The sequence below is a fragment of the Patulibacter defluvii genome (assembly GCF_034096925.1).
Classification (GTDB): domain Bacteria; phylum Actinomycetota; class Thermoleophilia; order Solirubrobacterales; family Solirubrobacteraceae; genus Patulibacter; species Patulibacter defluvii.
Genome location: NZ_JAWZSQ010000014.1, coordinates 1 through 56,489, shown reverse-complemented (window position 1 = coordinate 56,489; position 56,489 = coordinate 1). Strand labels below are relative to the sequence as shown.

At 74.8% G+C, this 56,489-nt stretch carries 52 protein-coding genes (1 of these 52 running past the window's edge); 41 read left to right on the top strand and 11 right to left on the bottom strand.

The window, feature by feature from the left end; translation table 11 throughout:
- The 4 genes from rsfS to SH587_RS14815 form a co-directional block, all read left to right on the top strand.
- Positions 1–220 carry the end of a ribosome silencing factor gene (gene rsfS / locus SH587_RS14830; RefSeq protein WP_320671410.1) on the top strand. Its footprint begins 239 nt before the window's first position, so the window shows 220 of its 459 coding nt (coding positions 240–459); its start codon lies beyond the left edge, outside the window; it ends in the stop codon at positions 218–220.
- A gap of 77 nt (positions 221–297) precedes the next feature.
- Entirely contained in the window at positions 298–1,410 is a 1,113-nt protein-coding gene (locus SH587_RS14825) for a hypothetical protein (RefSeq protein ID WP_320671409.1), read from the top strand.
- Between the two features lie 19 nt (positions 1,411–1,429).
- On the top strand, positions 1,430–2,149 hold the full coding sequence (locus tag SH587_RS14820) for a Type 1 glutamine amidotransferase-like domain-containing protein (RefSeq protein ID WP_320671408.1): 720 nt from the start codon (positions 1,430–1,432) through the stop codon (positions 2,147–2,149).
- 63 nt (positions 2,150–2,212) lie between these two features.
- Positions 2,213–2,902, top strand: coding sequence for an enoyl-CoA hydratase-related protein (locus SH587_RS14815; RefSeq protein WP_320671407.1), 690 nt, complete (start codon positions 2,213–2,215; stop codon positions 2,900–2,902).
- A 45-nt stretch (positions 2,903–2,947) separates the two neighbouring features.
- Here the strand turns inward: SH587_RS14815 and SH587_RS14810 are convergent, their stop codons facing one another.
- From SH587_RS14810 to hrpA, 4 genes are all read right to left on the bottom strand, one after another.
- Positions 2,948–3,109 carry a hypothetical protein gene (locus SH587_RS14810; RefSeq protein WP_320671406.1) on the bottom strand — a complete coding sequence of 54 codons (162 nt, stop codon included), beginning with the start codon at positions 3,107–3,109 and terminating at the stop codon, positions 2,948–2,950.
- Positions 3,110–3,187: 78 nt separating this feature from the next.
- On the bottom strand, positions 3,188–3,436 hold the full coding sequence (locus tag SH587_RS14805) for a hypothetical protein (protein ID WP_320671405.1): 249 nt from the start codon (positions 3,434–3,436) through the stop codon (positions 3,188–3,190).
- Between the two features lie 71 nt (positions 3,437–3,507).
- Entirely contained in the window at positions 3,508–3,891 is a 384-nt protein-coding gene (locus SH587_RS14800) for a universal stress protein (RefSeq protein WP_320671404.1), read from the bottom strand.
- Positions 3,892–3,944: 53 nt separating this feature from the next.
- Complete coding sequence (hrpA, locus tag SH587_RS14795) at positions 3,945–8,174, bottom strand: ATP-dependent RNA helicase HrpA (RefSeq protein ID WP_320671403.1); 4,230 nt, start codon at positions 8,172–8,174, stop codon at positions 3,945–3,947.
- Between the two features lie 123 nt (positions 8,175–8,297).
- Here hrpA and SH587_RS14790 point away from each other — a divergent pair, with 123 nt between their 5' ends.
- Together SH587_RS14790 and SH587_RS14785 are read left to right on the top strand one after the other, a co-directional pair.
- The gene (locus tag SH587_RS14790) at positions 8,298–9,089 is read left to right on the top strand and encodes a hypothetical protein (RefSeq protein ID WP_320671402.1); all 792 of its coding nucleotides are present in this window, start codon (positions 8,298–8,300) and stop codon (positions 9,087–9,089) included.
- 42 nt (positions 9,090–9,131) lie between these two features.
- Entirely contained in the window at positions 9,132–10,046 is a 915-nt protein-coding gene (locus SH587_RS14785) for an MYG1 family protein (RefSeq protein WP_320671401.1), read from the top strand.
- Here the strand turns inward: SH587_RS14785 and SH587_RS14780 are convergent.
- A complete protein-coding gene (locus SH587_RS14780) occupies positions 10,043–10,708 on the bottom strand; it encodes an MBL fold metallo-hydrolase (RefSeq protein ID WP_320671400.1) in 666 nt (221 codons plus the stop codon). The genes SH587_RS14785 and SH587_RS14780 overlap by 4 nt on opposite strands.
- Positions 10,698–12,398, bottom strand: a complete 1,701-nt coding sequence (locus SH587_RS14775; protein WP_320671399.1) for an MFS transporter — start codon at positions 12,396–12,398, stop codon at positions 10,698–10,700. Before SH587_RS14775 ends, SH587_RS14780 begins: the two co-directional genes overlap by 11 nt.
- Before the next feature lie 36 nt (positions 12,399–12,434).
- Here SH587_RS14775 and SH587_RS14770 point away from each other — a divergent pair, with 36 nt between their 5' ends.
- The 6 genes from SH587_RS14770 (at position 12,435) to SH587_RS14745 (ending at position 19,265) form a co-directional block, all read left to right on the top strand.
- Positions 12,435–12,875 carry a MarR family winged helix-turn-helix transcriptional regulator gene (locus SH587_RS14770; RefSeq protein WP_320671398.1) on the top strand — a complete coding sequence of 147 codons (441 nt, stop codon included), beginning with the start codon at positions 12,435–12,437 and terminating at the stop codon, positions 12,873–12,875.
- Positions 12,876–12,938: 63 nt separating this feature from the next.
- Positions 12,939–13,373, top strand: coding sequence for a hypothetical protein (locus tag SH587_RS14765; RefSeq protein WP_320671397.1), 435 nt, complete (start codon positions 12,939–12,941; stop codon positions 13,371–13,373).
- Positions 13,374–13,542: 169 nt separating this feature from the next.
- Positions 13,543–14,748, top strand: coding sequence for a bifunctional glycosyltransferase family 2/GtrA family protein (locus SH587_RS14760; protein ID WP_320671396.1), 1,206 nt, complete (start codon positions 13,543–13,545; stop codon positions 14,746–14,748).
- Between the two features lie 32 nt (positions 14,749–14,780).
- Positions 14,781–16,883, top strand: a complete 2,103-nt coding sequence (locus SH587_RS14755) for a glycosyltransferase family 39 protein (RefSeq protein ID WP_320671395.1) — start codon at positions 14,781–14,783, stop codon at positions 16,881–16,883.
- 141 nt (positions 16,884–17,024) lie between these two features.
- Positions 17,025–17,747: a response regulator transcription factor gene (locus tag SH587_RS14750; RefSeq protein ID WP_320671394.1), complete on the top strand. Its 723-nt coding sequence runs from the start codon at positions 17,025–17,027 to the stop codon at positions 17,745–17,747.
- Positions 17,748–17,750: 3 nt separating this feature from the next.
- Positions 17,751–19,265 (top strand): sensor histidine kinase, encoded by a 1,515-nt coding sequence (locus SH587_RS14745; protein ID WP_320671393.1) that lies wholly within the window; start codon positions 17,751–17,753, stop codon positions 19,263–19,265.
- Here the strand turns inward: SH587_RS14745 and SH587_RS14740 are convergent.
- The gene (locus SH587_RS14740) at positions 19,253–21,076 is read right to left on the bottom strand and encodes an AMP-binding protein (protein ID WP_320671392.1); all 1,824 of its coding nucleotides are present in this window, start codon (positions 21,074–21,076) and stop codon (positions 19,253–19,255) included. The two genes, SH587_RS14745 and SH587_RS14740, sit on opposite strands and share 13 nt — an antisense overlap.
- Positions 21,077–21,235: 159 nt before the next feature.
- Between SH587_RS14740 and SH587_RS14735 the strand changes: the two genes are divergently transcribed.
- Complete coding sequence (locus SH587_RS14735) at positions 21,236–22,033, top strand: alpha/beta fold hydrolase (protein ID WP_320671391.1); 798 nt, start codon at positions 21,236–21,238, stop codon at positions 22,031–22,033.
- Positions 22,034–22,042: 9 nt separating this feature from the next.
- Here SH587_RS14735 and SH587_RS14730 read toward each other — a convergent pair whose 3' ends face one another.
- Positions 22,043–22,750, bottom strand: a complete 708-nt coding sequence (locus tag SH587_RS14730) for an antibiotic biosynthesis monooxygenase (RefSeq protein WP_320671390.1) — start codon at positions 22,748–22,750, stop codon at positions 22,043–22,045.
- Between the two features lie 10 nt (positions 22,751–22,760).
- On the opposite strand from SH587_RS14730, the gene SH587_RS14725 reads away from it, so the two are divergent.
- From SH587_RS14725 to lpdA, 4 genes are all read left to right on the top strand, one after another.
- Positions 22,761–23,621 carry a helix-turn-helix domain-containing protein gene (locus SH587_RS14725; RefSeq protein ID WP_320671389.1) on the top strand — a complete coding sequence of 287 codons (861 nt, stop codon included), beginning with the start codon at positions 22,761–22,763 and terminating at the stop codon, positions 23,619–23,621.
- Positions 23,622–23,766: 145 nt separating this feature from the next.
- On the top strand, positions 23,767–26,457 hold the full coding sequence (gene aceE / locus SH587_RS14720) for a pyruvate dehydrogenase (acetyl-transferring), homodimeric type (RefSeq protein ID WP_320671388.1): 2,691 nt from the start codon (positions 23,767–23,769) through the stop codon (positions 26,455–26,457).
- Positions 26,445–27,779: a dihydrolipoyllysine-residue acetyltransferase gene (aceF, locus tag SH587_RS14715; RefSeq protein WP_320671387.1), complete on the top strand. Its 1,335-nt coding sequence runs from the start codon at positions 26,445–26,447 to the stop codon at positions 27,777–27,779. Before aceE ends, aceF begins: the two co-directional genes overlap by 13 nt.
- Positions 27,776–29,599 (top strand): dihydrolipoyl dehydrogenase, encoded by a 1,824-nt coding sequence (lpdA, locus tag SH587_RS14705; RefSeq protein ID WP_375341769.1) that lies wholly within the window; start codon positions 27,776–27,778, stop codon positions 29,597–29,599. Before aceF ends, lpdA begins: the two co-directional genes overlap by 4 nt.
- An 11-nt stretch (positions 29,600–29,610) precedes the next feature.
- Here lpdA and SH587_RS14700 read toward each other — a convergent pair whose 3' ends face one another.
- Genes SH587_RS14700 through SH587_RS14690 form a run of 3 tightly spaced genes read right to left on the bottom strand, consistent with a single transcriptional unit; the run spans position 29,611 to position 32,748 of the window.
- Positions 29,611–30,360 (bottom strand): FadR/GntR family transcriptional regulator, encoded by a 750-nt coding sequence (locus SH587_RS14700; protein WP_320671386.1) that lies wholly within the window; start codon positions 30,358–30,360, stop codon positions 29,611–29,613.
- On the bottom strand, positions 30,357–31,748 hold the full coding sequence (locus SH587_RS14695; protein ID WP_320671385.1) for a M20/M25/M40 family metallo-hydrolase: 1,392 nt from the start codon (positions 31,746–31,748) through the stop codon (positions 30,357–30,359). The genes SH587_RS14700 and SH587_RS14695 overlap by 4 nt, the downstream gene beginning before the upstream one ends.
- A complete protein-coding gene (locus SH587_RS14690) occupies positions 31,741–32,748 on the bottom strand; it encodes an ABC transporter ATP-binding protein (protein WP_320671384.1) in 1,008 nt (335 codons plus the stop codon). The genes SH587_RS14695 and SH587_RS14690 overlap by 8 nt, the downstream gene beginning before the upstream one ends.
- Before the next feature lie 184 nt (positions 32,749–32,932).
- Between SH587_RS14690 and SH587_RS14685 the strand changes: the two genes are divergently transcribed.
- The 24 genes from SH587_RS14685 to SH587_RS14570 form a co-directional block, all read left to right on the top strand.
- Positions 32,933–34,588 carry an ABC transporter substrate-binding protein gene (locus SH587_RS14685; RefSeq protein ID WP_320671383.1) on the top strand — a complete coding sequence of 552 codons (1,656 nt, stop codon included), beginning with the start codon at positions 32,933–32,935 and terminating at the stop codon, positions 34,586–34,588.
- Between the two features lie 40 nt (positions 34,589–34,628).
- Positions 34,629–35,642 (top strand): ABC transporter permease, encoded by a 1,014-nt coding sequence (locus SH587_RS14680; protein WP_320671382.1) that lies wholly within the window; start codon positions 34,629–34,631, stop codon positions 35,640–35,642.
- A 1-nt stretch (position 35,643) separates the two neighbouring features.
- A complete protein-coding gene (gene nikC, locus SH587_RS14675) occupies positions 35,644–36,534 on the top strand; it encodes a nickel transporter permease (RefSeq protein ID WP_320671381.1) in 891 nt (296 codons plus the stop codon).
- Positions 36,531–37,517, top strand: coding sequence for an ABC transporter ATP-binding protein (locus SH587_RS14670; protein ID WP_320671380.1), 987 nt, complete (start codon positions 36,531–36,533; stop codon positions 37,515–37,517). The genes nikC and SH587_RS14670 overlap by 4 nt, the downstream gene beginning before the upstream one ends.
- A complete protein-coding gene (locus SH587_RS14665) occupies positions 37,517–38,221 on the top strand; it encodes an aspartate/glutamate racemase family protein (RefSeq protein ID WP_320671379.1) in 705 nt (234 codons plus the stop codon). Before SH587_RS14670 ends, SH587_RS14665 begins: the two co-directional genes overlap by 1 nt.
- On the top strand, positions 38,218–39,306 hold the full coding sequence (locus SH587_RS14660; RefSeq protein ID WP_320671378.1) for an S-methyl thiohydantoin desulfurase family protein: 1,089 nt from the start codon (positions 38,218–38,220) through the stop codon (positions 39,304–39,306). Before SH587_RS14665 ends, SH587_RS14660 begins: the two co-directional genes overlap by 4 nt.
- On the top strand, positions 39,303–40,862 hold the full coding sequence (locus tag SH587_RS14655; protein WP_320671377.1) for a hydantoinase/oxoprolinase N-terminal domain-containing protein: 1,560 nt from the start codon (positions 39,303–39,305) through the stop codon (positions 40,860–40,862). Before SH587_RS14660 ends, SH587_RS14655 begins: the two co-directional genes overlap by 4 nt.
- Positions 40,863–42,035 (top strand): cysteine desulfurase-like protein, encoded by a 1,173-nt coding sequence (locus tag SH587_RS14650; RefSeq protein ID WP_320671376.1) that lies wholly within the window; start codon positions 40,863–40,865, stop codon positions 42,033–42,035.
- A 401-nt stretch (positions 42,036–42,436) separates the two neighbouring features.
- Positions 42,437–42,838, top strand: a complete 402-nt coding sequence (locus SH587_RS14645; protein WP_320671375.1) for an allophanate hydrolase-related protein — start codon at positions 42,437–42,439, stop codon at positions 42,836–42,838.
- A complete protein-coding gene (locus tag SH587_RS14640; protein WP_320671374.1) occupies positions 42,835–44,607 on the top strand; it encodes a gamma-glutamyltransferase family protein in 1,773 nt (590 codons plus the stop codon). The genes SH587_RS14645 and SH587_RS14640 overlap by 4 nt, the downstream gene beginning before the upstream one ends.
- A 24-nt stretch (positions 44,608–44,631) precedes the next feature.
- On the top strand, positions 44,632–45,687 hold the full coding sequence (locus tag SH587_RS14635) for an ABC transporter substrate-binding protein (RefSeq protein ID WP_320671373.1): 1,056 nt from the start codon (positions 44,632–44,634) through the stop codon (positions 45,685–45,687).
- Between the two features lie 4 nt (positions 45,688–45,691).
- Complete coding sequence (locus SH587_RS14630) at positions 45,692–46,429, top strand: amidohydrolase family protein (RefSeq protein WP_320671372.1); 738 nt, start codon at positions 45,692–45,694, stop codon at positions 46,427–46,429.
- Positions 46,430–46,436: 7 nt separating this feature from the next.
- On the top strand, positions 46,437–47,270 hold the full coding sequence (locus SH587_RS14625) for an ABC transporter ATP-binding protein (RefSeq protein ID WP_320671371.1): 834 nt from the start codon (positions 46,437–46,439) through the stop codon (positions 47,268–47,270).
- Positions 47,267–48,040, top strand: coding sequence for an ABC transporter permease (locus tag SH587_RS14620; protein ID WP_320671370.1), 774 nt, complete (start codon positions 47,267–47,269; stop codon positions 48,038–48,040). The genes SH587_RS14625 and SH587_RS14620 overlap by 4 nt, the downstream gene beginning before the upstream one ends.
- Position 48,041: 1 nt before the next feature.
- Positions 48,042–48,824, top strand: coding sequence for an ABC transporter permease (locus SH587_RS14615; RefSeq protein WP_320671369.1), 783 nt, complete (start codon positions 48,042–48,044; stop codon positions 48,822–48,824).
- Positions 48,821–49,555 (top strand): amidohydrolase family protein, encoded by a 735-nt coding sequence (locus SH587_RS14610; protein WP_320671368.1) that lies wholly within the window; start codon positions 48,821–48,823, stop codon positions 49,553–49,555. Before SH587_RS14615 ends, SH587_RS14610 begins: the two co-directional genes overlap by 4 nt.
- Positions 49,552–50,976 (top strand): amidohydrolase family protein, encoded by a 1,425-nt coding sequence (locus SH587_RS14605; RefSeq protein WP_320671367.1) that lies wholly within the window; start codon positions 49,552–49,554, stop codon positions 50,974–50,976. Before SH587_RS14610 ends, SH587_RS14605 begins: the two co-directional genes overlap by 4 nt.
- The gene (locus tag SH587_RS14600; RefSeq protein ID WP_320671366.1) at positions 50,973–51,716 is read left to right on the top strand and encodes a GntR family transcriptional regulator; all 744 of its coding nucleotides are present in this window, start codon (positions 50,973–50,975) and stop codon (positions 51,714–51,716) included. The genes SH587_RS14605 and SH587_RS14600 overlap by 4 nt, the downstream gene beginning before the upstream one ends.
- Positions 51,713–52,153 (top strand): VOC family protein, encoded by a 441-nt coding sequence (locus SH587_RS14595; RefSeq protein ID WP_320671365.1) that lies wholly within the window; start codon positions 51,713–51,715, stop codon positions 52,151–52,153. Before SH587_RS14600 ends, SH587_RS14595 begins: the two co-directional genes overlap by 4 nt.
- Positions 52,150–53,106: a thiamine pyrophosphate-dependent dehydrogenase E1 component subunit alpha gene (locus SH587_RS14590; protein ID WP_320671364.1), complete on the top strand. Its 957-nt coding sequence runs from the start codon at positions 52,150–52,152 to the stop codon at positions 53,104–53,106. The genes SH587_RS14595 and SH587_RS14590 overlap by 4 nt, the downstream gene beginning before the upstream one ends.
- Positions 53,103–54,128, top strand: a complete 1,026-nt coding sequence (locus tag SH587_RS14585) for an alpha-ketoacid dehydrogenase subunit beta (protein WP_320671363.1) — start codon at positions 53,103–53,105, stop codon at positions 54,126–54,128. The genes SH587_RS14590 and SH587_RS14585 overlap by 4 nt, the downstream gene beginning before the upstream one ends.
- The gene (locus SH587_RS14580) at positions 54,125–54,895 is read left to right on the top strand and encodes an SDR family NAD(P)-dependent oxidoreductase (RefSeq protein WP_320671362.1); all 771 of its coding nucleotides are present in this window, start codon (positions 54,125–54,127) and stop codon (positions 54,893–54,895) included. The genes SH587_RS14585 and SH587_RS14580 overlap by 4 nt, the downstream gene beginning before the upstream one ends.
- On the top strand, positions 54,892–56,109 hold the full coding sequence (locus SH587_RS14575; protein ID WP_320671361.1) for a M20 family metallopeptidase: 1,218 nt from the start codon (positions 54,892–54,894) through the stop codon (positions 56,107–56,109). The genes SH587_RS14580 and SH587_RS14575 overlap by 4 nt, the downstream gene beginning before the upstream one ends.
- Positions 56,106–56,489 (top strand): lipoyl domain-containing protein (locus tag SH587_RS14570; protein ID WP_320671360.1); only part of this gene is annotated, 384 nt, incomplete at its 3' end. The genes SH587_RS14575 and SH587_RS14570, both read left to right, overlap by 4 nt.

The window sequence follows — 56,489 nt, the reverse complement described above, 5'->3', positions numbered from 1 at the left end:
GGGGCTGAAGCACGACGAGCCGCGGCGGCTGCCGCGACGGGTCGAGGGGGTCCAGGAGGCCCGCTGGGTGCTGCTCGACTACGGCGACGTCGTGGTCCACGTGTTCGTGCCGGAGACCCGCGACTTCTACCGGCTGGAGTCGCTCTGGGGCGACCGGCCGCGGTTCGACATCGCCCGCTGGTTCGGTCCGGCGGACGCCGTCGACGATCCCGCCGACTGATCGGGTCGCCGCCGGCCGCGGGCCGGCCGCCGGGAGGGGTGGCGTGGCGGCGAGCGGCTTCGCGTACCCTTCCGCGGGTGCTTACGTCCCTTTCCGGTGGGTCCCGGCCGACGCCTGCGCGCTCGCGGACCCTCACCCTGCTGCTGCTCCTGGCGACCGCCGCGACGCCCGCGCTCGCCGCCCCGGCCGGCGCCTCGGCGATGGCCAAGGGCCTGGCCGACGAGGTCACCGCCCGCGGCGACGACGCCGGCCTCCGGCGCGAGTTCTTCCAGGTCGCGAAGGACGCCAACGTCAGCTTCGCGCGCACGTTCCTGCACTGGGACGCCAAGCACCACTTCCCGTTCCCGCACGAGGTCGCCTCGATCCGGCGGATGGCGACCGAGGGCGCCGCGGCGGGGATCGACACGCTCTTCATCAGCTTCAACGGCGAGCTGGGCACCCGCTACAAGACCGACGCCCGCAAGGTCAGCCTCAACGGCTACCGCAAGTTCGTGCGCAAGTCGGTGGCGGCGCTCAAGGGCCTGCCGGTGAAGCTCGTCTGGTCGCCCTGGAACGAGTCGAACTACCAGACCCAGCTGCCGAAGAAGCACGGGCCCGAGGTCTGGCGCAAGATGCAGAACATCGCCTACGAGGAGGTCAAGAAGCAGACCCCCAAGGCGCTGGTCGTGGCCGGCGAGCTGGCCCCCTACGCGCGCAGCACGGCGAAGTCGTCGAACCCGGGGCCGTTCCTGCGCGAGGCGCTCGGCCTCGACAAGAACTGGCGGGCGCGGAAGGGCACGAAGGCGAAGGACTACGCGATCAAGGCCGACGCCTTCACGATCCACTCCTACGACTACAAGAACAACCCGACCAAGCGGCTCCGCAGCAACGACATGTGGACGATCCGCAACCTCGCGACCCAGCGCAACCTGCTGAAGCGGGCGGCGCGCACGAAGCGGATCCCGGGCACGGCGATCAAGCGGCTGTACATCACCGAGTTCGCCTACATCTTCAAGGTCAGCAGCCAGACGATCCCGGACACCACCGCCGCCACCTGGCTGCAGAGCGCCTGGGACATCGCCGCGAAGAACGGCATCCGCGGGCTGCTCTGGTTCAACGTCCGCGACCCGAAGGCGATCTTCTTCTCGGGCCTCAAGGACGAGGCCGGCAACGACCGCGCGGTGCTGCCGGTCTTCACCAAGCTCAAGTAGGACGGTCGCCGGCGGCCCGATGCGCTGCTTCCTGATCGGCGGCGGCCGCGACCCCGAGGGCGTCGCGGCCTCGCACGCGCCCTTCGCGGCGGCGGCCGGCGGGCCGGACGCGACGGTCGTCGCCTACCTGCTCGACGAGGGCGCCGAGACCGACCCGGACCGCTGGCGCGTCGCCCTGACCGGGGCGGGGGCGGGGGCGGTGCGGACGGTCGTGCTGTCGCCGTCGCGGCCGCCGGCGGCCGCCGACCTGGACGGGGCCAGCGGGGTCTTCGTGGCCGGCGGCGAGACGCCCGGCTACCAGCAGCGCTTCGCCGTCGCCGACGGCTGGGTCGCGGCGCTGCGCGAGCGCGGCCTGCCCTACGCCGGCTTCTCGGCCGGGGCGGCGATCGCGGCGACGGCGGCGATCGTCGGCGGCTGGCGCGACGGCGCGGTGGCGGTCTGCGATCCCGACGTCGGCGAGGGCCTGGAGCCGCTGACCGTGCGGCCGGGGCTGGGCCTGCTGCCGGGCGCGGTCGACGTTCACTGCGCCCAGTGGGGCACGCTGCCGCGGCTGCTGGCCGCGCTCCGCCGGCGGCCCGGCACGGTCGGCTGGGGGATCGACGAGCACACCACGCTCGAGCGCGACGGCGACCGGGTGCGGGTCCACGGCCTCGGCGCCGTCCACCGCGCGACGGCCGCCGCCGACGGCCGCGCGACCGTGGCCGCGCTGACGGCGGGCGACACGGCCGCGCTCTCCTAGGGCCGCTGTCCGGCGACGATCTGGCAGGATCGCCGGCGCCACCCCCGACCGAGGTCCGACCCGATGAGCGCAGCCCCCTCCCTCGCCCGCGACGGCGACGTCCACGTCCTGAACCTGGGCGACGGCGAGAACCGCTTCACCCCCGACTGGCTGGGCGCGGTCGCGGCGCTGCTCGACGAGGTCGAGGCGCTGCCGGCCCCGCGGGCGCTCGTCACCACCGCCAGCGGCAAGTTCTGGTCGAACGGGCTCGACCTCGACTGGATGGAGGCCAACCCGGAGGGCGTCGGGGCCTTCGTCGACCAGCTGCACGACCTGCTGGCGCAGGCGCTGACGCTCGGCCTGCCGACCGTGGCCGCGATCCAGGGCCACGCCTTCGCCGGCGGGGCGCTGCTGGCGCTGACCCACGACCACCGGATCATGCGCGCCGACCGCGGCTTCGTCTGCCTGCCGGAGGTCGACATCCGGATTCCCTTCTCGCCCGGGATGACCGAGCTGCTGATCGCCCGGCTGCCGGTCTGGACCAGCAACGAGGCGCTGACGACCGGTCGCCGCTACGGCGGGGTCGACGCCGCCGCGGCGCGGATCGTCGACGAGGCGGTGGCGGAGGAGGAGCTGCTGCCGCGGGCGATCGAGCGCGCGGCGAGCCTGGCGGGCAAGGACCCGGCGACGCTGGCGACGATCAAGCAGCGGCTCTACGGGCGGGCCGCCGCCGCGCTCCGCGACCGCGCCGTCAACACGCTCGTCCAGGGCTGAGGCGGACGGCGCGGGCGCGGGCAGGCGGGCGACGGGCGCGCCCGCTCAGCCGCTGCCGGCGGTCGGCGGCGCGGCGAGCGGTCCGGCGGGGACGGGGCGGGCGCCGGCGCCACGGGCCCGGCGGCGGCGGGCCAGGGCGTCGGCGGCCAGCAGCGAGGCGACGACGGCCGACTCGGAGCTGGTCGGGGTGAGCGAGGAGCGGAGCATGCGTCGATCGTGTCAGCGCGCCCGCCCGCCGTCTCTGGCCCGCTGTCCAAGCCGGCGACGGGAGCGGTTCGCCCGCCGTCAGACCGGTTCCGGGTCGGGCTCCGGCTCGACCGGCGGCGTCGGATCGGGGCCCGGCGACGGGTCGGGCAGCGGCACGCCGGGCCCGGGATCGGGCCGCGGGGTCGGCGGCTGCGGGTCCGGCGCGGGATCGGGGCCGGGCTGCGGGGGCGGGGGGACGACCGGCGACGGCTGCCAGTCGGGGACGGGGATCTCCGGCTGCGGCGGCGGTCGCTCGGCGATCGGCGGTGCGGGCGCGGGCAGGGTCATCGGCGCTCCTCGGGTCGAGGCTCCGTCTGCTCCCTACCCGTCCGGCCGGCGCGCAAACGCCGGCCGCGGACTCAGGTGGTGTGGACGATCAGGACCGACGCGTCGGCGTGGTGCGAGATCTTGTCCGGGACCGAGCCGAGCAGGAACCGCTTGGTGCCGGTCATGCCCTTGTTGCCGATCACGATCAGGTCGCCCTTGACGCGGTCGGTCAGGCGGATGATCGCCTCGGCCGGGTCGCCGGGCACGGCGTGCGTGCGGACGTCGGCCACGCCGCCCTCGCGGACGACCGCCTCGGCGTCGCGCAGGATCGCCTCCGGATCACCCTCCCGCTCGGGGTCGTGGGCGGTCACGACGTCGATCGACGCACCGCCCGCGGCCGCCAGCCGGATCGCGTGGCGCAGCGCCACCAGGGCGGTCGGCGACCCGTCGGTCCCGACCACGATCTTCTCGAACACCGCTCACGACTCCCTTCGCCGGTGCCACCGCGGCCCCGGACGCTCCGGCGCGATCATAGTCCGGCGCCCGGCGCCCGGCCGACCTCGTCGAGCAGCCGCCGGATCCGCTTGGCGGAGACCGGCCCGTCGCCGCCGCGGCCGCCCGCGAAGCCCTGGGCGAACTGGGCCAGCCGCAGCTCCTCGATCATCCACCGGACCTCGTCGAGCGCCGCCGGCCGCGGGGCCCCGGCCGGCCAGCCGTCGCGGCGGGCGCGGTAGGCCGCCTCCAGCTCGCGGATCGCCTGCATCCGGTCGTGGTCGCGGGCGACGGTGTCGGGCAGCCGCTCCAGCCGCCGCTCGATCCCGCGCAGGTAGCGGAGCACGTCGGGCAGCCGCCGCGGCCCGGCCGCGGTCGCGAACCCGGGGTGGACCAGCCCCCGCAGCTGGGCCTCGACGTCGCGCAGCGCGTCGGCGAAGGCCGCCTCCGACGCGGTTCCGGCCGCGGCCAGCGAGAGGTCCTCCAGCCGCCGGCGGACGTCGCGCTCGGCGTCGACGATCCGCACCACTTGCTGGAGCACCTTCGGGGCCGCGGTCGGCAGCCGCCCGGCGACGTCGGCCCGCAGTGCCGCGAACGCCTCCTGGTCCCAGACCGGTCCGCCGGCGAAGGCCAGCAGCCCGTCGACCGTCGCCACGACCACGTCCTCCAGCAGCGCGTCGACGCTGCCGTGGGGCGCCGTGGCCAGCACCAGCTGGGCCCGCTGGTCGAGCGTCTTCGGCAGCTGCCGGGCCGGCGAGGGGATCGTCAGCAGCAGCAGCCGGCGGGTGCCGCGCCACATCGCGTCGGCCTGGGCCGCCTCGCCGTCGAGCACCCGCACGGCGACGCTGTCGCCCTCGTCGACCAGCGCCGGATGGGCGCGGACGGTGCCGCCGGTGCCGGGCAGGGCGACCGTCCGCGGCAGCGCGCCGAAGATCCAGTCGCGCAGGCCCGCGCGCTCGATCGACGGCGTCGCCGCGGCCAGCGCCGCCCGCAGCTTCGGCTGGACGGCGGCCCGCAGCGCCGCCAGGTCGTGGCCCTCGGCGACCAGCGCCGGCGGGTCCTGCTCGTCGTCCTCGATCCGGAAGCTCATCCGCAGGTGGCTCGGCAGCCGCGCCGGGTCGAGCATCGCCGGGGTGACCCGGGTGGGGGGGTGCCAGGGTCCGGCGTTCAGCTCGCGGGCGAGGGCGACCGGCAGCGGCGCGCTGCGCGGGGTCATCCGCTCCAGGAGCCGCTGGGCGGTCTCCGGGATCGGCACCAGCTCGCGGCGGACCTCCTTCGGCAGCAGCCGCAGCAGCGTCGTCACCAGCTCCGGCCGCAGCCCCGGCACCAGCCACTCGAAGCCGATCGGCTGCAGCTGGGGGAGGACCTTCAGCGGCACGTGGACGGTGACGCCGTCGTGCTCGCTGCCGGGCTCGAAGCGGTAGCTCAGCGGCAGCGTGATCTCGCCCTGCTTCCAGGCGGTCGGTCGCAGCCGCGCCTCGTCGCGCTCGTCGTCGGGCGCGTCGCGGACCAGCAGCTCGCGCGGGTAGACCAGCAGCTCCGGCCGCCGCTGCCGCTCCTCCCGCCACCAGCGGTCGAACTCGACCCCGCCGACGATCGCCTCCGGCAGCCGCTCGTCGAGGAACGCGTAGAGGACCTCGTCGTCGACCAGCAGGTCGCGGCGGCGGACCCGCTCCTCCAGCGCCTCGACCTCGGCGATCCGGCGCGCGTTCTCGGCCAGGATCTCGGCCCCGCCGGCGCGGCCGCCGTCCCAGTCGCCCTCGACCAGCGCCGAGCGGAGGAAGATCCCGCGCGAGGCGACCGGGTCGATCCGGCCGTACTGGACGGTCCGCCCGGCGACCACCGGCAGGCCGTAGAGCAGCGCCCGCTCGGTGGCCACCACCGACCCCCGCTTGCGGTCCCAGCGCGGCTCGGCGTGGGTGCGGACGATCAGGTGCTCGGCCAGCGGCTCGATCCAGCCCGGCTCGATCCGGGCCGCGGTGCGGCCGAACAGCCGCGAGGTCTCGACCAGCTCGGCGACCATCGTCCAGGTCGGCGGCTTGCGCGACAGCGCCGAGCCGGGGAAGAGCTGGAAGCGGGCGCCACGAGCGCCGACGTACTCCGGCCGCGGTGGCCGCCCCTTGGGGCCCTTCGGCCGGCCCTTCGCCGGCTCGCTCTCCTTCAGCCCGACGTGCGAGAGCAGCCCCGAGAGCAGCGCCAGGTGGATCCGCTCGGCGTCGGCGGCGGCGAGCCGGTCCTCGGCGTGGGCGGCCCCGAGCGGCTCGTCGTCGGCCGCCGGGGCGTCGGCGCGGCGGTCGTGGGGGACGGTCACGCCGACCTGCTTGGCCGCCTGCCGCAGCTGGGCGACCAGGTCCTGCCACTCGCGGATCCGCAGGTAGTGCAGGAACTCGGCCTTGCTGCGCTTGCGGAACTGGTTGCCGGAGAGCGCCCGCTGCTGGGTCCGCAGGTAGCGCCACAGGTGCAGGTAGGCCAGGAAGTCGGAGCGCTCGTCCTTGAAGCGGGCGTGGGCCTGGTCGGCGGCGGCCTGCTCGTCGGCCGGGCGCTCGCGCGGGTCCTGGATCGAGAGCGCGGCGGCGATCACGATCACCTCGTCGGTGCAGCCCAGCCGGTCGGCCTCGAGCACCATCCGCGCCATCCGCGGGTCGACCGGCAGGTTGGCCAGCTTGCGCCCGAGCGGGGTCAGCCGCGCCGCCGGCTCGTCGGCCCGCTGGGCCTTGGTGGCGCGGCCGGCGGTCAGCGCGCCCAGCTCCTCCAGCAGCAGCACGCCGTCGCGCACCTGGCGGCCGTCGGGCGGCTCCAGGAACGGGAACCGCTCGATCGCGCCCAGCTCCAGCGCGGCCATCTGCAGGATCACCGAGGCGAGGTTGGTGCGCAGGATCTCGGGGTCGGTGAACTCCGGCCGGCCGGCGAAGTCGTCCTCCGAGTAGAGCCGGATGCAGATCCCGTCCGACGTTCGCCCGCAGCGGCCCTTGCGCTGGTCGGCCGAGGCCTGCGAGATCCGCTCGATCGGCAGCCGCTGGACCTTCAGCCGCGGGCTGTAGCGGCTGATCCGGGCCGTGCCCGGGTCGATCACGTACTTGATCCCGGGAACGGTCAGCGAGGTCTCGGCGACGTTGGTGGCCAGCACCACTCGGGTTCGCCCGCCGCGTTCGAGCCGGAAGACCCGCTGCTGCTCGCTGGCCGCCAGCCGCGCGTAGAGCGGCAGGATCTCGATCGGCTGCTGGCCCGGCCGCGGCGTGCCGAAGCGGCCGGCCAGCGCCTCGGCCGCGTCGCGGATCTCGCGCTCGCCGGAGAGGAAGACCAGGACGTCGCCGCGCTCGCTCGCCCCGTGGGTCCGGCGGTGGTGGGCCAGCAGCTCCTCGACCGCGTCGCCGATCGCCTCGGCCTGGTCGCGGTCGCCGGCGGCGCCGCGCGCGCGGTTGCCGGGGCGGGGACGGCGGCGGTCGTCGTCGTCCGGGTCGTCGCTGTCGGCGTCGGGGTCCTCGATCGGCCGGTAGCGGACCTCGACCGGGTAGGTGCGGCCCGAGACCTCGACGATCGGGGCGTCGTCGAAGTGAGCGCTGAACCGCTCGGGATCGATCGTCGCCGAGGTGATGACGACCTTCAGCTCCGGCCGCTTGGGCAGGATCTGCTTGACGCAGCCGAGCAGGAAGTCGATGTTCAGCGACCGCTCGTGGGCCTCGTCGATGATGATCGTGTCGTAGCGGCGCAGCAGCCGGTCGCGCTGGATCTCGGCCAGCAGCAGGCCGTCGGTCATCAGCCGCACCAGCGTCGTCTCGCTGGCGCGGTCGTTGAAGCGGACCGAGTAGCCGATCGCCCCGCCCAGCTCGACGTCGAGCTCGTCGGCGATCCGCTCGGCGACGGTGCGGGCGGCGATCCGGCGTGGCTGGGTGTGGGCGATCGTGCCGCGGACGCCGCGGCCCAGCTCGAGGCAGATCTTCGGCAGCTGGGTGGTCTTGCCCGAGCCGGTCTCGCCGGCGACCACCACCACCTGGTGGTCGCGGATCGCGGCCAGCAGGTCGTCGCGGCGGGCGCTGACCGGCAGCTCCTCCGGGTACGAGACCGCCGGCACCGCCGCCCGGCGGGCGGCGACCCGGGCCTCGGCCCGCTCCAGCTCCGGCAGCAGCTTGGCCAGCTCGCGCGCGCGGGCGCCGTCGTCCCGCTGGTGGCGCAGGCGGTCGACCCGGCGGGCCAGCCGGTGCTCGTCGCGCAGGCTGAGCGTCCGCAGGCGCTCGCGCAGGTCGGGGGTGGTCACGGCGTCCGCCATCGCGACCACCAACGCTACGGGTCGCGGGCGGACGGCCGTCGTGCCGCCCGGGCGGGTGGCCAGGGGTTCGGACCCGTGGTTCCACCGATGCCGCCCGCGCCGGCGGCGCCTACGGTCGGGACGATGCGCACCCCGCGGCTCCTGCTCGGCCTCTCGACGACGCTGCTCGCCGGCCTGCTGGTCGTGCCGGCGACCGCCCCGGCCGTCGTCTACCCGGGGTTGCGCCAGTACGGCGCCACGCTCGACCTGGCGGGCCGGATCGTGATCTCGCGCCACGTCGACGCGACCCGCGAATGCACCCCCGGCCGCGCCTACACCCAGGTCACGACGATCGACCTGGAGATGGGGCGCCCGCGCCCGGTTCGGCTGTCGGCGACCCCGCGCCTGGTCGCCACGACGGAGGCCCGCACCAGCGGCCTCGGCGGGGCCCGGACGAGCAACGAGATCGAGGACTTCCGCACCACCAGCGCCTGTCCGCCGGAGCCGCCGCGGACGCCGCCGATGCCGGGCCCCTGCGGCCAGACCGAGGGCGACGTCGCGGTGACGTTGGCCGGCGCCCTCGAGAACGGCAAGCTGCCGATGCGGGTCGTCGTCATCCGCCGCAACGGCAACCAGCTGCCGTACGCCGAGGGCTGCGAGATCCCCCGCCCCGGGTCGCTCGATCGGCGGACGGCGATCAGCCCGATGCCCGCGCCACGGACCGGGCTGACCGTCCCGCTGGGGGTCACGGGGACGAGCTTCCGCAAGCTCGGTCGCGGCGACGCGGTGGCGCGCACGATCAGCTTCTCCGGTCCCTGCGAGAACGTCCAGGCGAAGACGGCGCGGGCGCGGACGGTCGGGCCCGACGGGCAGCCGATGCGCAGCTGGTGCAAGGTCACGGGCTCGCTCTGGGTGCGGTTGAAGCGGACCTCCTGAGCGCCGCTCCCGCCCGCCGCGGTCGCTACCGTGCCAGGCCGCATGTCGACCGAGGCCCCGCCCCCCGCTCCGCCGCTGCGGATCGGCACCCACTCCGGCTCCTTCCACGCCGACGAGGTCTTCGCGATCGCCGCCCTCGGCCTGGCCCGGGGTCCGCTCGAGGTCGTCCGCACCCGTGACCGCGAGCGGCTGGCCGGCTGCGCGATGCGGATCGACGTCGGCCGCGGCTACGACCCGGCGACGGGCGACTTCGACCACCACCAGGGCGGGGTCGGCGAGCGGCCGAACGGGATCCGCTACGCCTCGTTCGGGCTGATCTGGCGCGAGGTCGGCGAGCAGCTGACCGGCAGTGCCGCGGTCGCGGCCGAGGTCGACGCGCTGCTGGTGGCGCCGATCGACGCCGGCGACAACGGCCAGGAGCTGTACGAGCCGAAGATCGACGGCGCCGTGCCCTACGCGGTCAGCGGCCTGATCGCGGCCCTCAACCCGCCCTGGGACGCCGAGGACGGCGCCGCCGCCGAGCGGGCCGCCTTCGACGAGGCGGTGGCGATCGCCGAGCGGACGCTGCGGGCCGAGATCGCCCGCGCGACCGCCCGCGCGCGGGCCGCCGACCTGGTCCGCGCCGCGCTGGCCCGGGCCGAGGATCCGCGGCTGCTGGAGCTGGACCGCGGGATGCCGTGGCGCGACGTGGTCGTCGCCGAGGCGCCCGAGGTGCTGTTCGTCGTCTACCCGCGGACCAACGACTGGGGCCTGCAGGCGGTGCCGGCGGCGGCCCACGGCTTCGCCAACCGCCGCTCGCTGCCCGAGCCGTGGGCGGGGCTGGAGGGCGAGCCGCTGCAGCAGGTGACCGGCGTCGCCGACGCGGTCTTCTGCCACGTCGCCCGCTTCATGGCCGTCGCGGGCAGCCGCGACGGGGTGCTGGCGCTGGCCCGCCAGGCGCTCGACGGCCCGGCTTAGGGCGCGGCGGGCACGACCACCGTCGGCCCGTCGCCGGCGACCTCGTCGAGCGCGAACCGCGGCGACGGCGGCCGCACGACCCGCTCGGCGCCGGCCACGAACGCGTCGACCGGCTCCAGGAAGCTGATCCGCTCGCTCCGGTAGTGCATCGGCACGATCCAGCGGGCGCCGTGGTCGCGGGCGATCGTGGCCGCCTGCTCGGCGCCGATCGTCGGGCCGCCGCCGACCGGCACCAGCAGCAGGTCGACGCGGCCGAGCGCCGCCGCCTGGGCCGGCCGCAGCGCCGCCTGGCCGAGGTCGCCGAGGTGGGCGACCCGGACCCCGCCGAGGTCGAAGGCGTAGAGCACGTTCGCCCCGCGCTCGGTGCCGGCGGCGTCGTCGTGCTCGGACGCGATCCCCAGCACCTCGCCGATCGGGGTCGGGTGGCGGCCGGCGGCCGAGCGCACGACCACCGGGTCGCCGGCGATCGCGTCGACCGCGTTGTGGTCGCGGTGCTCGTGGGTCACCAGCAGCAGGTCGGCGGCGATGTCGCGGATCGGCGGGTAGTCGAAGCGGAGGCCGCGGGCCGCGACGGCGGACATGTCGCCGAAGGGATCGATCACGACCGTGCGTCCGCCGGCGGCGAGCCGGAAGGCGGACTGGCCGTACCACTCAACCTGCATGCTGCCCCTTCGGTCGCGGACGGGCGAGGCCCGGGTCGGCCGCCGGCCGGCCGCCGCGGAGGGCGGACGCGGCGGCGGCGACCAGGCAGGCGGCGATCGCGAACAGGAACGCCGCGTGGAGGCCGTCGCGGAAGGGGGCGGCGATCAGCCGCGGGAAGAACTCGGGGCCGGTGACCAGCGCCTGCTGGTGGGCGGAGAGCGCGTGCAGCGCCGCCGGGTCGAGCAGCTGGCCGACCGGGTCGTAGCCGAGGAAGGCGGCGAAGAGGATCGAGACCGGCGGCTGCTCGGCCACCTGGCGGGCCGCGCCGGCCGCCACCCCGTGCGCCTCGAGTCCACCGCGCAGGGTCTCCGGCAGCGTCGCGGCCAGGCCGACGATCATCAGCGTGAAGAAGATCCCGATCGAGAGCACCTGGGCCGAGTTCTGGAAGGTCTGGTTCATCGCCCCGCCGGCGCCGCGGTGCTCGGCCGGCAGGCTGTTCATCACCGCCGCCCGGTTGGGCGAGGCGAACATCCCCATCGCGATCCCGATCAGCAGCAGGATCGCCCCGAACGGCAGGTAGGGGAAGTCGATCGGCAGCAGCAGCAGCAGGAGCCCGAACCCGAGCGCGGTCAGCAGCATCCCGCCGGTCGCGAACGGCCGCGCGCCGAAGCGGTCCGAGAGGTAGCCCGAGGCCGGGCCGGCGACCAGCATCCCGAGCGTCAGCGGCAGCATGTAGATGCCGGCCCAGAGCGGGGTCTCGCTGAACGAGTAGCCGTGGCGCGGCAGCCAGATCCCCTGCAGCCAGATGATCAGCATGAACATCAGACCGCCGCGGGCGACGGCCGAGAGGAAGGTCGAGAGCGTCCCGAAGGTGAAGGCGCGGATCCGGAACAGCGGCAGCCGGAACATCGGCTCGCGGACCCGCCGCTCGACGACCACGAACGCGACCAGGCAGAGCGCCGCCCCGCCGAGCAGGGCCAGCACCCGCGGGCTGCCCCAGCCGGTGGCGTGGCCGCCGGCCGGCCGGATCCCGTGGGTGACGGCGACCATCACCAGCACCAGGCCGAGCGCGAAGGTCAGGTTGCCGGCCCAGTCGATCGGGGCCGGCCGCGGACGGCTCAGCTCGCGCAGGCTGCGGTAGGCCCAGACGGTGCCGACCAGCCCGACCGGGACCGAGATCAGGAAGACCAGCCGCCAGTCGACCGGCGCCAGCAGGCCGCCGAGCACCAGCCCGACGAACATCCCGCTGACCCCGACGATGTTGTTGATCCCGAGCGCCATCCCGCGCTGGTGGGCGGGGAAGGCGTCGGTGATGATCGCCGCCGCGTTGGCCAGCAGGCAGGCGCCGCCGATCCCCTGGACGATCCGCAGCGCCACCAGGTAGGTCGCGCCGGCGGTGCCGGTCATCCAGTCGATCGCCAGCAGCAGCGACGCGACGGTGTAGATCACGAAGCCGAGGTTGTAGATCCGGACCCGGCCGACGATGTCGCCGAGCCGCCCGAGGCTGACGATCAGGACGCTGGTGACGACCAGGTAGCCGAGGATCATCCACAGCAGGTAGGAGCTGTTGGTCGGCACCAGCGGGTCGAGGCCGATCCCGCGGAAGATGTCCGGCATCGCGATGATCGTGATCGACCCGTCGAGGGTCGCCAGGAGCACGGCGAGCGTCGCGTTGGAGAGCGCCACCCACTTGTAGCGATCCGGGCTCACGCAAGCAATTGTACAGGTAAACTGTCTAATCGAGCGATGCCGACGTCCGACCCCGTTCCCGACCCCAGCGCGATCGCCGGCGAGCTGCGGCTGGTCCTCGGCCACCTGGTCCGGCGGCTGCGGGCCGAGCGCCGCCACGAGCTGTCGCTGCCCCAGGCGACCGTGCTCGGGCGGCTCGACCGCGACGGCGCGACGACGGTCAGCGCGCTGGCCCAGCTGGAGCGGGTGCGGCCGCAGTCGATGGCCGCGACGGTGGCGGCGCTCGAGGCGGCGGGGCTGGTCGCCCGCCGGCCCGACCCCGACGACGGCCGCCGGACGCTGGTCGAGGCGACGGCCGCCGGACTGGCCGCGATCGCCGCCGACCGCCGCGAGCGCGAGAGCTGGCTGGCCGCCGCGGTCGCCGAGCTGGACGAGCGGGAGCGGGAGACGCTGGTCGCCGCGACGGCGCTGCTGGGGCGGCTCGCCGACCACCGCTGAGCGATCGGCCAGCGCCCAGCGGCCGCCCAGGGTCCTCCCAGCGGCGGACGCGACGGTGTCGGCATGCGACCGACCCTCAAGACCACGACGATCGCGCTGCTCGGGAGCGGCGCGCTGGCCCTCGGCGCGATCGGCTGCGGCAGCGCCGACGCCGGCAGCGCCCCGACGACGACGGCAGCGGCCGCGGCGGCGTCCGGCGGTCCGGCCGCGGGCGGTCAGCCGCCGAGCGGGGCCGCGGCCGGCCCGACCAGCGCCCAGCTGGCGACGGCGGCCAAGCAGCTCGGGGTGACGACGGCCAAGCTGCGGGCGGCGCTGGAGGCCACCCGCCCGAGCGGCGAGCCCGGCGCCGGCGGCCAGCAGCCCACGGAGATGGACGCGGCGCTGGCCCGGCGGCTGGGAGTCAGCACGGCGAAGGTCCAGGCCGCGATGGCGGCGATCCGGCCGAGCGGCGGCCCGCCCGCCGGCGGCGCCCCGGCCGCCGCCGCCGGCAGCTCGTAGCCGCCCGCGGGCGCGCCGCCCGCCGCTCCCGAGACCGATCGAGAAGCCCGCCCCCGGCCGCCCCGCGACCGGGGACGTCGCGCTGCCCGGACGCCGGCCGCGACGGCGCTCAGGAAGGTCCCAGGCTGCTGCGAGACGGCTCTTACGCCGCCGCCGGAGGGTGGTCGTCATGCCCTCCACGAGCCCGATCCCCGTCGCACGCGACGGCGGCGCCGCGGCCGCCCCGCCGGTGGTCGAGGTCGTCGTCCCGGTCCACAACGAGCAGCGCGCGCTGCCGGCCTCGATCCGCCGGCTGCACGACCACCTGACCGCCGCGCTGCCGTTCCGCTGGCGGATCACGATCGCCGACAACGCCTCGACCGACGAGACCGCGCGAGTCGCCCGGGCGCTGGCCGACGACCTGCCCGGGGTCGCGCTGCTGCGGCTGCCGGAGAAGGGCCGCGGCCGGGCCCTGCGGGCGGCCTGGACGGCCAGCGACGCGACGGTCCTCTGCTACATGGACGTCGACCTCTCGACCGACCTGGCGGCGCTGCTGCCGCTGGTCGCGCCGCTCGTCTCCGGCCACAGCGACGTGGCGATCGGGACCCGGCTGGCGCCCGGCTCGCGGGTCGTGCGGGGGCCGAAGCGGGAGCTGATCTCGCGGGTCTACAACCGGCTGCTGCACGTCTCGCTGGCCGCCCGCTTCAGCGACGCCCAGTGCGGCTTCAAGGCGATCCGGGCCGACGTCGCCCGCGAGCTGCTGCCGCAGGTCCGCGACGAGGCGTGGTTCTTCGACACCGAGCTGCTGGTGCTGGCCCAGCGCGAGGGCCGGCGGATCCACGAGGTGCCGGTCGACTGGGTCGACGACCCCGACTCGCGGGTCGACCTGGTCGCGACGGCGCTCGAGGACCTGCGCGGGATCGGCCGGCTGCTGGCCGCGGCGCGGCTGACCCGCTTCCTGGCGATCGGCGTGCTCTCGACGGTCGCCTACGCGCTGCTCTTCCTGCTGCTGCGGGCGCCGCTCGGCGCGGCCGGGGCGAACGTCGCGGCGCTGGCGATCACCGCGGTCGCCAACACCCAGGCCAACCGCCACGTGACCTTCGGCCTTCGCGGCCGCGAGGGGCTGGCCCGGCAGCACGCGATGGGGGCGGTCGTCTTCGCGCTCACCGTGCTGCTGACCAGCGGCGCGCTGAGCGCCCTGCACGCGATCGACGCCCGTCCGTCGCGCGCGGTCGAGCTGACGGTGCTGGTGGCGGCCAGCGTCGGCGCCACCGTCACCCGCTACGTCGCGCTGCGCAGCTGGGTCTTCGCCCGCCGCGGCCGCGCCGCCGCGCTCGCGGCCCCGGCCCCGAGCCCGACCCCGACCACCGCGACCGTCGACCGCGTCGGCGGCTGACCCGTCCCACCCGAACCCGACCGGAGCCTCCGATGTCGACTCCCGAGATGACCCTGCCGGGCCGCCTGCGCGGCGCGCCCGGCCGCACCGTCCAGCGGGCCCGCGGCCACGCCCGCGCGCTGACCGCCCGGCCCGAGCTGCTGGCCCTGATCGTGCTGGCCGCCGTCCTCGACCTGTGGGCGCTCGACCGCAACGGGATGGCGAACGAGTACTACTCGGCCGCCGTCCGCTCGATGACCGAGAGCTGGCACGCCTTCCTCTACGGCTCGTTCGACAACGCCGGCGTGATGACCGTCGACAAGCCGCCGCTGGCGCTCTGGATCCAGGCGCTGTCGGCGCGGGCCTTCGGCTTCAGCTCGTGGAGCATGCTCGTGCCGCAGGCGCTGATGGGCGTCGGCACCGTGGTCCTGGCCTACGACCTGACCCGCCGCCGCTTCGGCCGCGCGGCCGGCGGGGTCGCCGGGCTGGCGCTGGCGCTGACCCCGATCGCGGTCGCGGTCTCGCGTCACAACAACCCCGACGCGCTGCTGGTGCTGTGCGCGACCGGCGCGCTCTGGGCCGTGGTCCGGGGGCTGGAGGACGGTCGCAGCCGCTGGCTGCTGCTGGCCGGGGTGCTGGTCGGGCTCGGCTTCGAGGCGAAGATGGCGGCCGCGCTGATGGTCGTCCCGGGGATCGTCGCCGCCTGGCTGTGGGTGGCGCCGACCGGCCGGCTGCGCGCGGCGCGCCAGCTCGGCGGCTTCGGGCTGACGGCGGCGGCGGTCGGCCTGGCCTGGCCGTTGCTGGTCTGGCTGACGCCGGCCGCCGACCGGCCGTGGGTCTCGGGCACCAGCGACAACTCGATCTGGTCGCTGATCCTCGGCTACAACGGCCTCGGCCGGCTGTTCGGGCAGGACGGCGGCCCGGGCGGCGCCGGCGGCGGTCCCGGCGGGGGCGGCCCCGGCGGCGGCAACGGCCTCTTCGGCGGCGATCCGGGCCCGCTGCGGCTGCTGAACGAGGCGCTCGGCGGCCAGGCCGGCTGGCTGCTCGGCTTCGCGGTGGTGGCCGGCGCCGGCCTGCTGGTGCTGACCCGGCTGCGGCGGACCGACGCCCGCAGCGGCTGGCTGATCGCGGCCGGCGGCGCCTGGTTGGTGACCGCGGTCGCCTTCAGCCGCGCCGAGGGGATCTTCCACCCGTACTACGTGTCGCTGCTGGCGCCCTTCACGGCGGTGCTGGTCGGGGCCGGCGCCGGCACGCTGCTGGCCGGCGGCGCGTCGCGGACGACCCGCGTGCTCGGTCCGCTGATGCTGGCGGGCGGGGTGGCGACCGAGCTGGTGGTGCTCGACCGCAGCGCCTCCGACATGGCCTGGTTCGTGCCGCTGCTGGTGGCCGGATCGGTGGTCGCCGGCGGCGTGCTGGCGCTCGGGGCATCGCGGCGGCTGCGGGCGGCGGCGCTGGCGGCGGCGATCGCGCTGCTGCTGACGGCGCCCGGGGCCTGGGCGGTCCAGACCCTCGGGCACGCCACCAGCGGCACCTTCCCGGCCGGCGGCCCGGCGTCGGCGGGGATCGGGATGGGCGGTCCCGGCGGCGGCCCCGGCGGTCCCGGCCGGCGGACGGGCGGCGGCGCTCCCGGCGGTCCCGGGGGCGGCGGCGGGATGCCGCCCGGCGCTCCGGGCGCGACCGGCGGCGGCACGGCCGGCGGCGCCGGCGGCCAGGCGATCGCGCCCCAGGCGCTCTTCCAGGCCCCCGGCGGAGGCGCGGGCGGGGGTGGCGGAGGCGGCATGTTCGGCGGCAACACCCAGTCACTGAGCCAGGCCGTCGCTTACGCCCGGGCCCACGGCGGCGGCACGGTCGCGGTCGCCAGCCAGAGCGGCGCCGCGTCGCAGATCCTCGCCACCGGCGCCGACAGCCCGGTGGTGGCGATCGGCGGCTTCTCCGGTCGCGAGAGCCAGGTCAGCGTCGCCTGGCTGGCGGATGCGGTCGCCCGCGGCAAGGTCCGCTGGGTGATCGCCACCAGCGACGGCGGCGGGATGCGCGACGGCCGGGTCGGGGCCAGCGACGTGCTGGCGGTCGTCCAGCGGGCCGGCAAGCCGGTCTCCTCGGTCGACGGCCTCTACGACCTCCAGGGCCTGGCCAGCGCCCTCCGCGCCGCCGGCTGAGGCCGGGCCCGCCGGCCCGCGCGCGCCCGAATCCGCCCCGCCCGTGACGTTCCGGTCGCTGATCGACCGGAACGTCGCGGCCGACGGGGCGCCCAGGGGGCTCCCAGGTTCCTCCCAGGGAACGCGGCGATACTGCGTCCCATGGCCACCGAAGCCGCAGCGGCGCACCGCGTCCTGGTCGTCGACGACGAACCGAACATCGTCGACGTGCTCTCGATGGCCCTCACGTTCCAGGGCTTCGAGGTCGCGACCGCGGCCACGGGGGAGGAGGCGCTGGCTCAGGTCGAGGCCTTCCGGCCCCAGATCATGGTCCTCGACGTGATGCTCCCCGACACCACCGGCTTCGAGGTCGCCGACCGGCTCGGCGCCCAGCGCAGCCACGTGCCGATCATCTTCCTGACCGCCCGCGACGCGACCGAGGACAAGCTGCGCGGTCTCACCAGCGGCGGTGACGACTACGTGACGAAGCCGTTCAGCCTCGAGGAGCTGGTGGCCCGGATCCGCGTCGTCCTGCGGCGCACCGGCCAGGCGGTCGACGGCTCGCCGCTGCTGCGGTTCGAGGACCTGGAGCTGGACGAGGACACCCGCGAGGTCTCCCGCGCCGGCGTCCCGATCGAGCTGACCGCGACCGAGTACCGGCTGCTGCGCTACTTCCTGCGCAACCCGCGGCGGGTCCTGACCCGGGCCCAGATCCTCGACCACGTCTGGGACTACGACTTCGGCGGCGACGCGCGGGTGCTGGAGACCTACGTCAGCTACCTGCGGCGCAAGCTCGAGGTGGAGGGCGAGGACGGCGAGCCGCGCCCGTCGCTGATCCACACCGTGCGCGGCGTCGGCTACGCGCTGCGGGCCCCGAGGCGCTGAGCCGTGACCGCCGCTCCAGCCCGGCGCCGGATCGACCCCCGCGGCTGGTCGCTGCGGGGGCGGCTGATCGCGACCCTCTTCGCCCTCACCGCGATCGCGATGCTGGTGCTGGCCGTCGTCACCTACGCCACCCAGCGCTCGTTCCTGCTCGACCGGCTCGACGAGCAGACGAAGACGGTGATGCCGGCGGTCGGCCCGGTGCTGGGCGACGAGGGACCGGGCGGGCCGGCGGCGGAGAACGTGCCGGACGGGACGGTCGGCGCGACCGCGCCCCCGAGCGACGGCGACGACGGCGGCCGCGGGCCGGGCCGCCGCGGCCTGCCGCCCGGCACCTACTGCTCGCAGCGCGGGGGCGGCGCCGCCACGGCCCGCAGCTACCAGCAGCCGGTCAGCTACCTGGGCAAGACGCTGCCGGCCCCGAAGCTGCCGCGCGACCTGCGCCCCGACCAGCTGCTGACCGTGCCCGCGGTCGGCAGCGACGACCTCCGCTACCGGGTCCGGACGGCGGTCAACCCGCACAGCGGCCGGCTCGACGTGGTCGCGCTGCCGCTGACCGAGGTCGACGACTCGCTCGGCCGGCTGCTGCTGGTCGAGGGGCTGGTGCTCGCCGCGACCCTGGCGCTGCTGACCGGCCTGGCCTGGATCGTCGTCCGGATCGGGCTGCGGCCGCTCGACCGGATGACCGACACCGCCGGGGCGATCGCCGCCGGCGACCTCGACCGCCGGGTCGCCGTGACCGCGCCGGGGACCGAGGTCGGCCGGCTCGGCCAGGCGCTGAACGGGATGCTCGGCCGGCTGGAGCGGGCGTTCGCCGAGCGCGAGGCGAGCGAGAGCCGGCTGCGGCAGTTCCTCTCCGACGCCTCGCACGAGCTGCGGACGCCGCTCTCCTCGATCCGCGGCTATGCCGAGCTGCACCGGGTCGGTGCCCTGCGCGAAGGCGAGGACGTCGAGCGGGCGATGGGCCGGATCGAGGACGAGGCCGCGCGGATGGGGACGCTGGTCGAGGAGCTGCTGGTGCTGGCCCGGCTCGACGAGACCCGCGAGAAGGCGACCGCCGACGTCGACGTCGCCGAGCTGGCCGAGGACGCCGCCCACGACGCCCACGCCGCCGCCCCCGACCGGGCGATCGCCGCCGAGGTCGACGGTCCGGCGGTCGTCCACGGCGACGCCGACCAGCTGCGCCAGGTGCTGGCCAACCTGGTCCGCAACGCGCTCGTCCACACCCCGCCCGGGACCCCGGTCGAGATCACCACCCGCCGCGCCGCCGGCACGGTCGAGATCGAGGTCCGCGACCACGGTCCCGGCCTGCCCGACGTCGCGTCGGCCGAGCTGTTCGGCCGCTTCTGGCGCAAGGAGGAAGGGCGGACCCGCGGCCCCAGCGGCGCCGGCCTCGGGCTGGCGATCGTGGCCGCGATCGTGGCCGCCCACGACGGCGAGGTCGAGGCCCGCGACGCGGCGGGCGGCGGGGCCTCGTTCCTCGTCCGGCTGCCGCTGGCCGGCGGCGGTCAGTCCGCGTAGAGCGCCTCGATCTCGGCCGCGTACTTGGCCGCGATCGGCTTCCGCTTCAGCTTCGAGGTCGGCGTCAGCTCGTCGCCGCCCGGCTCCCAGTCGACCGGCAGGATCCGGAAGCGCTTGATCTGCTCGACCCGCGACAGCCGCTCGTTGGCCCGCTCGACCTCGGCCGCGACGGCGGCGACCAGCTCGGGGTCGGCGGCGAGCGCGGCGGGGCTGGGGTCGGCCAGGCCGCGGTCGGCGGCGTAGGCCGCGGCCGCGTCGGGGTCGAGCACCAGCAGCGCGACGTTGTAGGGACGGGCGTCGCCGATCGCGATCGCCTGCCCGATCAGCGGCCCGGCCGCCTTCAGCGTCAGCTCGATGTTGGCCGGCGACATGTTCTTGCCGGCGGCGTTGATCATCAGCTCCTTCTTGCGGTCGACGACCCGCAGGTAACCCTCGTCGTCGAGGGTGCCGATGTCGCCGGTCCGCAGCCAGCCGTCCTCGATCGCCTCGGCGGTCTTGCCCGGCTCGTTGCGGTAGCCGCGCATCACGGTGCCGCCGCGGACCAGCACCTCGCCGTCCTCGGCCAGCCGCAGCTCGATCCCCGGCAGCGCCGGGCCGACGGTGCCGATCTTGACCCGCGCGGGCGGGTTGATGGTGGCGCAGCAGGAGAGCTCCGACATCCCCCACAGCTCGCAGATCGGCAGTCCGATCGCGCCGAAGAACTCGAGCACGTCGGGCGGGATCGGTGCCGCGCCGGAGACCGACCAGCGGACCTGGTCGAGCCCGATCGCGGCCCGGATCGGCCCCAGCACCAGCTGCTCGGCCTTCGCGTGCTCGGCCCGCAGCGCCTCGTCGGGGCCGTCGCCGCGGCCGGCGATCCGCTCCTGCTCGGCCCGCACGACCCGCAGGCCGGTGGCGATCGCCCAGCGCATCGCCTGCTGCCGCTGGGCGTCCGGCTCGCGCTCGACCTTCGCCTCCAGCGCGGCCTTGATCTTCTCCCAGACCCGCGGCACCGCGCCCCAGATCGTCGGCCGCACGTCGGGCAGCGCGGCGGCGACCGCGCGCGGGTCGGGGACGCAGGTGATCTGAAGCCCGAACGCCATCGCGCTGTAGTGCGAGAGCCAGCGGTCGGCGATGTGGGCCGACGGCAGGTAGGACGGCGCGCGGTCGCCGAACTCCAGCGGCAGCAGCGCGGTCGCGGCCCGCAGCTCGGCCAGCAGGTTGGCGTGGGTCAGCTCGACGCCCTTCGGCGGTCCGGTGGTGCCGGAGGTGTAGATCAGCGTCAGCAGGTCGTCGCCGGCGACCGCCCGCCAGGCGCCGTCGAAGTCGAACTCCGGCCGGCCCATCGCCTCCAGCTGCTCCAGCGTCAGCGTGCCGTCGGCGTCGCCGTCGAGGCAGATCACGTGCTCGACCGCGGTCGCGGCGCGGGCCTCCTGGACGCGGTCGAGGAACAGCGACTCGCAGACGACCACGCGGTTGCCGGCGTTCGCGAACAGGTGGGCGATCTGCTCCGGCGCCGAGGTGTTGTAGATCGAGAACGGGACCGCGCCGAGGTGCAGCGCGGCGGTGTCGCAGAGGTGGAACTCGGGCCGGTTCAGCAGCATCAGGCCGACCGCGTCGCCGCGGCCGACCCCGAGCGCGGCGAGCCCGGCGGCGATCCGGCGGACCCGCTCGGCGTAGGTCCGCCAGCTGATCTCGACCGCGCCGCCGATCGTCCGCAGGGCGACCGCGTCGGGGTCGACGGCGGCGGTCCGCTGGAACGCGGCGGCGAGGCTGGGGACGGCGAGCGGGTCGCCGGCGGCGGCGGTGGAGGGGCTGGTCTCGGTGGCCATGGCCTTGGTGCTCTCCCGGATGCGGTCCCGGCGGGCGGGACGTGTGGCGTGCGGCTGGCGCGAGCCTCCCACCCCCGGCGACCGCTGGCAAGCGGCAACGCGCCACGACTTGGTGGCCGCGGTTGTGCGCCGCGCACCGTCGGCGGCGATACTCGCCCGATGCCCACGGCCAGCTGCAACGGCGTCGAGCTGCACCACGAGGTCCACGGCGAGGGACCGCCGCTGATCTGCGTCCACGGGCTCGGCGCCGACCTCCGCGAGTGGCAGCCGAACGTCGCCGCCTTCGCCGCCCGCCACCGGACGGTCGTGCTCGACAACCGCGACGTCGGCCGGTCGAGCTACGTCGAGCAGCCGTACGAGGTCGACGACCTGGCCGCCGACGTGCTGGCGCTGGCCGACCAGCTGGGGATCGAGCGCTTCCACCTGCTCGGGGCGTCGCTCGGCGGCGCGATCGCCCAGCAGCTGGCGCTGCGCGCGCCCGAGCGGGTCCGGACGCTGACGATCGCCGTCAGCTGGGCCGGCGGCGGCCGCTGGTGGCGGGCCCGCGGCCGCGCGCTCTGGCGGGCGGTGCCGCAGATGACGGCCGAGGAGATCGCCGACCAGCTGCTGATGCTGACCCTCTCGGCCGCCGCCTACGAGGACGACGAGCGGCGCGCCGCCGAGCTGGCGCGGCTGCTCGAGCACCCCGATCCGCAGCGGCCGGAGGGCTTCTGGCGCCAGGCCCGGGCGGCCAACCGCCACGACGTCCGCGCGCGGCTGGGGGAGCTGACGATGCCGGTCCACGTGATCGGCGCCGAGCAGGACGCGATGGTCCCGGTCTGGATGTCGCGCGAGATCGCCGCGCTGATCCCCGGCGCCGAGCTGACCGTCGTCGACGGCGCCGCCCACGGCCTCAACCGCGAGCGGGCCGCCGAGTTCAACCCGCTGGTGCTGCGGTTCCTGCGCGAGGCGGGCTGAGAGCCGGCCTCAGTCGCCCCACCAGCCCTGCAGGATCTCGCCGTCGCCGAGGCAGCGGGCACCGGCGACCAGCAGCTCCATCCCCTCGGGGCCGCCCTCGAAGGCCCGCGCCATCCGCGGGCCGACCCGCAGCGCGTCGCGGGCGGTCAGCTCGATCGTCTGGTCGTCGACCTGGGCGCGGCCGCTGCCGGCCAGCACCACGTAGACCTCCTCGGCCTCGACGTGGCGATGGCCGAAGGCCTGGCGGGTGTCGGCGTTGATCCGGTGCAGCGCCAGCCCGGTCCGCTCCAGTCCCAGCTCACCGGTCGCGAAGCGGGCCTCGCCGACGTGGCCGACGCCGAACCCGGGCGCCTGGTCCTCGACGTCGAGCAGGTTGCGGTGGGTGACGCCCTCCTGCGGGCGGGGGAAGAGCCCGACCCCGCCGAGCGGCTGCGCGTCGACCCGCTGGACCGGCCGCTCGGGGTCGAGCAGCGCCAGCACCTTCGCCACCTGCGGGTCGTCCTCCAACCCGGCCTCGGCCTGCTCCAGCTCGGCGGCCGAGCCCCAGCGCTCGTCGACCAGGATCACGTCGGGATCGCTGCTGCTGCGGCTGACCACGTACTGGTCGCAGCCGGGCGTGCCGCGGAGGCCCTTGGCGGCCTCCAGCAGCAGCTCGGCCAGCTGGTCGCCGGATCCGGGGCGGGCGGTGAACTGCACGTGCCGTGCGACGGTCGTCATGCTGGCAACGATGCCCGGTCCCGTCCCCCCGGTCTTGGAGAAAGCCGCCAACCTGCCCGCGGGGGCGACCACCAGCACCCGCGGGATCCTCGCCCCGGCCGAGGCGGCGCGGCGGTTCGCGCTCGAGCGGCGATCGCCGCCGGCGGCGCTGGCCGAGCGGGTCGAGCGGCACTGGATCACCCGCTGGGACCTGCGCGGGCAGCCCGACCACGTCCAGCAGGTGCTGCCGCACCCGTGCGTCAACCTGGTCGTCCACGACGGGATCGTCGGGGTCTACGGGGTCGCCGCGGTCCGCGACGTCCGGCGGCTGCGGGGCCGCGGCCAGGCGGTCGGCACGAAGTTCCGGCCGGGGGCGTTCGCGGCCCTCACGCCGGTCGCGATGGTCGACCTCAACGCTCGCCCGCAGCGGCTGGTCGAGGTCTTCGGCCGCGACGGCGCCGCGCTCGAACGGCGGCTGCTGGCGCTCGACCCGGCCGGTCCGGGCCCGCTGCTCGCCGAGCTGGAGGCCTTCCTGGCGCCGCGGCTGCCGGGGGAGGACCCGGCCTACGCGCTGGTGCGGGCGGTCGCGGCGGACATGCTGCGGCGGGCGTCGGAGACCCGGGTCGAGGCGCTGGCCCGCGACCACGGCGTCTCCTCGCGGACGCTCCAGCGGCTGTTCCGGAGCCTGATCGGCGTCGGCCCGAAGTGGGTCCTGCGCCGCTACCGGGTCCACGAGGCGGCCGAGCGGCTGGCCGATCCCGACCCGCCGTCGCTGGCGCGGCTGGCCCAGGAGCTGGGCTACGCCGACCAGGCGCACCTCAGCCGTGAGTTCCGAAACGCGGTCGGCGTCGCTCCGGCGGCCTACCTGCGCGGCGCTCCGCCGCCCCGCTGAGACCGCCGCCGAGGGGTCGCGCGGGAGCCCAACCCCCCGGCCGTCCCCTTGCCGTCCGCGAGCTTGCATACTAGTGTGGCAATGCCGGGGACAGCGTCGTGCGATGCTGCCCTGGAGCCCCCTTTCGAACCGGATCGCAGGACCGATGCCCGACGCCCCGCCCGACCCCGATCCCACCGAGACCCAGGAGTGGCTGGAGGCGCTCGACGCCGTCCTCGACCACGACGGGCAGGACCGCGCCGAGGAGCTGCTGGAGCGGCTGGTCGAGCGCGCCCGCCGCCGCGGCGTGACCGCCTCGCTCCACGGCACCACGCCCTACGTCAACACGATCCCGCCGGAGCTGCAGGCCGCGCCCGACACCGATCCGGCCGTCGAGCGGCGGGTCCGCTCGCTGGTCCGCTGGAACGCGCTGGCGACCGTCCTCCAGGCCAACAAGGAGTCGTCCGAGCTGGGCGGCCACATCGCCAGCTTCCAGTCGGCGGCGACCCTCTACGAGGTCGGCTTCAACCACTTCTGGCGGGCGCCGAGCGAGCAGCACGGCGGCGACCTGGTCTACATCCAGGGCCACAGCTCGCCCGGGATCTACGCCCGCGCCTTCCTCGAGGGCCGGCTCGACGAGGACCAGCTGCGCAACTTCCGCCAGGAGTCGGGGGCGCACGGCCTCGGCATCCCCGAGCGGGTCGGCGGCCAGGCGCCCGGCCTCTCGTCCTACCCGCACCCGTGGCTGATGCCGGACTTCTGGCAGTTCCCGACCGTCTCGATGGGCCTCGGGCCGCTGATGGCGATCTACCAGGCGCGGTTCATGAAGTACCTCGACGGCCGCGGGATCAGCGACACCAAGCAGCGCGACGTCTGGGTCTTCTGCGGCGACGGCGAGATGGACGAGCCGGAGTCGATGGGCGCGATCGGGATGGCCGGCCGCGAGAAGCTCGACAACCTGACCTTCGTCGTCAACTGCAACCTCCAGCGGCTCGACGGCCCGGTCCGCGGCAACGGCAAGGTGATCCAGGAGCTGGAGGCCGAGTTCCGCGGCGCCGGCTGGAACGTGATCAAGGTCGTCTGGGGCTCGCGCTGGGACCCGCTGCTGGAGGCCGACGACGAGGGCCACCTGGTGCGGCTGATGGAGGAGACCGTCGACGGCGAGTACCAGACGCTGAAGTCGCGCGACGGGGCCTACGTCCGCGAGCACTTCTTCGGCAAGCACCCGGAGACGGCGAAGATGGTCGCCGACTGGCCCGACGAGGAGGTCTGGGCGCTCAACCGCGGCGGCCACGACCCGGCCAAGGTCTACGCGGCCTACGCCGCCGCCCGCGCCCACGAGGGCCAGCCGACGGTGATCCTGGCCAAGACCATCAAGGGCTACGGGATGGGCGCCTCGGGCGAGGGCCAGAACATCACCCACCAGCAGAAGAAGATGACCGAGAACGTCCTGCGGACGTTCCGCGAGCGCTTCGGGCTCGAGCTGACCGACGAGGAGGTCCACGACGTCGCCTTCAAGAAGCCGCCCGAGGACAGCGAGGAGATGCGCTTCCTGCGCGAGCGGCGCGAGGCGCTCGGCGGCAGCCTGCCGGCCCGCCGGCCGACGGCCGAGGCGCTCGAGGTGCCGCCGCTGGAGGACGTCTTCAAGTCGGTGCTCGAGGGCAGCGCCGACCGCGAGGTCTCGACCACGATGGTCTTCGTCCGCCTGCTCTCCGCGCTGCTGCGCGACCGCGGGCTGAAGAAGCACATCGTCCCGATCGTCCCCGACGAGTCGCGGACCTTCGGCATGGAGGGGATGTTCCGCCAGCTCGGGATCTACTCCCAGGTCGGCCAGCTGTACCAGCCGGAGGACTCCGAGCAGCTGATGTTCTACCGCGAGGACCGCCAGGGGCAGATCCTCCAGGAGGGCATCAACGAGCCGGGCGCGATGTCGTCGTGGATCGCCGCCGCGACCTCGTACTCGAACCACGGGGTCCCGATGATCCCGTTCTACGTCTACTACTCGATGTTCGGCTTCCAGCGGGTCGGCGACCTGGCCTGGGCGGCCGGCGACAGCCGCGCCCGCGGCTTCCTGGTCGGCGGCACCGCCGGCCGCACGACGCTCAACGGCGAGGGCCTGCAGCACGAGGACGGCCACAGCCACCTGCAGGCGGCGCTGATCCCCAACTGCGTCGCCTACGACCCGGCCTACGGCTACGAGCTGGCCGTGATCGTCCACGACGGCCTGCGGCGGATGGTCGCCGAGCAGGAGGACGTCTTCTACTACCTGACGGTGATGAACGAGAACTACCAGCAGCCCGCGCTGCCGGAGGGCTCGGTCGAGGGGATCCTGAAGGGCATCCACCGGATCCGGTCCGCGGACGACGGGCCGGCCGTGCGGCTGCTGGGGTCGGGCACGATCCTGCGCGAGGTGCTGGCCGGCGCCGAGCTGCTGGCCGACGAGTGGGGCGTCCCGTCCGACGTCTTCAGCGTCACCTCGTTCAGCGAGCTGGCGCGCGACGGCCAGGCGGTCGAGCGCCGCAACCGGCTGCACCCGACCGCCGACCCGGAGCAGGCCTACGTGACCGGGGCGCTCGGCGGGGCCGACGACGATGGGGCGCCGGTCGTCGCGGCCTCGGACTACATCCGCGCGGTCGCCGAGCAGATCCGTCCCTGGGTGCCCGGCCGCTACCACGTGCTGGGCACCGACGGCTTCGGCCGCTCCGACTACCGGCGGGCGCTGCGGCGGTTCTTCGAGGTCGACCGCCACCACGTGGTGGTCGCCGCGCTGCACGCCCTCGGCCGGGCCGAGGACGCCCAGAAGGCCATCGACAAGTACGAGATCGACGCCGACGTGGAGGCACCGTGGCGACGCTGAGCGAGGTACCCGTCCCCGACATCGGCGACTTCGAGGACGTTCCCGTCATCGAGCTGCTGGTGTCCGTCGGCGACGCCGTGGCCCAGGAGGACCCGCTGGTCGTCCTGGAGTCGGACAAGGCGACGATGGAGGTGCCGTCGACCGCGGCCGGCACCGTCAAGGAGCTGAAGGTCGCGGTCGGCGACACGGTCTCGGAAGGGACCGTGATCGCCGTGATCGAGGTCGACGGCGACGGATCGTCGGACGACGGCGGCGATGGCGGCGACGAGGCCGACGGCGGCGAGGCCGACGCGGCGCCCGCGGCGACGGCCGAGGAGGCGAAGCCGGCCGCGAAGGAGCCGCCGGCCGCCGAGCCGGAACCGGCCGCCGAGCCGCGGGAGGACGCGCCGGCGGCATCGTCGGGCGGCCCGGTCTACGCCAGCCCGACCGTCCGCCGGCTGGCCCGCGAGCAGGGCGTCGACCTGAGCCGCGTGACCGGCAGCGGCCGCAAGGGCCGGATCACCCGCGAGGACGTCGAGCGGGCCGCCGCCGGCGAGACCGCCGCGGCGCCGACCGCGGGCTCCGGCGGGGCGGCCGCCGCCGACGCCGGCGAGTCGCTGGGCCTCGCTCCCTGGCCGAAGGTCGACTTCGCGAAGTACGGCGAGGTCGAGCGGGTGCCGCTGACCCGGATCCAGCGGATCAGCGGGCCGAACCTGGCCCGCAACTGGGTCCGGATCCCGCACGTCACGCACGACGAGGACGCCGACATCACCGAGCTGGAGGCGTTCCGCAAGCAGGTCAACGGCGAGCAGTCCGACGTCAAGGTGACGATGGTCGCGCTGCTGATGAAGGCGGTCTCGGCGACGCTCTTCGCCTTCCCGCGCTTCAACAGCTCGCTCGACGGGGACGAGCTGGTGGTCAAGAAGTACCACCACCTGGGCTTCGCGGCCGACACCCCGAACGGGCTCGTGGTGCCGGTGATCAAGGACGTCGAGAAGAAGGGCATCCTCCAGATCGCCGCCGACCTGGCCGAGCTCTCGGGCAAGGCCCGCGCCGGCAAGCTGATGCCGGGCGACATGGCCGGCGGGACCTTCTCGATCTCCAGCCTCGGCGGGATCGGGGGCACCTCGTTCACCCCGATCGTCAACGCGCCCGAGGTGGCGATCCTCGGCGTCACCCGCTCGGCGACCAAGCCGGTCTGGGACGGCGAGCAGTTCGTCCCGCGGCTGATCGTGCCGCTGTCGCTCTCCTACGACCACCGCGTGATCGACGGCGCGGCCGCGGCCCGCTTCTGCGCCCACCTGGCCAGGGTCCTGGCCGACTACCGGAGGATCCTGCTGTGAGTGCGCCGATCGAGGTCAAGGTCCCCGACATCGGGGACTTCAGCGACGTGCCGGTGATCGAGCTGCTGGTGGCGCCGGGCGACGAGGTCCAGAAGGAGGATCCGCTGGTCGTCCTGGAGTCGGACAAGGCGACGATGGAGGTGCCCGCGCCCGCCGCCGGCACCGTCGAGGCGCTGAAGGTCGCCGTCGGCGACACCGTCTCCGAGGGGACCGTGATCGCCGTCCTGCAGGCCGCAGAGGTCGAGACGTCGAAGGGCGATCTCGCGTCCGCCGACGGCGCGAGCGCGCGATCCGACGTCCCGGCGACGCCGGATCGCGATCTCGCGGGGGAGGCCGACGCGAGCCCGCGATCGTCCGACCCGTCGTCGCCGCGGCCGCAGCCCTCCAAGGCCGAGCGGCGGGGCGAGATCCACGCCGACGTGGTCGTGCTCGGCTCCGGCGTTGGCGGCTACACCGCCGCCTTCCGCGCCGCCGACCTCGGGCTCGACGTGGTGCTGGTGACCCGCGACGAGCGGCTCGGCGGCGTCTGCCTGAACGTCGGCTGCATCCCCTCGAAGGCGCTGCTGCACGCGGCCAAGGTGATCGCCGACGCCGAGGCCGCCGGCGCCCACGGGATCGCCTTCGGGAAGCCCGAGGTCGACCTCGACGCGCTGCGCGGCTGGAAGGACGACGTCGTCGCCAAGCTGACCGGCGGCCTGGCCCAGATGGCGAAGGGCCGCAAGGTCCGCGTCGTCACCGGCGAGGCCCGCTTCACCGACGCCCACGCGCTCGACGTCGGCGGCAGCGAGGTGACCTTCGACAGCGCGATCGTCGCCACCGGCTCGCAGCCGATCGCGCTGCCCGACGTGCCGGACGACGAGCGGGTGATCGATTCGACCGGCGCGCTCGAGCTGCGCGACGTGCCCGAGCGGCTGCTGGTGATCGGCGGCGGGATCATCGGGCTCGAGATGGCGACCGTCTACGACGCGCTTGGCTCGACCGTGACCGTGGTCGAGATGGCCGACCAGCTGATCCCCGGCGCCGACGCCGACCTGGTCAAGCCGCTCCAGAAGCGGATCGCCGACCGCTACGCCGCGATCCACCTGCGGACCAAGGTCCAGGCGATCGAGCCGACCGACGAGGGCCTGCGCGTCTCCTGGCAGGGCTTCGAGGAGGACGACCCGGTCACGACCGAGGTCTTCGACCGGGTGCTGGTGGCCGTCGGCCGGACCCCCAACGGCCACGGCCTCGGGCTGGAGGAGCTGGGCGTCGAGGTCGACGAGCGCGGCTTCGTGCCGGTCGACGAGCAGCAGCGCACGAAGCTGTCGCACGTCTACGCGATCGGCGACGTGGTCGGCCAGCCGATGCTCGCCCACAAGGCCGCGCACGAGGGCAAGGTCGCCGCCGAGGTGATCGCCGGCCACGACGTCGCGTTCGACGTCCGCGGGATCCCGTCGGTCGCCTACACCGATCCCGAGGTGGCGTGGATCGGCCTCACCGAGACCCAGGCCAAGGAGCGGGGCGTCGCCTACGAGACCGGCGTCTTCCCGTGGTCGGCGTCGGGCCGGGCGCTCTCGATGGACGCCGCCACCGGCACCACCAAGCTGCTCTTCGATCCCGAGAGCCAGCGGCTGCTGGGCGGCGGCGCGACCGGGGCCAACGCCGGCGAGCTGATCGCCGAGGTCGCGCTGGCGCTGGAGATGGGGGCGGAGGCGGGCGACATCGGCCTGACCGTCCACGCCCACCCGACGCTCTCGGAGACCGTCGCCTTCGCGGCCGAGATCTTCGCCGGCACGATCACCGACCTGCCGCAGAAGAAGAAGCGCCGCGACCGCGGCTGAGCGACCGCCGCTCAGCCGTCGTTGAGCAGGAAGTCCGGGACCGTGCGCGGCAGCGCGCGGCCGGACGCCTGCTGCCAGGCGGCCTCCATCATCCCCAGGTGCTCGTCCATCACGGACTCGATCCGCTGCTGGTCGCGGCTGGCGATCGCCTCCAGCGTCCGCTCGTGGATCTCGATCGTCCGCCGGTCCTCGTCGGGGTCGAGCGGGACCACGTAGCGGGCGACGTTCAGCTGCTCCATCAGGGCCTGCATCAGGACCACGATCGTGCGGTTGTGGGTGGCGCGGGCGATCGCCAGGTGGAAGCGGACGTCGAGGTCGCGGACGCCCTCCAGGTCGCGCGCGTTGCGCTGCAGCTCGAGGACCTCGTTGATCGCCTGGTAGTCCTGGTCGTTCATCAGGAAGCCGGCCAGGACCGCGACCCGCGGCTCGAACAGCCGCCGCGCCTCCAGCACCCCGGCGATCTCGCCGATGTTCGGCGGCGTCGCGCGGGCGCCCAGCTCCAGCGGGACGACGTCGGTCGCGACCCGGGCGCCGCTGCGGGCGCCCTGACCGGAGAGGATCTCCAGCACGCCGGCGTCGGCCAGCGCGTGGATCGCCTTGCGGATCGTCTGGCGGCTGACGCCCATCTGCTGGGCCAGGTCGCGCTCCGAGGGCAGCCGGTCGCCGATCCCGAAGCGGCCCTGGCGGATCGCCGCGGCGATCCGCTCCATCGCGGCGGCGGCGGTCCCGCGGGACTCGATCGGCTCGAACTCGACGCTCATCGCTGGCCCTCTCGGTCGGCGCCCACGGCCGGCTCGGCGCCCAGCCGCTCCAGCGTCCGGACGGTGAACGCCACGTGCTCCAGGTAGTCCTCGACCCGCACGTGCTCGTCGGGCGCGTGGATCCCGCTCGCCATCCGGGTCGAGCCGGGCGGCATCACGGCCGGGATCCCGAGCGCGTCCTCGAGCAGGTGGAGGGGACCGGCGCCGGGCACCATCGGGTAGCGCAGGGCGGGACCGAAGCGCTCCTCGGCGGCGCCGACCACGGCCCGGGCCAGCGGTGTGTCGAGCGGGCTGGCGGCGGCCGGGACGCCCTGCCGGACGTCGATCTCGATGTCGCCGAAGCCGCGCCGGTCGAGGTGCGCCCGCAGCCGGGCGACGGTCCCCTCGGGCGTCTGCCCGGCGACGAGGCGGAGGTCGAGCTTGGCGCGAGCCTCCGCGGGCAGGACCGTCTTCACGCCCGCGCCAGTGTAGCCGGCGTCCAGGCCGCTGACGTTGACCGTCGGCTCCAGCACCAGCCGCGTTCCCAGCTCCGTCTCCGGACGCGCGACGAACGGCGTCCGGTCGGGCAGCGCGGCGTCGCCGGCGTCGGGCGCGGGGATCCCCGCGGCGGCGGTGCGGGCGGCGGGGGAGGGGGCGGCGACGTCGTCGAGCCAGCCGTCGATCGTCGGCCGGCCGGCCTCGTCGCAGAGCGTGGTCAGGGCTCGCGCCAGCTCCAGCGGCGCGGAGCGGAAGACGCCGGCGAAGGCCGAGTGCTGGTCGCGGCGCAGGCTTCGCAGCCGCAGCTCGACGGCGACCAGCCCGCGGCAGCCGAAGCCGACCTCCGGCCGGCCGTCGTCGCGGCGCAGGTAGCTCTCCCACAGGCAGGCGTCGGCCCGCAGCCGCTCGCGCTCGGCGGTCAGCAGCGCGGCGAGGCCGGGGGAGCCGGTCTCCTCGCCGCCCTCGCAGAGCCAGGCGACGGTGCAGGGCAGGTCACCGGTGGTCGCCCGCAGCGCCTCGAGCGCGTGGATCCGGGCCATCACGTCGGCCTTGTCGTCGGCGGCGCCGCGGGCCACCAGCCGGCCGTCGGCGGTCAGCTCGGCGGCGAACGGCGGCGACGACCAGGCGTCGAGCGGATCGGGCGGCTGGACGTCGTAGTGGCTGTAGAGCAGGACGCTGTGGGGGCCGGCGCCGGCGGCGCGACCGACCACCGCCGGGGCGGCGCCGTCGACCGCCACCTGCCCGACCTCGTCGAGCACCGCGCGCAGGCGGTCGCTCAGCCAGTCGGCCATCTGCGCCATCGCCGGGCCGCCGACGGTCGAGACCGACGGGATCCGGCAGCAGTCGCGCAGCTCCTCGACCAGCCGCTCGCGGTGCTGGTCGATCCAGGCCAGGGCGGCTCCGTCAGGCACCGACGACCGTCCCCTGGCGGGCGCTGGCGGGATGGGCGCTGCGGACCCAGTGGCCGGGCCGCAGCTCGCGCAGCGGCGGGGCGGCGGTCGCGCAGCCGTCGTCGGCCGCCGCGTGCGGGCAGCGGTCGCGGAAGCGGCAGGCCGCCGGCGGGTCGATCAGGTCCGGCGGGCGGCCGGGGATCGCGGTCAGCCGGGCGTGGCGGACGTCGTCGCCGTCGAGCGGCGGCAGCGCCCCCAGCAGCGCCTCGGTGTAGGGGTGCTCGGGGCGGGCGAAGAGCGCCTCGACCGGCGCCTGCTCGACCACCTGGCCGGCGTACATCACCGCCACCCGGTCGGCGGTCTCGGCCGCGACGCCCATGTCGTGGGTGATCAGGATCATCCCCATCCCGTGCTCGTCGCGGAGGCTGGCGAGCAGGCCGAGGATGTCGGCCTGGACGGTCACGTCGAGCGCGGTGGTCGGCTCGTCGGCGATCAGCAGCCGTGGGTTGCAGGCCAGCGCCAGCGCGATCATCACCCGCTGCCGCATGCCGCCGGAGAGCTGGTGGGGATAGGCGTCCAGCCGCCGCTCGGGGCTGGAGATCCGCGTCTCGCCGAGCAGCTCGACGGCGCGCTTGCGGGCGGCGGCCTTGTCGAGCGGCAGGTGGCGGCGGAGCGTCTCGACGATCTGGGCGCCGACGGTGAAGCTCGGGTTGAGCGAGGTCAGCGGGTCCTGGAAGACCATCGCGATCTCCGGCCCCCGCAGCCGGTCGAGCGCCCGGCCCTCGAGCCCGACCAGCTCGCGGCCGTCGAAGCGGATCGAGCCGGCCGCGACCCGCCCGCGGGGGGCGGGCAGCAGGCCCATGATCGAGAGCGCGGTCGCCGACTTGCCGCAGCCCGACTCGCCGACGATCGCCAGCGTCTCGCCGGCGTCGAGCGACAGGTCGACGCCATCGACGGCGTGGACCACGCCGTGGCGGGTCGTGAACTGGGTCTTCAGGCCTTCGACCTCGAGCAGCGGCATGGTCTCTCGTCTCCTCCTCGACCCGGTCCGGGCCGCGGCCATAGTACAGATCAATGGCCCATGATGGGCAATTTTGGACCTAATAATGGTCCGCTTGCAAACCAAGGGATGGTCCTGTTAGCGTGCCAAAACGGCGCCACCGGAGAGCGAGTTCCGGCGCCGCACCGACAGGGAGAGGCAACAGGTGTTGACGTACTCGAAGGGCCAGGGCCGCCGGCCACTGGTGCCGCTGGCCACGCTGGCCGCCGCGACCGCCGCGGCGCTGGCCGCCGCCGGCTGCGGCGGGGGGAACGCGACGAGCGCCGGCGACGCGGGGTCGTCCGGATCGACCACCGCCGCCAGCGGCGGCGACACGTCGACGATGACGATCAGCCGCGCCAACGATCCGACGTCGCTCGATCCGGCGCAGCAGGTCTCGACCGGCGGCGGCCTCGAGACGCTGACCGCCTTCTACGACCGCCTGATCGACCTCGACGCCAAGGGCAACCTGAAGCCGGCGCTGGCGACCTCGTGGAAGCAGTCGTCCGACGGCCGCACGGTGACCGTCAAGCTGCGCGACGGGGTCCGCTTCCGCGACGGCTCGCCGTTCGACGCCGGCGAGGTCCGCTTCACCTGGCAGCGGATCGTGGGCATGAAGGCCCCTGCCGCCCAGTACTGGACCAACGTGAAGGACGTCGAGGCCGCCGACCCGCGGACCGTCGTCTTCCACCTGAAGGAGCCGAGCCCGACCTTCCTGCCGACCCTCGCCGGTCAGCGCGGCGTCTACATGGGCCCGAGCAAGGCCTGCGTCGCCAAGAACGAGAAGAAGAAGGGCGACTGGGCGAAGGACTACTTCACCGACCACGAGTGCGGCACCGGCGCCTACCAGCTGGACGCCTGGGACCACGACCAGCAGATCACCTTCGACCGCAACGAGGACTACTGGCGCGGCTGGGACGGCAACCACGTCAAGCGCTACGTCCAGAAGATCATCAAGGAGCCGAGCACCGCCCAGCTGCTGCTCGGCAAGGGCCAGCTCGACCTGGCCGCCGACGCGCTGCCGATCCAGGTCACCCAGCAGCTGAAGAAGGACCAGAACGTCCGGATCGACTCGGCGCCGACGACCACGATCGACCAGATCGTCTTCAACGCCGACAAGAAGCCGCTCAACGACCCGCGCGTGCGGCAGGCGATCGCGAAGCTGTTCGACTACGACGCGGCGATCCAGCAGGCCTACGCCGGCGACGCCGAGCGGGCCCGCGGGCCGATCCCGGCGACCGTCTGGCCGGCGATCCCGTCGACCGTGCCGCAGTTCGACCGCGACGTCGAGGGCGCCAAGAAGCTGCTGGCCGAGGCCGGCTACGCGAACGGCTTCTCGCTCGAGTTCGCCGTCGCCGACATCAACCAGTGGAAGAACCTGGCGGTGATCCTGCAGTCGAGCCTGGCCGAGGCCAAGATCGACGTCAAGACGACGATCAGCACCTGGCCGGTCCTGTTCTCGAAGCTCAGCAAGCCGAAGGGCGAGAAGCCGTTCGACCTGGCCGGCTTCCAGATGTGGGCGGCGATCCCCGACCCCAGCGACATCCTGATGTGGTGGAGCACCGACGCGATCACCGTCATCAACCCGGGCTGGGGCACCAAGGAGAGCGACCAGCTGATCGCCGACGCCGGCAACGAGATGGACCACGCCAAGCGCGTGACCCTCTACGAGCAGCTGATCGAGCGGATCGCCAAGGACGTGCCGGCGATCTGGATCGACCAGCCGCGCTACCTGACGCCGATGCGCAAGAACGTCGTCGGTTACGTCTACAACCCGTACTACAACGGCCTGCTCGACTTCTGGGCGCTGTCCAAGTCCTGAGCGAGCGGCGGCCGATGATCCTCCACCACCGCCCGGCGCCGTGAAGATCCTCGGCCTCGTCGCGCGACGGCTGATCGTCGTCATCCCGGTCCTGATCGGGGTGACGGTGATCACCTTCGCCATCACCCGCAGCGTCCCCGGCGATCCCGCGCGGGCGATCGCCGGTCCCTACGCGGACCAGCAGACGATCGCCAACGTCCGCGCCGAGTGGAAGCTCGACGACCCGCTCGTCACGCAGTACGTGGCCTACCTCGGCCGGCTGCTGCAGGGCGACCTGGGAACCTCGATCCAGACCCGCCACCCGGTCACCGACGACATCGGCACCCGGCTGCCGGCGACGCTCGAGCTGGCGACCGCGTCGCTGCTGCTGATGCTGCTGATCGGGATCGCGATGGGCGTGCTCGCCGCCGCCCGCCGCAACCGCCCGACCGACCACGTCGCCCGCTTCGTGGTCGTGCTCGGCGGGGCGCTGCCGACCTTCTGGCTGGCGCTGGTGCTGCAGCTCGTCTTCTTCAAGCTGCTCGGCTGGCTGCCGGCCACCGGGCGGCTGGGGGACGGCTCGCCACCGCCCTCCGACATCACCGGCTTCTTCACCGTCGACAGCCTCCTGAGCGGCAACCTGGGCGCGTTCTGGGAATCGCTCAAGCACCTGCTGCTGCCGGCCTTCACGCTCGCGCTGCTGGGGATCGCCGGGGTCGGCCGGATCACCCGCGCGACGATGCTCGACGTGCTCGAGAAGGACTACATCCGGGCCGCCCGCGCCCGCGGGATCCCGTGGCGGACGGTGGTCGTCAAGCACGCCCTGCGCAACGCGATGATCCCGACCGTGACCGTCGTCGGCCTGCTGTTCGGGTCGATGATCGGCGGCGCGCTGGTGGTCGAGTGGGTCTTCGGCTGGCCGGGGCTCGGTACCTACGCCGCGACCTCGATCACCAACCTCGACTACACGGCGATCATGGGCGTGACCGTGGTCTTCGCGATCGTCTACCTGATCGCGAACTTGGTGGTCGACGTCCTCTACCTCGTGCTCAACCCCGTGCTCCGGGAGGCCTAGCGTGGAGCTGACCGCCCCCGCCGATCGGCGTGCGCTCGTCCGCGCCCGCCGCGCCCGCCGCCGCCGCGAGAGCTGGGAGCTGCTGAAGGCGAACCCGCTGACGCTGACCGGGCTCGGCCTGGTCGCGCTGCTGGTGCTCGTCGCGCTGCTGGCCCCGCTGCTGACCCCCTACGACCCGGTCAAGCCGAACATCCTCGAGGCGCTCCAGGCGCCGAGCTGGGCGCACCCCTTCGGGACCGACGACGCCGGCCGCGACATCCTCGCGCGGGTGCTCTACGGGGCCCGGATCTCGCTCCGGATCGGCGTCATCGCGGTGCTCGTGATCATGGCCGTCGGGGTCCCGATCGGGCTGATCGCCGGCACCGTCGGCGGCTGGGTCGACGCGGTGATCATGCGGATCGCCGACGTCTTCCTGGCCTTCCCGACGCTGGTCCTGGCGCTGGCCGTCGCCGCCTCGCTCGGCGGCGGGATGCAGAACGTGGTGATCGCGGTCGCGATCGCCGGCTGGCCCTGGTACGCGCGGCTGGTCCGCTCGGTGGTGCTGTCGGTGCGGCACGAGGGCTACGTCGAGGCGGCCCGCGTCGGCGGCGCCTCGCGCTGGCGGATCATCCGCCGCCACATCCTGCCCAACAGCATCGCGCCGGTGATCGTGCAGGCCTCGCAGGACCTCGGCTTCACCGTCCTGCTGGCGGCCAGCCTCGGCTTCCTCGGCGTCGGCGTCTCGATCCCGACCCCGGAGTGGGGGACGATGATCAACGACGGCCGCGAGGTCTTCATGAGCTCGTGGTGGGTCGCCGGCTTCCCCGGTCTGGCGATCGTGCTGACCGTGCTCGCCTTCAACCTCGCCGGCGACGGGCTGCGCGACATCCTCGACCCGAGGTCCCGGCGATGACCGAGCTGCGCGTCCACGACGTCCGCCAGCGGTTCCCGATCCGCGGCGGGCTGCTCGGCCGCACCGTCGGCCACGTCCACGCGATCGACCGCGCCGACGTCGGCGTCGCCGGCGGCCGGACCCTCGGCCTGGTCGGCGAGTCCGGCTGCGGCAAGACCACGCTCGGCCGGATCATGGTCCGGCTGCTCGACCCGACCGAGGGCCGGGTCGAGCTGGACGGGGTCGACGTCCAGTCGCTCGACCGCCGGGCCTGGGCGGCGCTGCGGCCGAAGGTCCAGATGGTCTTCCAGGACACCCAGTCCTCGCTCGACCCGCGGCTGACGGTCGAGCAGGCGGTGGCCGAGCCGCTGCGGGTCAACGGGCTCGCCCGCGGCGAGCAGGTCCACGAGCGGGTCGCCGAGCTGGTCGGCCGCTGCGGCCTCGGTCGCGAGCACCTCCAGCGCTACCCGCACGAGCTGTCGGGCGGCCAGCGCCAGCGGGTGGTGATCGCCCGCGCGCTCGCCACCGAGCCGGACGTGATCGTGCTCGACGAGCCGACCTCGGCGCTCGACGTCTCGGTCCAGGCCCAGATCCTCAACCTGCTGAAGGATCTCCAGGACGAGCTGGGACTGACCTACGTCTTCATCTCCCACGACCTCGGCGTGGTGCGGACGATGAGCGACGAGGTCGCCGTCATGTACCTGGGGGAGATCGTCGAGCACGGGCCGGCCGAGCGGGTCTTCCGCGACCCGGCGCACCCCTACACCCAGCTGCTGCTGCGGTCGATGCCGCGCCCCGACCCGACCCGCCGGCGGACCCGCGCCGCGGTCGCCACCAGCGCGGTGCCGCGGGCCGACGCGCCGCCCGAGGGCTGCCGCTTCCACCCCCGCTGCCCGCACGCCGACGCGCGCTGCTCGGCCGCCAGCCCGCCGCTGCGGGCGGTCGCCGACCGCGACGTCGCCTGCCTGCGGGTCGAGGAGCTGCGCGCGGAGGAGGAGGACTGATGGTGCGGATCGCGATCGTCAACCCGGTCGTCGAGGGCGCGCTCGACCCCGACGCGGTGCCCGAGCTGCCGCCGTTCGCGACCGCCGACGTCCGCTGGCTGGAGGCGGGCCCGTCCTCGATCGAGTGCCGCGCCGACTCGGCCCGCGCGGTCCCGGCGATGCTCGACGAGGTCGTGGCGGCGGCGGCCGACGGGGTCGACGGGATCGTCCTCAACTGCTTCATGGATCCCGGCCTCGGCCCTGCCCGCGAGCTGGTGCGGGTGCCGGTCGCGGCGCCGGCCCAGAGCGCGATGACGCTGGCGGCGACGCTCGGCGACCGCTTCTCGGTGATCCTGCCGGCGGCCAGCGGCGCCCCGATCGTCGTCGACCAAGCCCACGCCTACGTCGGCCGCGAGCGGCTGGCGTCGGTCCGCTCGGTCGAGATGCCGGTCGCCGAGCTGCGCGACCACGAGCGGCTGACGGCCGGGCTGGTCGAGCAGGCGCAGCGGGCCCTGGCCGAGGACGGCGCTCACGCGATCATCCTCGGCTGCACCGGCATGTGCGGCGTCACCCGCGGCTTCCGCGCTGCGCTCGCCGACCACGACGTTCCCGTGATCGACCCGACCCTGGCCGCCGTCGGCGCGGTCGTGGCGCAGGCGATCGGCGGAGTCCACCACAGCGGGTCGGCCTACGCCCTGCCCGCCTGGCGCACGGAGGTGCGATGAGCAACTGGCGAGTCGACGACGAGGCGCTCGAGTCGATCGTCATCGGCGCCGGCATCCTCGGGACCGGTGGCGGGGGCAACCCGTACATCGGCAAGCTGACCGCGCGGGCGCTGCTGCGGCAGGGCCTCGAGGTCGAGGTGATCGCGCTCGAGGACGTGCCGGACGAGTGGCGCGTCTGCACGGTCGGCCAGATGGGCGCGCCGACGATCGGGATCGAGAAGCTGCCGCGCGGGACCGAGACGACCGACGCCGTGCGGGCGCTCCAGAGCGTGCTCGGCCACGAGGTCGACGCGGTGATCCCGGCCGAGATCGGCGGCGGCAACTCGATCGAGCCGATGATCGTCGCCGCCCACCTGGGGATCCCGGTGATCGACGGCGACGGGATGGGCCGCGCCTTCCCGACCCTGCCGATGATCACGTACCACATCTACGGCGTCGACTGCTTCCCCTGCGCGGTCGCCGACGAGAAGGGCAACCAGATCGTCTACCCGAGCGGGGTCGACGTCCACTGGCTGGAGCGGCTGTCGCGCTCGGCCGCCGTCCAGATGGGCGGCTTCGCCGGCTGCGCGGTCTTCTCGATGTCGGGCAGCGAGGTCAAGCGGACCGCGATCGGCGGCACCCTCAGCGGCGCCCGCCGGCTCGGCGACCGGGTCCGCGCGGCCCGCGCCGGCCGCGAGGAGGACGCGGTCGCCGGGATCCTCGACGCGACCGGCGGCCGGACCCTGTTCGAGGGCAAGATCGTCGACGTCGACCGCCGGACCGCCGACGGCTGGGTCCGCGGCCAGGTCGAGCTGGAGGGCACCGACGCCGACGCCGGCGCGCGGATGACCGTCTCGTTCCAGAACGAGAACCTGGTCGCCTGGCGCGACGGCGAGGTGGTCGCCACCGTCCCCGACCTGATCTGCATCGTCAACCGCGAGGACGGCGAGCCGGTGACGACCGAGATGCTGCGCTACGGCTACCGGGTAGTGGTCCTGGGCATCCCCTGCTCGGAGCTGCTGCGGACGCCCGAGGCACTGGAGGTCGTCGGCCCGCAGGCCTTCGGCTACGACCTGCCGTTCGAGCCGATGGAGGTGGTCCGATGAGGATCGGGATCGACGTCGGCGGCACGAACACCGACGCCGTCCTGATGGACGGCGCGTCCGTGCTGGCCAAGACGAAGACCGCGACGACCGCCGACGTAACCGGCGGGATCGTGACCGCGATCGAGGCGCTGCTGGCCTCGTCCGGGGTCGACCGCGCCGACCTCGGGGCGGTGATGATCGGTACCACCCACTTCACCAACGCGGTGATCGAGCGCCGGCGGCTGGCCCCGACCGCGATCCTGCGGGTCGGGCTGCCGGCGACGCTGGCGGTCGCGCCGTTCGAGGACTGGCCGGCCGACCTGCGGCAGGCGATCGGCGGCGAGGCGCGGCTGGTCCACGGCGGCAACGAGTTCGACGGCCGCGAGCTGGCGCCGCTCGACCCGCACGAGATCGCCGGGGTCGTCGACGAGCTGGTCGCGGCCGGGGTCGAGTCGCTGGCCGTGGCCGCGGTCTTCGCCCCGATCGCGCCCCAGATCGAGCAGCGGGTCGGGGCCCTGGTCGCCGAGCGCGCCCCGGGCCTGACGGTGACGCTGTCGCACGAGATCGGCCGGCTGGGGCTGCTGGAGCGCGAGAACGCGACGGCGATCAACGCCTCGCTGCGGCCGCTGGCGGCGGCGACCGTCGCCTCGTTCCGGGCCAGCCTCCGCGAGCTGGCGATCGACGCCACGCTCTACCTGACCCAGAACGACGGCACGCTGATGTCGGCCGACCTGGCCGAGCGGTTCCCGGTCCTGACCTTCGCGTCGGGCCCGACCAACAGCATGCGCGGGGCGGCGTTCCTCTCGGGCCGGCAGGACGCGCTGGTGCTCGACGTCGGGGGCACGACCTCCGACATCGGCGCGCTGGTCGGCGGCTTCCCGCGCGAGTCGGCGGTCGGGGCGACCTTCGCCGACGTCCGCACGAGCTTCCGGATGCCGGACCTGATCTCGTTCGGGCTCGGCGGCGGCACGATCCTGCGCGGCGACGAGCCGCGGGTCGGGCCCGACAGCGTCGGCTACGCGATCACCGAGCGGGCGCGGGTCTTCGGCGGCGACGTGCTGACCGCGACCGACGTCGCGGTGGCGGGCGGGCGGGCGACGGTCGGCGACGCCGAGCGCGTGGCCGACCTCGATCCGGCGCTGGTCGAGCGGGCGCTGACCGCGATGCGGGCGATGACCGAGGACGCGCTCGACCGGATGAAGCTGGCCCGCGACCCGGAGCCGCTGATCGTGGTCGGCGGCGGCAGCATCCTGGTCCCGGAGCAGCTGGCCGGGGCCTCGGAGGTGCTGCGGCCCGAGCACTTCGAGGTCGCCAACGCGGTCGGGGCGGCGATCGCCCAGGTCAGCGGCGAGGTCGACCGGATCGCCCCGCTGGCCGAGGGCCGCGAGCAGATCCTGGCCGCCGCCCGCGGCGAGGCGATCGAGCGCGCGACGGCCAACGGCGCGCGCGCCGACAGCGTCCGGATCGTGGAGATCGAGGACGTACCGGTGCCGTACATGGAGGAATCGATGACGCGCGTGCGCGTCAAGGCGGTCGGCGAGCTCGCCGCCGCGTTCGTCACGGGAGGAACGGCGTAGATGGAAGTCCAGACCACGTTCGACGTCGAGGCCGTCCGCCAGCGGTTCGCCTCGCTGCGGGAGGGCGACTTCGCCTTCTTCGACGCGCCGGGCGGGAGCCAGATCCCCGACGAGGTCGGCGACGCGATCGCCCGCGCGATGCGCGAGGCCGGTGGCAACACCGGGGCGCCGTACGCGACCAGCCAGCGGGCCGAGGAGCTGTTCCTGGCCGCCAAGGCCGATGCGGGCCGGTTCCTCGGCGGCGACGGCGGCAACGTCGTCTTCGGACCGAACATGACGACGGTCAACTTCGCCCTCAGCCGGACCGCCACCCGCGGCCTCGGTCCGGGCGACGAGATCGTCGTCACCCGGCTCGACCACGACGGCAACGCCGCGCCCTGGCACGAGATCGCGGTCGACCTGGGGCTGACGGTGCGGCTGGTCGACGTGACCGAGGACTTCTCGCTCGACTACGACGACCTCGAGGCGAAGGTCAGCGAGCGGACGCGGATCATCGCCTTCCCGTGGGCGTCGAACGCGATGGGCTCGCGGGTCGACGCCGAGCGGGTCTGCCGGCTGGCGCGCGAGGCGGGAGCGCTGTCGTGGGTCGACGCGGTCCACTACGCCGCCCACGAGCCGATCGACGTGACGGCGCTGGGGGCGGACGTCCTGCTCTGCTCGCCCTACAAGTTCTGCGGGCCGCACCTGGGCGTGGCCCACGTGCGGCCGGAGGTGGCGGAGGGCTGGCGGCCCTACCGGGTGCGGCCGGGGGCGACGCTCCCGCTCGGGCGCCGGTTCGAGAACGGGACCCCGAACTACGAGTCGCTGGCCGGGCTGTCGGCGACCCTCGCCTACCTGGAGTCGATCGGCGGCATGACCGCGATCGCCGCCTACGAGCGCGAGCTGGCGGCCTACTTCTGGGACGCGGTGCCGGAGAACGTGACGGTCTACGGCCCGCCGCTCGAGGCGCGGGTGCCGACCTTCCTGCTCAACGTCGACGGGGTCAGCGCGAAGGACGTCTCCGAGGGCCTGGCCGCCCAGGGGATCGGCGTCTGGCACCACGACCACTACTACGCGGTCGGCCTGGCCGACCGCCTGCCCTACCCCGACGAGGCGGTCCGGATGGGGATGATCCACTACAACACGACCGCCGAGATCGACCGCCTGGTCGCCGCGCTCGCCGCCTTCGGCTGAGCGCCCTCCCCGTCCCGATCGACGTTTCCGCGACCGCGCCCCCTGGGGCGCGGTCGCTGGTCGTCGTGGGGAGAGGGGAGGGAGACGGGAGACAGGGGCGCGTGGCGGGTTCGCGGGGCCGGCGTCCGGCGCGTCACGACCGGCGGCCGGCCGGCGTGGCGCGGGTGGGGCGCCTGGGGCGAGCGTTTCGCGCGCCACGGCGGGTGGCGGGTCGGCGTGGCGCGCGCCGCACTCCCCAACCCCCACCGCCCCGCCCCGGCAAAGAGCACGCCCCACCACGCACACCGGTGTCCCAATCTCGGATCCAATTCGAACCGCGAAAGGATCCGAGAAGCGGGAAACTGCCGAATCAAAGGGAGGCTTGACACCTAGATTGGATCCGAGCTAGGGTGGCGCCAACGATGGTGGACCAGCGGATCGAGCTCTTCGTCAACGGCACGCTGATGCGTGGCCTGGCGCTCCACGACAACCTCGCCGGGGCGCCGCTGGTGGCCGAGGCGACGACCGTCCCGGCCTACCGCCTGTACTCGGTCGGCGACGTCCACCCGGCGATGGTCCGCGACGAGACGGCCGGCGCCGCGATCGCCGGCGAGCTCTACGACCTGCCGCTCTCGACCCTCGCCGCCGTCCTCGACGGCGAGCCCGCCGGGCTCGGGATCGGCGTCGTCGAGCTGGAGGGCCTGGGCCTGCGGATCGGCGTCCTCTGGGTCGCCGGCGCGCTGCCCGCCGACGCGGTCGAGATCACCGCCCACGGCGGCTGGCGCGCCTACCGCGCGGCGGCCACGGCCGAGGCCCGCGCATGAGCAGCACCCCGATCACCGACGGCCCGCGCAACACGATCGGCGGCGGGATGCGGGCCAACGGCCCGACGCCCGAGGCCTTCGCCCCGCCCGAGTCGCTGAGGCCGACGCTGGTCGGCGAGCACTACATGGTCGCCGCCGGCCACCCGCTGGTCGCTCAGGTCGCGGCGGCCGTCTTCGAGCGCGGCGGCAACGCGGTCGACGCCGGCGTCGCCGCCGGCCTCGCCAGCAACGTCGTCCAGGTCGACCAGTGCAACCTCGGCGGCGTCGCCCCGATCGTCCTCCGCGCCGCCGGCGACGAGACCGTCCACAGCGTCGCCGGCCTCGGCTGGTGGGGCAGCGGCGCGACCCCGGAGACGGTCGCCGCCCGCTTCGGCGGCGACATGCCGCTCGGCGCCCCGGTCGGGGTCGTGCCCGCCGCGCTCTCGGCCTGGATCCGGGCCCTCCAGCGGTTCGGCACCTGGACCTTCGCCGACTGCGCCGCCGAGGCGATCCGGCTCGCCCGCGAGGGCTTCCCGATCGACCTGCGGCTGGCCGAGTCGCTGCAGGTGATGTCGTCCGGCTTCGGTCGCTGGCCCAGCTCGGCCGCGGTCTACCTGCGCGACGGCCGCCCGCTGCGGACCGGCGAGCGGCTGGTCCAGGACGCGCTCGGGCGGCTGCTGGAGCAGCTGGCCGCCGCCGAGCGGGGCGCCACCCGCGAGGCCGCCCTCGACGCCGTCCACGACGCCTTCTACCGCGGCGAGCCGGCCGCGATCATCGCCCGCTGGGCCGCCGACAACGACGGCTGGCTGACCACCGACGACCTGGCCGGCTTCTCGGCCGAGGTCGAGCCGGCCGTCCGCCGCCAGGTCGGCGAGTGGCAGCTGTGGACCCCGAGCACCTGGTGCCAGGGCCCGGCGATGCTGCAGGCGCTGGCGATCCTCGACGGCTACGACCTGGCCGCGCTCGGCCACAACAGCCCCGAGTACGTGCACCTGGTGGCCGAGGCGACGAAGCTCGCCTTCTACGACCGCGAGCGCTACTACGGCGACCCGCGCCACGTCGACGTCCCGCTCGAGCGGCTGCTCTCCGACGAGCACGCCGCCGAGCTGCGCGAGCGGATCGCCCCCGGCACCGCGCTGCCCGGCCTCAGCGCCGGCGGCAGCGACTACGGCGGCCGCTTCGACACCACCTACCTGTGCACGATCGACGCCGACGGCAACGCCTTCTCGGCGATGCCCTCGGACACGCTCGACGGGGCGCCGATCATCCCCGAGCTGGGCATGTTCGTCTCGCCGCGCGGGGTCCAGAGCCGGCTCGACCCGGCCCACCCGGCGGCGATCGCGCCCGGCAAGCGGCCGCGGATGACCCCGGCCCCGGCGCTCGGCGTGGCCGCCGACCCGGCCGGCGGCGAGCCGCGGGTGCTGGCCTTCGGCTGCCCCGGCGGCGACGTGATCCTGCAGGGGATGCTGCAGGCGTTCCTGAACCTGACCGTGTTCGGGATGACCCCGCAGCAGGCGGTCGAGGCGCCGCGGTTCGCCGCGTTCGCCTGGCCCGACTCCTTCTTCCCCCACGGCGAGGTGCCCGCACGGGTCTCGCTGGAGGGCCGGTTCGACGACGCGATCGGCGCGGCGCTGACCAGTTGGGGGCACGACGTCCGGCACTGGCCGGACTTCGAGTTCGACGCCGGTGCGGTGTCGATGGTGCTGGACCTGCAGGCGCCGGTGGAGGGCCGGCGCGTGCTGGCGGCCGGGGCGGATCCGCGCCGCATCAACTACGCCCTCGGGCGCTAGCGGGAAGACCAAGGAGAGGATCTGATGGGACCTGAGTTCAACGGGCGGATGACCCGCCGAGGCGCCCTGCGGATGGCGGGGGCCGGCGTCGCCCTGCTCGGCGGCAGCAGCCTGCTGACCGCCTGCGGCAGCGGCTCCGGGGACTCCGGCGGGGGTGGCGGCAGCGAGGTGACCGACCAGCTCGGCTGGCTGAAGCTCTCCCAGTTCGACGGCTTCTTCGCCGCCCAGGAGAAGGGCTACTACAAGGCCGAGGGCCTGAGCGTCGACGTCCGCGCCGGCGGCCCGAACATCATCGCCTCGCAGGTCGTCTCGAACGGCAAGGCGACCGTCGGCAACGACGACAACGGGACCGTGCTGCAGGCGATCGCCAAGGGCACGAAGCTCGTCATCTACGGCACGATCTTCCAGAAGTCGCCCTACGCGGTCCTCAGCCTGCCCGGCAAGCCGGTCCGCACGCTGGCCGACTTCGCGGGCAAGAAGGTCGCGCTCTCGCCGGCCACCCGGCCGCTGCTCGAGCCGCTGCTGAAGAAGGCCGGCGTCGACCCCGGCGACGTCAAGTTCCTGCCCGCCGGCCCCGACCCGGCGCAGCTGGTCAACAAGCAGGTCGACGCCTACTTCGGCTACGCCACGCAGCAGGGGATCAGCCTCCAGCAGCAGGGCGTCCAGGTGGTCAGCGTGCTGCTCGACGACCTCGGGCTGCACAACTACGGCAACGTCCTGATCACCACCCCCGACCGCGTGAAGAACGACCGCGAGCTGCTGGTCAAGCACCTGCGCGCGTCGATCAAGGGCTGGGAGTACGCGGTCGCCCACCCGGACGAGATGGGCAAGCTGGTGGCCACGAAGTACGGTCCGCGCGGCCTCAAGCCCGCGACCGAGATCGCCGTCAACAAGGCCCAGGCGCCGCTGATCCAGAGCGCCGACGGCCTGATGCGGATCACCGAGGAGCGGATGCAGCAGATCATCGACTCGTACGTCGCCGCGAAGGCGCTGGCCAAGCCGCTGAAGGCCGCCGACGTGATGACGACCGAGATCCTCGACGCCGCGTTCGACGGCAAGACCACGCTCTCGGGGGCCTGAGCCGATGGTGATCGACGCCTACAACAACGCCTGGCCGGGCGCCGGCAACTCCGACTACCTGGCCGGGGACGGCTTCAGCGTCGAGCGGATGCTGGAGACGATGGACGCCGGCGGCGTCGATCGCGCGGTCGTCTGCTCGCTGGGGCAGATGATCGACAACGACTACATCCGCCAGGTGACCGAGCGCCACCCCGATCGCCTGATCGGGTTCGGCCAGGTCAACCCGCGGGCGCCGGGGGCGGTCGAGGAGATCGCCCGCTGCGCCGCCGCGGGCCTCCGCGGGCTGAAGCTGCACCCGACGATGCACGGGTACCACTTCTGCGACCACGCGCTGCTCGACCCGATCCTCGAGGCCGCCGCCGAGCACGGCCTGACGGTGCTGGTCAACGCGCTCGACGACCCGTTCTGCGCGCCGCTCTCGATCGAGGAGATCGTTCGCGGCTTCCCGACGGTGCCGGTGCTGATCGCCCACATGGGGACGATCTGGAACCTGATGGAGGCGATCCTGGTCGCCAACCGGACCGAGAACGTCTACCTGGAGACGTCCGGCACCCAGCTGCTCGACGTCCGCACCGCCTACGAGCAGGTCGGGGCCGACAAGATCGTGCTCGGGACCGACTGGCCCGGCAACGACTTCGACCTCGAGCGGGCGAAGATCGCGCGGGCGATCCCCGACGCCGCCGACCGCGCGAAGGTCGAGGGCGCCAACCTGGCCCGACTGCTCCGGATCGAGGAGGCCTGATCGCATGATGGAGACGAATCCGGTCGACCCGCGGGAGGCGACGGCCGAGGGCGTCGAGCCGCCGCTGGCGATCGACGTCCGCGACGTCGACCGCCGCTTCGACATCGACGGCGACACGTTCGTCGCGCTGCAGCAGATCGCGCTCAGCATCCGCGCGGGCGAGTTCGTGTCGCTGGTCGGCCCGTCCGGCTGCGGCAAGTCGACGCTGCTGCGGATCATCGCCGGGCTGCTGCCGCCGTCGGGCGGCGAGGTCCGGATCGCCGGCCGCGAGGCGACCGCCGCCCGCGACGACCGCGAGTTCGGCTTCGTCTTCCAGGATCCGGTGCTGCTGCCCTGGCGGACCGCGCTGGAGAACGTCGAGCTGCCGATGGTCGTGGCCCGGCACGGCAACGCGGCCCAGCGGCGCGAGCGGGCCCGCGAGCTGCTGCGGCTGGTCGGCCTGGCCGACTTCGAGCGGGCGGCGCCGTCGAAGCTCTCCGGCGGCATGCAGCGGCGGGTCGGGATCGCGCGAGCGCTGGCCCTCGATCCCTCGATCCTGCTGCTCGACGAGCCGTTCGGCGCGCTCGACGAGATCACCCGCCAGCGGATGAACGCCGAGCTGCTGCGGATCTGGTCGGAGCGGCGCACGACCGCGCTGCTGGTGACCCACAACGTCGGCGAGGCGGTCTACCTGTCCGACCGCGTCTTCGTGATGGCCGCCCGCCCGGGCCGGATCGTCGCCGAGCGCAAGATCGACCTGCCGCGGCCGCGGACGCTGGAGATGCTCGAGGACGAGCGCTTCTTCCAGCACACCCGCGAGCTGACCCGGCTGCTGCTGCACGACGAGGGGACGGGCTCGTGAGCACCCGCCGCTCGCGGATCCTGGCGGGCTGCTCGTACCTGCTGCTGCTGGCGGCCTGGTGGGGGATGGCCCTCGCCAACGACCACCCGGGCACGCTCTGGCCGTCGCCGCCGAAGGTCCTGGAGGCGATCTGGGACGGGCGCTCGGCGCTGGCCGAGAACGCCGGCGCGACGATGACCGAGGCGGCCCTCGGCTTCAGCGCCGGGGTCCTGCTGGCGATCGCGATCGCGCTCGTCGCCGACCGCTTCCGGGCGCTCGGCGAGGGGCTTCAGCAGATCGCGCTGGCCGTCTACTCGCTGCCGCTGATCGCGCTCGCCCCGGTGCTGGTGATCTGGTTCGGGGCGGGGATCTCGACCAAGATCATCATCGCCGCCCTGGCCTCGTTCTTCCCGGTCCTGATCAACCTCTCGCAGGCGCTGCGTCAGACCGACCCGCGCACGATCGAGATGCTGTCGCTGGCCGGCGCCGGCGGCTGGCAGACCTTCCGCCGGGTCAAGCTGCCGTACGCGCTGCCGCCGCTCTTCGCCGCCTTCACGGTCGCGGCGCCGGCGGCGATCGTCGGCGCGATGCTGGCCGAGTGGGTCGGGGCCGAGAAGGGCCTGGGCCTGATGATCCTGTTCTCGATGACCAGCTACGACGTGCCGACGATCTGGGCGTCGCTGATCGTCGCGTCGGCGCTCTCGCTGATCGTCTACGCGCTGTTCTCGTTCACCGGCCGCCGGCTCTTCGGCTGGCATCCGTCGGTCCAGCCGATCCGCGTGGAGGCCTGAGATGAGCACCGCCACCGTCGCCACCGCGCGCCCCAACCCGCTGCGGCGGATGCTCCCGAGCCTGATCGCGGCCACCGTCGTGATCGGCGCCTGGTTCCTGGTCAAGGCGATCGCGCAACCGGCCGACGACGTGCTGCCGGCGCCGCTCGACGTCCTGCGCGAGGCCGGCAACCAGTCCTCGACCCTCTGGGACGCCACCAAGACGACCCTGATCGGGGCCTTCGGCGGCTTCGTCGCCGGCAACCTGATCGGGATCGTCGGCGCGCTGCTGGTCGCCGCCTCGGCCACCGCCGCTCGCGTGGTGCTGCCGCTGGCGCTCGTGATCCGGGTGATCCCGGTGATCGCGCTGGCCCCGTTCCTGACCCTGGCGCTCGGCAGCGGCAGCGCGACGGTGATCGCGATCTCGGCCCTGATCGTCTTCTTCCCGACGCTGGTCAACGGCGTGCTCGGCTTCCGCTCGGTCCCGCGCGAGATGCTCGAGCTGATGGAGATCTGCGGCGCCGGCGGCTGGGAGGTGTTCCGGCGGGTCCGGATCCCGGCGGCGCTGCCGTACCTGTTCTCCGCCTTCCAGGTCGGCGCGGCCGCCTGCATCCTCGGCGCGATGATCGCCGAGTGGGTGACGTCGAGCGAGGGGCTCGGGTACCTGATCCTCCAGTCCGGCGTCCAGTTCGACATCGAGCTGATGTGGGCCGGCGTGGTCCTGGCCGCGCTGCTGGCGCTGATCGCCTTCGGGCTGACCGGCTGGCTGGCCCGCCGCTACGCGTCCTACCTGGAGCCGCGATGATCGTCGACGCCCACCAGCACCTGGGGGACTGCCGGGTCTTCGACGCCGACATCCCCGAGGAGACCGTCCTTCGCTGCGTCGAGCGGCACGACCTGCACCGGGTGCTGGTGATGCCGTTCCCGGGCGCCGAGGACCCGGAGGGCGTCCACGACCGGATCGCCGCGCTCGGCCCCGCCAGCGACGGCCGGGTGCGGGGGATCGTCAACCTCAACCCGCACCGCGACCGCGCGGCCTACGCGGCCGAGGCCGAGCGCTGCGTGCGCGAGCTGGGCTTCGTGGCGCTGAAGCTGCACACGATCGGCCACGCGGTCGAGCCGGACTCGCGCGACGGCCGCACGGTCTTCGCCGAGGCCCGGCGGCTGGGCGTGCCGGTGATGATCCACACCGGCGGCGTCGGCGAGCCGTTCGCCAGCCCCGCCCACTGCCTGCCGCTGGCGCGCGAGTTCGCCGACGTGACCGTGGTGCTGGCCCACGCCGGGATGGGCGTCGCCAGCCGCCAGGCCGGGATCGTCGCCCGCGAGTGCCCGAACGTGGTCCTGGAGACCTCGTGGTGCCCGGTGCTCGACACCGCCTGGCTGGTCTCCGAGCTGGGTCCCGAGCGGATCATGCTCGGCTCCGACGCGGTCGAGAACCTGCCGGTCGAGCTGGCCAAGTTCCGGGCCCTCGGGCTCGACGACGCGGCGCTCGAGCGCTGCCTCTCCGGCACGGCGATCGAGGTCTTCGGGCTGTGAGCCGACCGCTCGTCATCAGCGGCTCGGTGCTGCTGGTCGACGCCGACGCCGAGCCGCTGCGCGACGCCGCGCTGCTGGTCCGGGACGGCGCGATCGCCGCCGTCGGCCCGGCCGGCGAGCTGCGGGCGAGCGTGCCCGAGGCGCAGGACGGCGGCCACCACGACGTGCTGCTGCCGGGCCTGATCGACGCCCACTCGCACGCCCGCCGGACGCCGCTGGCCGCGCACGGGATCGGCGGCGGGCCGCTGGAGCGGTTCCTGGTCGCGCTCGCCGAGGCGACCCCGCTCGACCCGCGCGACGAGGCGCTGCGCTCGGGAGCCGACGGGCTCGCGACCGGGATCACCGCCACCCAGGCGCTGGTCCACGACTTCGGCGACGAGGACGCCTACGCGGCGAGCGCCCGGGCGGTGCTCGACGGCTACGGGGCCTCCGGCGCCCGCGCCGCGCTCGCCCTCGGCCTGACCGACCGCGACGAGTGGGGACCGGACGACGTCGACGCGCCGGCCCGCGGGATCGCGCCCGAGCGGTTCGCGGAGGTCGCCGGCGGCCTGCTCGGCCGCCGGGTCGGGCGGGCGACGATCGACGCCGTCGGTCCGGTCGCTCCGCAGTGGTGCTCCGACCGCGCGCTGGCGGCGATCGCCGCGGCCGGCGCCCGCCGGATCCATGCCCACCTGCTGGAGAGCCCCCGCCAGCGGCTGCTGGCCGACGTCGCCGGCGACCCGCTCGCGCGGCTCGACGGCGCCGGCCTGCTGGGCCCGGCGACCTCGCTCGCCCACGGCGTCTGGCTGGCCGACGACGACGTCGCGCGGCTGGCCGCGAGCGGCGCGGTGCTGGTCCACAACCCGGGCTCGAACGAGCTGATCGGGGTCGGCCGGCTGCCGCTGCGCGAACGGCTCGACGCCGGCCTGCGGGTGGCCTTCGGCTGCGACTCCCACCTGCCCACCGACCCGCCCGACGCCTTCGCCGAGCTGCGGCGGGCGATCGCGGTCGCCGCCGCGCGGGGAACGGTCGTGAGCGCGCGCGAGGCGCTGCGGATGGCCTGGGCCGGCGGGGCGGCGGCGCTGGTCCGCGACGACCTCGGGCGGCTGGCCGTCGGAGCACGGGCCGACGTGGTCGCGCTGCGGCTGCCGGCGGCGCTCGGCGCGGCCGACCCGCGGACGACGGTCGTGACCGAGGCCGATCGCGACGCGGTCGCGCGGACCTGGGTCGACGGCGAGCTGGTCTTCCCGTGGCCGGCGACGGTCGCGGAGGCGGTCGACGCGGCGGCGTCGCGGGCGAGCGAGCGGCTGGCGCTCGACGCGGCCGGGCGGACGGCGCGACGGGGGGCGACCGCGGAGACGTGGTCGCGGGTCGACGGGGCGTGGCGACGGCTGGCCGAGCGGGCCGGGCGGAGCGAACCAGGCGTGGAGGTGCGCGGATGAGCGGCAACGGCGAGCAGGCGAACGGCGACGCGGGCAACGGCGAGTCGGTCGTCGAGCGGCTGACCGGCGAGATCGCCAACGCGATCATGGTCGGCGAGTTCGCCTACGGCACCTGGCTGCGGCAGGACAAGCTGGCCGCCCACTTCGGCACCAGCCGCCAGCCGATCCGCGAGGCGCTGCGGCGGCTCGAGGTGATCGGGATGGTCGAGGCGCTGCCCAACCGCGGCTCGCGCGTGACCGGCCCCGACCCGGCCTCGATCCGCGACGGCTACCTGATCCGGGCCGAGCTGGAGGGCCTGGCCGCCGGCCTCGCCGCCCAGCGGATCACCGGCGAGGAGCTGGCCGAGCTGGCCACCGCCGTCGCCGGCTTCCGGACCGAGATGGTCCGCGACTTCGAGAGCGGCGGCACGCTGCCCGAGGCCCGCAGCGCCTGGATCGCCGCCCACAACCGCTTCCACGAGCTGATCCTCGACGCCTCCCACAACGAGCGGCTGGCGCACATGGTCCGCACGCTCAACGTCTCGCTGCCGCGCAACGTCACGCTCGACGCGATCCGCGACCGTGGCGAGCTGGAGGAGGACGTCCGCCACCACGAGGCGATCCTGCAGGCGCTCCAGCTGCGCTCCGAGCAGCTGGCGACGCTGGCGATGCGCGAGCACATCCGCCGCAGCGGCGTCCTGATCGCCCGCTGGTTCTCGCAGCAGCGCGACCTCCACGGCAGCGGCCAGGGGGAGCGATGAGCGCCCCGCGCTTCCGGCTGGCGCACTGCTCGCTGGCCGTCCGCGACATCGACGTCGCGATCGGCTTCTACCGGGCCGCGTTCGGCGCCGAGCTGGCGTTCTCCGACCGCGACATGACCGACCTGATCCGGCCGACCGTCGGGCTGCCCGACGTCCGCTGCGACCTGGCCCAGCTGACCCTGCCCGGGACCCGCCAGCAGATCGAGCTGATCGCCTTCCGCGACGTCCCGCCGGGGCGCGAGGACGAGGCCCCGGTCCGCGTCGGCCACGGCCACGTCTGCTTCGAGGTCGACGACCTCGACGCCGCCCTGGCCCACGTCGGGGCGCTCGGCGCGGTCCCCGTCGGCGAGATCGTCGGCTTCCCGGAGGGCCGCGCGGTCTACGTCCGCGAGCCGGCCGGCAGCGTCATCGAACTCGAGGAGATCCCGCAGCCATGACCACCGTCACCCCGCTCGAGCGCTACCGCTGGATGGCGCGGATCCGGGAGTTCGAACTGGCGTGCATCGCGGGCGTGGCGACCGGCGAGGTCCACGGCGAGCTGCACACCGGGATCGGCCAGGAGGCGATCGCCGCCGGCATGGCCGGGGTCCTGCGGACCGACGACGCGCTCGTCTCGACCCACCGCAACCACGCCCACGGGCTGGTCAAGGGCACCGACCCGCGGGCGCTGCTGGCCGAGATCTACGAGCGCTCGACCGGGCTCTGCGGCGGCTACGGCGGCCACATGCATCCCTTCGACCCGGGCACCAACTTCTCCGCCACCGGGATCGTCGGCGCCTCGCTGCCGGTCGCCCTCGGCTACGCCTACGCGATGCGGCTGGAGGGGCGCGACGGGGTCGCGGTCGCGGTCACCGGCGACGCCGGCAGCAACCACGGCACCTTCCACGAGTGCATGACGATGGCCGCTGCCTGGGAGCTGCCGCTGCTGATCGTGGTCGAGAACAACAGCTACGGGATCAGCGTCTCGAGCGAGGACGTGATCCCGACCGCGACGATCGCCGAGCGCGCCGTCGCCTACGACTGCGTCGGCGAGACGATCGACGGCACCGACGCCGAGGTCGTCGCCGAGGCCTTCGCGCGGCTGGTGCAGGAGACCCGCCGCGACCCCGCGCCGTGCGTGCTGGAGGCGACCTGCTTCCGCTTCCAGGGCCACTACGAGGGCGACGCCCAGACCTACCGGACCAAGGACGAGCACGAGCGGATCCGCCGCGACGGCGACCCGCTGCTGATCGCCCGCGAGCGGCTAACCGCCGCCGGGACCGCCGACGCTGCCGCCCTCGACGCGATCGACGGCGAGGCCCACGCCGAGATGCAGGCGCTGCTGGCCAGCGTCCGCGAGGACCCGATGCCCGATCCCGCCCGCGCCCTCGACCACGTCTTCGCCGCATGAGCACGACCACCGACACCACGACCGCCCTCCGCAACCGCCCGACCTCGGCCTTCGTCGCCGAGGCGATCGGGCTCGAGATCGAGCGCGACGAGAAGGTCCTCGTGCTCGGCGAGGACGTCGGCCGGATGGGCGGCGTCTTCGGCTCGACCCGCGACCTCCAGAAGCGGTTCGGCGAGCAGCGCGTGCGCGACACCCCGATCGCCGAGATGGGCTTCACCGGGATGGGCGTCGGGCTGGCGATGGCCGGCTACCGGCCGCTGGTCGAGATCATGTTCGTCGACTTCGTCGGCGTCTGCCTGGAGCAGGTCTACAACGCCGCGGCCAAGAACCGCTACATGTCGGGCGGCAACGTCGCGATGCCGATGGTCTTCAAGACCGCCGGCGGGATCCTCGGCGCGGCCGCCCAGCACTCGCAGTGCCTGTGGGGGACGTTCGCCCACCTGCCGGGGCTGAAGGTCGTCGTGCCCTCGTGCCCCTACGACTACAAGGGCCTGATGGCGGCCAGCCTCGAGTCGGACGACCCGGTCGTCTACATCGAGCACAAGAGCCTGCTGGTGCGCCGCGCCGACCAGTTCCGCCACGGCGCCGCGGTCCCGGAGGAGCGCTACGTGGTGCCGCTCGGCCAGGCCGCGACCGTCCGCGAGGGCGACGACCTGACGATCGCCACCCTCGGGCTCTCGGTCACCAGCGCGCTGGAGGCGGCCGAGGCGCTGGCCGCCGACGGGATCCAGGCCGAGGTCGTCGACCTCCGCTCGGTGGTCCCGCTCGACGTCGAGACGGTCGCCGCGTCGGCCGCCCGCACCGGCCGGCTGCTGGTGGTCGACGAGGACTACCGCAGCTTCGGCCTCTCCGCCGAGCTGCTGACGCGGGTGATCGAGCAGGTCGGCCTCTCCGGGCTGCGGGCCTTCGACCGGCTGGCCGTCCCCGACGTGCCGATCCCGGCCGCGCTGACCCTGGAGCAGGCGGTGCTGCCGACGACCGACGCGATCCGGACCGCCGCGGCGAAGCTGGTCGGCGCGTGAGCGGGCTGCTGGAACCGGGCTTCCGGGCCGCCGTCGTCGGCGCCGCGGGCGCGCTCGGCGCCGCCACCGCGCAGGCCTTCGCGGCCGCCGGGGCGACCGTCCTCGCCTACGACCTCGACGGTGCCGCCGCGGCCGGGCTGGTCGCGGAGCTGCCGGGGGAGGGCCACCTCGCCGCCGCGCTCGACGCCGGCGACCGCGAGGCCGTCGCCCGCGCGGCGACCGCCGCCGGGCCGGTCGACGCGGTCGTCTACGCCGCCGGCCTCGCCCCGACCTTCGAGATCCTCGACTTCGACTGGGCCGGCTACGAGCGGACGATGGCGGTCAACCTGACCGGCGCGCTGCACGTCGCCCAGGCGTTCGCACGGGCGATGGTTGAGGCGGCCCGGCCGGGCTCGTTCGTCTTCCTCTCCTCGACCGCCGGCAAGCGTGGCGAGGCCGGCGCCGCCGCCTACTGCGCGTCGAAGTTCGCGCTCCAGGGCGTGGTCGAGTCGTTCGCGGCCGAGGTCGGCCGCCACGGGATCCGGGTCAACGCGATCTGCCCCGGCAACGTCGACACGCCGATGCTGCAGCGGGTCGCCGCGGCCCAGGCCGCCCGCGACGGCGCCGACGCCGCCGCCGTGCTGGCCGGCTACGCCGGCGAGACCGCGCTCGGCCGGCTGGTCGCCGCGCCCGAGGTCGGCCGGACCGCGGTCTGGCTGGCGTCGCCCCTCGCCTCGGGGGTCACCGGGGAGTCCGTCAACGTCGATGCAGGAGCCCTGACCGGATGACCACCGCCGTCGCGATCGAGACCGTCGTCCGCGACCTCCAACAGCTGGTCCGGATCGACTCCCAGAGCCCGGGACCGCAGGAGGCCGAGGTGATCGCCTGGCTGGCGCAGCGGCTCGACCGGCCGGGGATCCGGACCCGTCGCCAGCCGGTGCCCGGCGGCGGCGAGAACCTGGTCTTCACCGTCCCCGGGACCGGCGACGCGCCGCGGCTGGTGCTCTCGGCCCACATGGACACCGTCCCGGTCGGCGACCACTGGACGGTCGACCCGCTCGGCGGCGAGCTGCGCGACGGGGCGATCTGGGGCCGCGGCTCGTGCGACATGAAGGCCGGCCTGGCCGTCGCCGTCGCGACCCTCGAGGCGTTCGCCGACGGCCCCGCGCCGCCCGGCGACCTGGTCCTGGCGGCGACGGTCGACGAGGAGGGCCCGTCGATGCGCGGCGTCCACGCGCTCGTCGCCGACGGCCTGGTCGGCGGCGACGACCAGGTGCTGGCGCTCGAGCCGACCGGCCTGCGGCTGCGGATCGCCCAGGTCGGGCTGCGCTGGCTGGAGCTGGTCGTCCACGGCCGGATGTCGCACGCCGGCCGCGCCCACCGCGACGGGATCGACGCCAACCACCTGGCGGCGCTGATCGTCTGCGAGCTGAAGGAGCGGGTCGGCGGCCTGGCCGGCGAGCACCCGCTGCTGGGGCCGCCGCGCTGCACCGCCGGCGTGGTCCACGGCGGCGTCGCCACCAACGTGATCCCCGGATCCTGCCGGGTCGAGCTGGACGTCCGCGTGGTGCCGCCGGCGGCCCCCGAGGACGCGACCGCGCTGGTCCGCGAGATCGCCGACGGCGTGATCGCCCGCTTCCCGGGCAGCCGCTACGAGCTGCGCGGGCTCGGCGTCGGCCGGCCGCCGGTGGTGGCCGACGACGCCAGCCCGATCGTCCAGGGCCTGCGGGCGGCGTGGGAGGAGGTCCACGACGGCGCGCGGCTGCCGCAGGGCGGCGAGGACGGCCACGAGGCCTACACCGACGCGTCGATGATCGCCGCCCTGACCGGCTCGCGCAGCTCGACCGTCTGGGGTCCGGGGCTGCCGAAGCACGCCCATGTCGCCGACGAGCACGTGACCGTCGAGCAGCTGGAGACCGCGGTCCGCGTGCTCGAGCGGCTGGTGGCGGCCTGGGGCACCCCGATCAGCGGCCGCACCCCCGAGCAGGAGGACCGCCCGTGAGCACGATCACCCCGGCCACCGTCGAGGTCCCGATGCCGCGCCTCTCCGAGGCGATGGAGGAGGGCACCGTGCTGCAGTGGCTGAAGGAGGAGGGCGAGGCCGTCGCCCGCGGCGACGAGCTGGTCGAGATCGAGATCGACAAGGCGACGCTGATCCACGAGGCCGAGGCCGACGGGGTCCTGCGGATCGTCGCCGAGGCGGGGGAGACCCTGCCGGTCGGCGCGACGATCGCGCGGCTGGAGGCCGGCGAGGGCGGGTCCGCGTCGGCGCCTGCGCCCGCGGCCGCGGCGGCGGACGCGGTCGCCGCCCCCGTCGCGCCGGTGACGGCGACCGGCGTCGCGACCCCGCCCGGCGACCCGGCCGTGCCGGCGTCGCCGCTG

Coding starts and splice junctions, on each gene's coding strand:
- SH587_RS14590 (WP_320671364.1), top strand. CDS start 52,150: ATGACCACCGTCACCCCGCTCGAGCGCTACCGCTGGATGGCGCGGATC.
- SH587_RS14595 (WP_320671365.1), top strand. CDS start 51,713: ATGAGCGCCCCGCGCTTCCGGCTGGCGCACTGCTCGCTGGCCGTCCGC.
- SH587_RS14630 (WP_320671372.1), top strand. CDS start 45,692: ATGGTGATCGACGCCTACAACAACGCCTGGCCGGGCGCCGGCAACTCC.
- SH587_RS14755 (WP_320671395.1), top strand. CDS start 14,781: ATGTCGACTCCCGAGATGACCCTGCCGGGCCGCCTGCGCGGCGCGCCC.
- SH587_RS14780 (WP_320671400.1), bottom strand. CDS start 10,708: ATGCAGGTTGAGTGGTACGGCCAGTCCGCCTTCCGGCTCGCCGCCGGC.
- SH587_RS14640 (WP_320671374.1), top strand. CDS start 42,835: ATGAGCAGCACCCCGATCACCGACGGCCCGCGCAACACGATCGGCGGC.
- SH587_RS14765 (WP_320671397.1), top strand. CDS start 12,939: ATGCGACCGACCCTCAAGACCACGACGATCGCGCTGCTCGGGAGCGGC.
- aceE (WP_320671388.1), top strand. CDS start 23,767: ATGCCCGACGCCCCGCCCGACCCCGATCCCACCGAGACCCAGGAGTGG.
- SH587_RS14600 (WP_320671366.1), top strand. CDS start 50,973: ATGAGCGGCAACGGCGAGCAGGCGAACGGCGACGCGGGCAACGGCGAG.
- SH587_RS14770 (WP_320671398.1), top strand. CDS start 12,435: ATGCCGACGTCCGACCCCGTTCCCGACCCCAGCGCGATCGCCGGCGAG.
- SH587_RS14735 (WP_320671391.1), top strand. CDS start 21,236: ATGCCCACGGCCAGCTGCAACGGCGTCGAGCTGCACCACGAGGTCCAC.
- SH587_RS14655 (WP_320671377.1), top strand. CDS start 39,303: ATGAGGATCGGGATCGACGTCGGCGGCACGAACACCGACGCCGTCCTG.
- hrpA (WP_320671403.1), bottom strand. CDS start 8,174: ATGGCGGACGCCGTGACCACCCCCGACCTGCGCGAGCGCCTGCGGACG.
- SH587_RS14665 (WP_320671379.1), top strand. CDS start 37,517: ATGGTGCGGATCGCGATCGTCAACCCGGTCGTCGAGGGCGCGCTCGAC.
- SH587_RS14810 (WP_320671406.1), bottom strand. CDS start 3,109: ATGCTCCGCTCCTCGCTCACCCCGACCAGCTCCGAGTCGGCCGTCGTC.
- SH587_RS14730 (WP_320671390.1), bottom strand. CDS start 22,750: ATGACGACCGTCGCACGGCACGTGCAGTTCACCGCCCGCCCCGGATCC.
- SH587_RS14750 (WP_320671394.1), top strand. CDS start 17,025: ATGGCCACCGAAGCCGCAGCGGCGCACCGCGTCCTGGTCGTCGACGAC.
- SH587_RS14645 (WP_320671375.1), top strand. CDS start 42,437: ATGGTGGACCAGCGGATCGAGCTCTTCGTCAACGGCACGCTGATGCGT.
- SH587_RS14790 (WP_320671402.1), top strand. CDS start 8,298: ATGCGCACCCCGCGGCTCCTGCTCGGCCTCTCGACGACGCTGCTCGCC.
- SH587_RS14700 (WP_320671386.1), bottom strand. CDS start 30,360: ATGAGCGTCGAGTTCGAGCCGATCGAGTCCCGCGGGACCGCCGCCGCC.
- SH587_RS14690 (WP_320671384.1), bottom strand. CDS start 32,748: ATGCCGCTGCTCGAGGTCGAAGGCCTGAAGACCCAGTTCACGACCCGC.
- SH587_RS14635 (WP_320671373.1), top strand. CDS start 44,632: ATGGGACCTGAGTTCAACGGGCGGATGACCCGCCGAGGCGCCCTGCGG.
- SH587_RS14815 (WP_320671407.1), top strand. CDS start 2,213: ATGAGCGCAGCCCCCTCCCTCGCCCGCGACGGCGACGTCCACGTCCTG.
- SH587_RS14585 (WP_320671363.1), top strand. CDS start 53,103: ATGAGCACGACCACCGACACCACGACCGCCCTCCGCAACCGCCCGACC.
- SH587_RS14650 (WP_320671376.1), top strand. CDS start 40,863: ATGGAAGTCCAGACCACGTTCGACGTCGAGGCCGTCCGCCAGCGGTTC.
- SH587_RS14785 (WP_320671401.1), top strand. CDS start 9,132: ATGTCGACCGAGGCCCCGCCCCCCGCTCCGCCGCTGCGGATCGGCACC.
- SH587_RS14610 (WP_320671368.1), top strand. CDS start 48,821: ATGATCGTCGACGCCCACCAGCACCTGGGGGACTGCCGGGTCTTCGAC.
- SH587_RS14760 (WP_320671396.1), top strand. CDS start 13,543: ATGCCCTCCACGAGCCCGATCCCCGTCGCACGCGACGGCGGCGCCGCG.
- SH587_RS14615 (WP_320671369.1), top strand. CDS start 48,042: ATGAGCACCGCCACCGTCGCCACCGCGCGCCCCAACCCGCTGCGGCGG.
- SH587_RS14805 (WP_320671405.1), bottom strand. CDS start 3,436: ATGACCCTGCCCGCGCCCGCACCGCCGATCGCCGAGCGACCGCCGCCG.
- SH587_RS14575 (WP_320671361.1), top strand. CDS start 54,892: ATGACCACCGCCGTCGCGATCGAGACCGTCGTCCGCGACCTCCAACAG.
- SH587_RS14625 (WP_320671371.1), top strand. CDS start 46,437: ATGGAGACGAATCCGGTCGACCCGCGGGAGGCGACGGCCGAGGGCGTC.
- SH587_RS14725 (WP_320671389.1), top strand. CDS start 22,761: ATGCCCGGTCCCGTCCCCCCGGTCTTGGAGAAAGCCGCCAACCTGCCC.
- SH587_RS14820 (WP_320671408.1), top strand. CDS start 1,430: ATGCGCTGCTTCCTGATCGGCGGCGGCCGCGACCCCGAGGGCGTCGCG.
- SH587_RS14660 (WP_320671378.1), top strand. CDS start 38,218: ATGAGCAACTGGCGAGTCGACGACGAGGCGCTCGAGTCGATCGTCATC.
- SH587_RS14740 (WP_320671392.1), bottom strand. CDS start 21,076: ATGGCCACCGAGACCAGCCCCTCCACCGCCGCCGCCGGCGACCCGCTC.
- SH587_RS14670 (WP_320671380.1), top strand. CDS start 36,531: ATGACCGAGCTGCGCGTCCACGACGTCCGCCAGCGGTTCCCGATCCGC.